General features: G+C 54.3%; 37 protein-coding genes (1 of these 37 cut by a window edge). 12 read left to right on the top strand and 25 right to left on the bottom strand.

Translation table 11 applies throughout. From position 1 onward, the window contains the following. Positions 1–235: 235 nt before the first annotated feature. Together rhlE1 and yedA are read right to left on the bottom strand one after the other, a co-directional pair. Positions 236–1,573, bottom strand: a complete 1,338-nt coding sequence (gene rhlE1 / locus M9827_RS25315) for an RNA helicase RhlE1 (RefSeq protein ID WP_250607872.1) — start codon at positions 1,571–1,573, stop codon at positions 236–238. A 52-nt stretch (positions 1,574–1,625) separates the two neighbouring features. Further along, complete coding sequence (gene yedA / locus M9827_RS25310) at positions 1,626–2,561, bottom strand: drug/metabolite exporter YedA (protein WP_250607870.1); 936 nt, start codon at positions 2,559–2,561, stop codon at positions 1,626–1,628. A 163-nt stretch (positions 2,562–2,724) separates the two neighbouring features. On the opposite strand from yedA, the gene M9827_RS25305 reads away from it, so the two are divergent. Then, positions 2,725–3,180: an Lrp/AsnC family transcriptional regulator gene (locus M9827_RS25305; protein WP_250607868.1), complete on the top strand. Its 456-nt coding sequence runs from the start codon at positions 2,725–2,727 to the stop codon at positions 3,178–3,180. 129 nt (positions 3,181–3,309) lie between these two features. Here M9827_RS25305 and M9827_RS25300 read toward each other — a convergent pair whose 3' ends face one another. The 3 genes from M9827_RS25300 to M9827_RS25290 form a co-directional block, all read right to left on the bottom strand. Continuing rightward, a complete protein-coding gene (locus M9827_RS25300) occupies positions 3,310–3,915 on the bottom strand; it encodes a 3'-5' exonuclease (protein ID WP_250607866.1) in 606 nt (201 codons plus the stop codon). Between the two features lie 21 nt (positions 3,916–3,936). Then, complete coding sequence (locus M9827_RS25295; protein ID WP_007949802.1) at positions 3,937–4,416, bottom strand: LabA-like NYN domain-containing protein; 480 nt, start codon at positions 4,414–4,416, stop codon at positions 3,937–3,939. A gap of 138 nt (positions 4,417–4,554) precedes the next feature. Next, a complete protein-coding gene (locus M9827_RS25290; protein ID WP_250607864.1) occupies positions 4,555–5,310 on the bottom strand; it encodes a DUF2076 domain-containing protein in 756 nt (251 codons plus the stop codon). A gap of 178 nt (positions 5,311–5,488) precedes the next feature. Between M9827_RS25290 and M9827_RS25285 the strand changes: the two genes are divergently transcribed. The 3 genes from M9827_RS25285 to M9827_RS25275 all read left to right on the top strand — a co-directional run bounded on the left by M9827_RS25285 (position 5,489) and on the right by M9827_RS25275 (position 8,282). Then, the gene (locus M9827_RS25285; protein WP_250607863.1) at positions 5,489–6,163 is read left to right on the top strand and encodes a YciC family protein; all 675 of its coding nucleotides are present in this window, start codon (positions 5,489–5,491) and stop codon (positions 6,161–6,163) included. Positions 6,164–6,238: 75 nt separating this feature from the next. Then, the gene (locus M9827_RS25280) at positions 6,239–7,318 is read left to right on the top strand and encodes an endonuclease/exonuclease/phosphatase family protein (RefSeq protein ID WP_250607862.1); all 1,080 of its coding nucleotides are present in this window, start codon (positions 6,239–6,241) and stop codon (positions 7,316–7,318) included. Between the two features lie 43 nt (positions 7,319–7,361). After that, positions 7,362–8,282, top strand: coding sequence for a WaaS/CpsH family glycosyltransferase (locus M9827_RS25275; RefSeq protein ID WP_250607861.1), 921 nt, complete (start codon positions 7,362–7,364; stop codon positions 8,280–8,282). Between the two features lie 148 nt (positions 8,283–8,430). Here M9827_RS25275 and M9827_RS25270 read toward each other — a convergent pair whose 3' ends face one another. From M9827_RS25270 to M9827_RS25255, 4 genes are all read right to left on the bottom strand, one after another. Continuing rightward, positions 8,431–9,267, bottom strand: a complete 837-nt coding sequence (locus tag M9827_RS25270; protein WP_250607860.1) for an ABC transporter ATP-binding protein — start codon at positions 9,265–9,267, stop codon at positions 8,431–8,433. After that, positions 9,255–10,058, bottom strand: coding sequence for an ABC transporter permease (locus M9827_RS25265; protein WP_250607859.1), 804 nt, complete (start codon positions 10,056–10,058; stop codon positions 9,255–9,257). The genes M9827_RS25270 and M9827_RS25265 overlap by 13 nt, the downstream gene beginning before the upstream one ends. 10 nt (positions 10,059–10,068) lie before the next feature. Beyond that, the gene (locus tag M9827_RS25260) at positions 10,069–11,055 is read right to left on the bottom strand and encodes an ABC transporter substrate-binding protein (RefSeq protein WP_250607858.1); all 987 of its coding nucleotides are present in this window, start codon (positions 11,053–11,055) and stop codon (positions 10,069–10,071) included. 501 nt (positions 11,056–11,556) lie between these two features. Beyond that, positions 11,557–13,047 carry an aldehyde dehydrogenase gene (locus M9827_RS25255; RefSeq protein WP_250607856.1) on the bottom strand — a complete coding sequence of 497 codons (1,491 nt, stop codon included), beginning with the start codon at positions 13,045–13,047 and terminating at the stop codon, positions 11,557–11,559. Positions 13,048–13,267: 220 nt separating this feature from the next. Between M9827_RS25255 and M9827_RS25250 the strand changes: the two genes are divergently transcribed. Next, positions 13,268–14,197, top strand: a complete 930-nt coding sequence (locus M9827_RS25250) for a LysR substrate-binding domain-containing protein (protein WP_250607854.1) — start codon at positions 13,268–13,270, stop codon at positions 14,195–14,197. Here the strand turns inward: M9827_RS25250 and M9827_RS25245 are convergent. Beyond that, positions 14,176–14,601: a hypothetical protein gene (locus M9827_RS25245; RefSeq protein WP_250607852.1), complete on the bottom strand. Its 426-nt coding sequence runs from the start codon at positions 14,599–14,601 to the stop codon at positions 14,176–14,178. The two genes, M9827_RS25250 and M9827_RS25245, sit on opposite strands and share 22 nt — an antisense overlap. 13 nt (positions 14,602–14,614) lie before the next feature. Then, positions 14,615–15,187: a hypothetical protein gene (locus M9827_RS25240; protein WP_127652413.1), complete on the bottom strand. Its 573-nt coding sequence runs from the start codon at positions 15,185–15,187 to the stop codon at positions 14,615–14,617. Positions 15,188–15,743: 556 nt separating this feature from the next. Here M9827_RS25240 and M9827_RS25235 point away from each other — a divergent pair. Further along, on the top strand, positions 15,744–16,679 hold the full coding sequence (locus tag M9827_RS25235) for a hypothetical protein (protein ID WP_250607850.1): 936 nt from the start codon (positions 15,744–15,746) through the stop codon (positions 16,677–16,679). A gap of 58 nt (positions 16,680–16,737) precedes the next feature. On the opposite strand, the gene M9827_RS25230 is transcribed toward M9827_RS25235, so the two are convergent. Continuing rightward, on the bottom strand, positions 16,738–18,729 hold the full coding sequence (locus M9827_RS25230) for a hypothetical protein (RefSeq protein WP_250607848.1): 1,992 nt from the start codon (positions 18,727–18,729) through the stop codon (positions 16,738–16,740). Positions 18,730–18,732: 3 nt separating this feature from the next. Then, positions 18,733–21,099: an ATP-binding protein gene (locus tag M9827_RS25225; protein ID WP_250607846.1), complete on the bottom strand. Its 2,367-nt coding sequence runs from the start codon at positions 21,097–21,099 to the stop codon at positions 18,733–18,735. A gap of 1,141 nt (positions 21,100–22,240) precedes the next feature. On the opposite strand from M9827_RS25225, the gene M9827_RS25220 reads away from it, so the two are divergent. Genes M9827_RS25220 through M9827_RS25210 form a run of 3 tightly spaced genes read left to right on the top strand, consistent with a single transcriptional unit; the run spans position 22,241 to position 26,675 of the window. Further along, on the top strand, positions 22,241–23,818 hold the full coding sequence (locus M9827_RS25220; RefSeq protein WP_250607843.1) for a DEAD/DEAH box helicase: 1,578 nt from the start codon (positions 22,241–22,243) through the stop codon (positions 23,816–23,818). Between the two features lies 1 nt (position 23,819). Beyond that, positions 23,820–25,589: an ATP-binding protein gene (locus tag M9827_RS25215; protein WP_250607841.1), complete on the top strand. Its 1,770-nt coding sequence runs from the start codon at positions 23,820–23,822 to the stop codon at positions 25,587–25,589. Between the two features lie 3 nt (positions 25,590–25,592). Then, complete coding sequence (locus M9827_RS25210) at positions 25,593–26,675, top strand: hypothetical protein (RefSeq protein ID WP_250607839.1); 1,083 nt, start codon at positions 25,593–25,595, stop codon at positions 26,673–26,675. Between the two features lie 155 nt (positions 26,676–26,830). On the opposite strand, the gene M9827_RS25205 is transcribed toward M9827_RS25210, so the two are convergent. From M9827_RS25205 to M9827_RS27860, 6 genes are all read right to left on the bottom strand, one after another. Continuing rightward, the gene (locus M9827_RS25205; protein ID WP_250607836.1) at positions 26,831–27,670 is read right to left on the bottom strand and encodes a phosphoadenosine phosphosulfate reductase domain-containing protein; all 840 of its coding nucleotides are present in this window, start codon (positions 27,668–27,670) and stop codon (positions 26,831–26,833) included. Continuing rightward, positions 27,663–30,971 carry an ATP-binding protein gene (locus tag M9827_RS25200; protein ID WP_250607834.1) on the bottom strand — a complete coding sequence of 1,103 codons (3,309 nt, stop codon included), beginning with the start codon at positions 30,969–30,971 and terminating at the stop codon, positions 27,663–27,665. The genes M9827_RS25205 and M9827_RS25200 overlap by 8 nt, the downstream gene beginning before the upstream one ends. Next, a complete protein-coding gene (locus M9827_RS25195) occupies positions 30,961–31,887 on the bottom strand; it encodes a DUF4007 family protein (RefSeq protein ID WP_250607831.1) in 927 nt (308 codons plus the stop codon). The genes M9827_RS25200 and M9827_RS25195 overlap by 11 nt, the downstream gene beginning before the upstream one ends. A gap of 820 nt (positions 31,888–32,707) precedes the next feature. Further along, a complete protein-coding gene (locus M9827_RS25190) occupies positions 32,708–33,331 on the bottom strand; it encodes a BPSL0761 family protein (RefSeq protein WP_250607828.1) in 624 nt (207 codons plus the stop codon). Continuing rightward, on the bottom strand, positions 33,328–34,098 hold the full coding sequence (locus M9827_RS25185; protein WP_250607826.1) for an SIR2 family NAD-dependent protein deacylase: 771 nt from the start codon (positions 34,096–34,098) through the stop codon (positions 33,328–33,330). Before M9827_RS25185 ends, M9827_RS25190 begins: the two co-directional genes overlap by 4 nt. 49 nt (positions 34,099–34,147) lie before the next feature. Next, positions 34,148–34,582 carry a hypothetical protein gene (locus M9827_RS27860; protein WP_350310010.1) on the bottom strand — a complete coding sequence of 145 codons (435 nt, stop codon included), beginning with the start codon at positions 34,580–34,582 and terminating at the stop codon, positions 34,148–34,150. A gap of 381 nt (positions 34,583–34,963) precedes the next feature. On the opposite strand from M9827_RS27860, the gene M9827_RS25180 reads away from it, so the two are divergent. Then, positions 34,964–35,194 carry a helix-turn-helix domain-containing protein gene (locus M9827_RS25180; protein ID WP_250607824.1) on the top strand — a complete coding sequence of 77 codons (231 nt, stop codon included), beginning with the start codon at positions 34,964–34,966 and terminating at the stop codon, positions 35,192–35,194. A gap of 108 nt (positions 35,195–35,302) precedes the next feature. Here M9827_RS25180 and M9827_RS25175 read toward each other — a convergent pair whose 3' ends face one another. The 5 genes from M9827_RS25175 to hrpB are packed head-to-tail and all read right to left on the bottom strand — an operon-like array spanning position 35,303 to position 43,752. Next, positions 35,303–35,731: a hypothetical protein gene (locus M9827_RS25175; RefSeq protein ID WP_250607821.1), complete on the bottom strand. Its 429-nt coding sequence runs from the start codon at positions 35,729–35,731 to the stop codon at positions 35,303–35,305. 2 nt (positions 35,732–35,733) lie between these two features. Beyond that, positions 35,734–37,782: an integrase gene (locus tag M9827_RS25170; protein ID WP_250607818.1), complete on the bottom strand. Its 2,049-nt coding sequence runs from the start codon at positions 37,780–37,782 to the stop codon at positions 35,734–35,736. Then, the gene (locus M9827_RS25165) at positions 37,779–39,713 is read right to left on the bottom strand and encodes a hypothetical protein (RefSeq protein WP_250607816.1); all 1,935 of its coding nucleotides are present in this window, start codon (positions 39,711–39,713) and stop codon (positions 37,779–37,781) included. Before M9827_RS25165 ends, M9827_RS25170 begins: the two co-directional genes overlap by 4 nt. Continuing rightward, positions 39,706–41,178 carry a site-specific integrase gene (locus M9827_RS25160; protein WP_250607814.1) on the bottom strand — a complete coding sequence of 491 codons (1,473 nt, stop codon included), beginning with the start codon at positions 41,176–41,178 and terminating at the stop codon, positions 39,706–39,708. The genes M9827_RS25165 and M9827_RS25160 overlap by 8 nt, the downstream gene beginning before the upstream one ends. Before the next feature lie 54 nt (positions 41,179–41,232). Then, positions 41,233–43,752 (bottom strand): ATP-dependent helicase HrpB, encoded by a 2,520-nt coding sequence (gene hrpB, locus M9827_RS25155; RefSeq protein ID WP_250607812.1) that lies wholly within the window; start codon positions 43,750–43,752, stop codon positions 41,233–41,235. 110 nt (positions 43,753–43,862) lie between these two features. Here hrpB and pmcY point away from each other — a divergent pair, with 110 nt between their 5' ends. Beyond that, the gene (gene pmcY / locus M9827_RS25150; protein ID WP_007909665.1) at positions 43,863–44,282 is read left to right on the top strand and encodes a periplasmic Zn2+ metallochaperone PmcY; all 420 of its coding nucleotides are present in this window, start codon (positions 43,863–43,865) and stop codon (positions 44,280–44,282) included. Between the two features lie 12 nt (positions 44,283–44,294). After that, positions 44,295–45,203 (top strand): cation diffusion facilitator family transporter, encoded by a 909-nt coding sequence (locus M9827_RS25145; RefSeq protein ID WP_250607810.1) that lies wholly within the window; start codon positions 44,295–44,297, stop codon positions 45,201–45,203. A gap of 13 nt (positions 45,204–45,216) precedes the next feature. Here the strand turns inward: M9827_RS25145 and M9827_RS25140 are convergent, their stop codons facing one another. After that, positions 45,217–46,125: the 3' portion of a DUF6515 family protein gene (locus M9827_RS25140; protein ID WP_250607808.1), read on the bottom strand. Its footprint extends 108 nt past the window's final position; 909 of the gene's 1,017 nt are visible here — the last part of the coding sequence; its start codon lies off the right edge, out of view — the gene reads right to left on this strand; the stop codon is at positions 45,217–45,219.

Genomic DNA, 46,125 nt, shown 5'->3' with positions numbered 1-46,125 from the left:
CCTGTAAACCATGTCCCCGGTCTCAAACGTAAAGGATGTACCCGGTCTTTACCCACCCCAGCCCTCTCCCAGAGGGAGAGGGGGCCGACCGAGGTGTCTGGCGTCCAACATCGACCTGAAACACCGAGTCGATTATGGATTCAACCCTGCAAGATCAGGTCGGCGTATTTCGAATATCCAACTCGGTCAGTCCCCTCTCCCTCCGGGAGAGGGTTAGGGTGAGGGGCTTTTGACTTTAAGGTTTGCGCTTGCGCGGCCCGGTATTGAACACCGGCACTTTACGCACAGGCTTGATCGAAGGCTCCGGCGCCTGCGTCTCGCCGCTGTCGACCCACTTGCCCAGATTGCGCTTGCCGCCACCACCTGAAGCTTTCGGCTTCTTCGGTTTCTTCGGCTTCTTGATCACCTGACCGCTGGCATCGGTATCCGGCACGCGGTGTTCAGGTTCGAAATCCGGCTCGTTCTGACGCTTCAAGGTCTGGCGAGTCAGCATTTCAATCGCCGACAACATGTTCACTTCATCCGCGCACACCAGCGAGATCGCCTCACCCGTCGCGCCCGCACGCCCCGTGCGGCCGATTCGGTGAATGTAGTCCTCAGCCACAATCGGCAAGTCGAAGTTGACCACCAGTGGCAGATCTTCGATATCCAGACCCCGTGCAGCCACGTCGGTGGCCACCAGAATCTGCACTTCGCTGAGTTTGAAACGGTCCAGCGCACGCTGACGGGTCGCCTGCGGTTTATCACCATGGATGCCGTCGGCATTGACACCGAGGCCCTGCAGTTTTTCCACCAGTGCATCAACGCCGTTGCGGGTCTTGGCAAACACCAGCACCTGCTTCCACTTGTTCTTGCGCATCAGGTGCACGAACAGTTCGGCCTTGCGCTTCTTGTCCACCGTCACTACCCATTGCTTGACGGTGTTGGCCGCGACGTTGCGCGGGCTGACTTCAATGCTCAGCGGATCGTTAAGCATCTGCCCGGCCAGCAGGCGGATATCATCGGAGAAAGTCGCGGAGAACAGCAGCGTCTGACGTTTCTTCGGCAACATGCGGTAAATGTTCGCCAGTTCTTCGGAGAAGCCCAGGTCGAGCATACGATCGGCTTCATCCAGCACCAGAGTCTGCAATTGATCGAGTTTCAGCGCGTTCTGGCGGAACAGGTCGATCAGGCGACCGGGCGTGGCGACCAGCACATCGACCCCGCCGCGCAACTTCATCATCTGCGGATTGATGCTGACACCGCCGTAAACCGCATAAGTGCGCAGCGGCAGGTTTTCGGCGTACTGGCGCACAGACTCATGAACCTGCTCGGCCAGCTCGCGGGTCGGCACCAGAATCAGCGCACGCGCCGAATTGGCAGCGACTTTCGGCCCTTCCATGGCCAGCAACTGCAACAGCGGCAAAGCGAAACCGGCGGTCTTGCCGGTGCCGGTCTGTGCGGCAGCCATCAGGTCACGACCGGCCAGCACGGCCGGAATGGCTTGCGCCTGAACCGGCGTCGGGGTCTGGTAGCCGAGCGTCTCGAGAGAGCGCAGCAAGGGTTCGATCAGGCCAAGGGAGGCGAAAGTCATGGGAGTACCGTAGGAAAAAATAACGCAGGCATGCAATGGCGCGCAGTTTACCCTAATTCGTACGCGTTTCTGTGGGAACGGCTGTCGACGCCACGACTGGTGGCTGTGCCGGCCGACGCCACTGCGGCAAGCCAATCAACACCACCGCGCTGATAATCACCAGCATCGCCAAGGCTTCTTCGATGCCAATGGTCTCGCCGACAAACACGATCCCGAGCAACACCGCCACCGCCGGGTTGACGTAGGCATAACTGGTCGCGGCTGCCGGACGCACGTGCTTGAGCAGGTACATATAAGAGTTGAAGGCGATGATCGAGCCGAAGAAGATCAGGTACGCCAGCGCCAGCCAGCCCTCAATCGGTGGCAGCGCCTGCAGGTGTTCACCGCTCGCCGCACTGCCAATCAGCAGCACCACACCGCCGACCAGCATCTCCACCGCACTGGCCATCGCGCCTTGGGGCAACGGCAGATGTTTGCTCCATACCGAACCGAACGCCCAGGTCGCCGCCGCAAAAATCAGCAGCGCCGCGCCCATCGGACTCGATTGCAGGTTGGAACCCATGTTGAGCATGGCGATGCCGATAATCCCCAACGCCACCCCGGCCCACTCCAGACGAGTATTACGCGCGCCCCAGAAATATCCACAGAGCAACGTGAACAATGGCACCGTCGCCACCGCCAATGCCGCAACACCGGAAGCCACGCCGGTATGCTCGGCCACGCTTACCGCGCCATTACCGAAACTGAGCAGCAAAATGCCGATGATCCCCGCCGCTTTCCATTGCGCCCAGGTCGGCGCCGGCGCCCCGCGCCAACGCAGGAAGGCATACATCAGGCTGCCGGCGATCACAAAGCGCACCCCGCCGAGCATCAGCGGCGGCCAGTATTCGACGCCAATGCGGATCACCAGATAGGTCGATCCCCAAATAACATACAACGCAAAAAACGCGGCGATCAGCGGCAAGGAAAAACGGCGCAAGGCAGGCATGGGCAGCTCGAAAGTCAGGCTCGGTGGATGGATTATTCTAGAAAGGCGCACGAGCAAAAATAAGTTACAAAACCTGTTTATAGCGCCGGTACACTTTAGAAAACACGGAGATCGGCGGGATAAACCACGATTTCGAAAGTCTGGCATTTTCAGGAGTCCGGCCTTGGACAAATACGACCGCATGCTGCTCAGCGCCCTGCTCGAAAACGGCCGTGCGTCCTACGCCGATCTGGCGCGCAAAGTGAACCTCTCCGCCCCGGCCGTCGCCGAGCGCGTAGCCAAGCTAGAGGCAGCCGGGGTGATCACCGGGTATGAGGCAAAAATCGACCTGTCGAAAATCGGCCTGCCGATCCAGTGCATGATCGAATTGCGCCTGCACCAGAACGGCAGCCAGAAGGTCTACGACGAACTGGTGAAAATTCCGCAACTGACCGAGTGCTTCCGAGTGACAGGCGATCCGTGCGTGATGATGAAAGCCGCGGTGGGTTCGATGACGGAGCTGGAGGAGTTGATCAATCGGGTAGCGAAGTTCGGCTTCAGCAAGACCTCGATTGTGTTGTCGAGCGCGATCGAAAAGCGTGTGCCGTTAGGCCATATCGAAAACAACGGCAAATCCTGAGAACGATGATGCCCCGTGTGGGAGCGAGCCTGCTCGCGAAAGCGGTGTATCAGACAACATCAATGTTGAATGGAAAACCGTATTCGCGAGCAGGCTCGCTCCCACAGGGGTTGTGTACTGGATTGGGAATCAGCGATAGCGCTGCAGGTGTTCGATGACTTTCGCGGCAGGGACTTTCTGCAACTTGCACAGCAGGTCGTGCGATAGCTCGCTGACACCGTGCTTGTGCCGTAACTCTTCCGTCAGATGCGCCATCAGATTGGCCGCCATCTCGGCATCCGCCATGGCCCGGTGAGCCTGCCCCGTATGCGGTAGCCGCGCAAATGTAGTGAGCGTACCGAGCTTGTGATTCGGCGCCGCCGGCATCAACCGCCGGGCCAGCAGCAGCGAACAGGCAAAGTTCTGCAACCGCGTGCGTTTGATCCGCCCCAGTTCAAAGTCCCAGAACTTCTGGTCGAATGAGGCGTTGTGTGCGACCAGCGGCGTGCAGCCGACAAACTCATTGACCTCTTCCATCACCCGTTCGGCCGGCGGCGCGGTGCGCAGCATGGCGTTGCTGATACCGGTCAGTTGCTCGATAAACGCCGGAACGCGGACGCCGGCGTTCATCAGGCTCTGGTAACGCTCGACGATGCGGCCGTTTTCCAGCATGACCACGGCGATTTCCGTGGCGCGGCAGCTGCTGTTCGGCGACAGGCCGGTGGTTTCAAAGTCGATGACTGCAATGCGTTCCAAACCGGGTGGTACTCCGTCAAATCAATTCTTTAGAAGCAGCGCGCCTTCAATCGGCACGTAACGGCTGGCGGCGCGGATCAGCGAGTTGGCGGTGAGGCCGGGCACGCCGTAGGCGACCGCTTGCACGCCGTGTTTGCTGATGATGCGTTCGAGCAGCATGTCGAAATCACCGTCACCGGAGGCCAGGACGATTTCGTCGACGTGGTCGGCGGCGTCCATGATGTCGAGGGTGATGCCTACGTCCCAGTCGCCCTTGGCCGAGCCGTCGCTGCGCTGGATGTAGGGCTTGAGCTTCACCGTGAAACCGAGGTTGCGCAGGATCTGCTGGAATTGCTGCTGCTTGCTGTCGCCGCGGTCGATCGCGTAGGCGTAGGCCTCGACGATCTGCCCGTCCTTGCTGATGTCGGCCCACAATGCGGCATAGTTGAAGTGACAACCATAGGCCTGACGCACGGTGTAGTAGAGGTTCTGCACGTCGGCGAACACTGCGATTTTTTTCACCGGAGTTCCTGTGGGCGCGCAAGCGCACGAAGCGGGATCAGGCGCCTGGCCCGAAAAAGGCGCCCAGTATGCCAGTCCGAAGGAAGGTTCCGCGAATAATCGGCCCGGAGCCCTCAGGGGCTCCGGACGAATGGTGAATCAGACGAAGGAATCGTCATCATCAAAGAACGAGGAGTTGTCGTTGCCGTAGTCGGTGTCGGTGAACCCGCCCTGGTCATTGCCAGAGAAGCCGTTATCGGCCACACGCTGATCATCGCCCCAGCCATTGTTGCTCTGGTCCGCGACTTGCGCCGGCTCTTCCTTGATCACTTCAACGATTTCTTCCGGCTGCTGGTTGTGATGGAACAGGCTGCTGATGCCCTGTGCCAGCATCACGCCACCCGCGACACCGGCAGCGGTTTTCAAGGCGCCGCCAAGGAAACTGCTGCCGGCTGCCGGAGCCGCTTGCTGCGCATAATTAGGCGGCGCTGCGCCGAAGTTCTGCTGTGGCGCCGGGGCGGCATAATTCTGCTGCGGTGCCGGTTCACGCCAGCCGCCAGTCGAGGCCGGGGCACTCTGGGTCGGCGCCGGACGCGGGCTGCCACCGAAAATACTCGACAGAAAACCACCGCCGCCGCTCGGCGCGGGTGCCGCACTCTGCGCCTTGGCCGATTGCAGTTCGGCCTGCAACTGCTGAACCTGTTGAGTCAGTTGATTGTTCTGCTCGTCGAGGCTCTTGAGCGCAGCCTCTTGCACCAGAATCGCCTGGGTCATGAAATAACCTGCCGCCGGCTGGCGGGTCAGGTGTTCCTTGATCCGCGCCTCGGCCTGGGCATCGCGCGGGGCTGCCTCCGTTTCGGCCTGTTGCAGCCGGGAAAACAGTCCATCGATCAGGGTTTGCTCTTCGCTGTTCATGGCGACCTCGTAGATTGCCGGGGATAACGTTGCCCTCGTCCACTGTGGACAAGGTGCTCTCCCGTAATGGAGACAGTGACAGGATGTTTCAATGAGCTTTACCGAATGTTTACGTTTGTGTCGCGCCAGCCATCATCGGTTAAAGTGAGCCACTGTTTTCGACCTGCGATACCGACTGATGAATGCCCTCGAAGTGCTGCGCGACTCTCTGTATTTTTTCAAACGCCATTTGGGCAGCATCGTGCGGTTGTGCCTGCCGCTGGTGATTTTCGAAGCGTTTCTGCAACAAGTGGTCGATCACGCCAGCGGGCCGGAAGACATTTCGGCGATCAGTATCGTCGTCGGTCTGCTGGTGTATCCGCTGTACACCGCGGCGCTGATCCTCTTTCTCGATGCGCGCAGCCGTGGCGAGGCGCCGCGCAACCGTGATCTGCTGGCGATGGCCGCCACCCTGTGGCCGCGTTTCGCCCTGCTCACGGCGCTGAACACCTTGCTGATTCTGTTGGGCCTGTCGCTGTATTTCCTGCCAGGCCTGATGTTGATGGTGATGCTCGCGTTCGGCGAATACCTGCTGGTGCTGCGCGGCATGGGGCCATTGCAGGCGATGAAAGAAAGCCTGCGCCTGACCCGCGGGCATTTCTGGCGGATCCTGCTGTGCATTCTCTGTGTGATGACGCCGCTGTGGTTGCTCAAAGGCGCGACGCTGGCGGTGTACCCCGAGCCGCAGAATCCTGTGATCGCCATTCTGATCGACAGCGCTCACAGTTTCCTGCAACTGTTCACCAGCGTGGTGTTGTTCCGCCTGTTCATGTTGATCAGCGAATTGCCTGACAAACGTGACAGAGTAATCTGACCGCTCTGCGCTTGGGCTTCGAGACAGCCGTCAGGTATGCTCGGGGCCACTTTCTGTAACGCCATAAGCCGAGCCATGACCCGCCTACTGCGCTACACCCTGTTGCTTGTCGTGCTCGCCATCGTCGTGATCGGCGGGTTGATGTTCAGCCTGACCTGGCGCCCGGACGCCCGCGAAACCCTGCCGGTCAGTTGCACGGGAACGCCACCGACGCTGGTGCCGGGCCAGGCAGTGAAAGTCATGACCTGGAATGTGCAGTACCTCGCCGGCAAACGCTACGTGTTCTGGAATGATCTGGCCCAGGGCAGTGATGAAGCGCCGACCCTGGAAGACATGGCTTTCAGCCTCGACGAAGTGGCGCGGGTGATCCGCGATGAGCAGCCTGATGTGGTGCTGTTGCAGGAACTGGATGACGGCGCCAAGGCCAGCGACTATCAGGATCAGCTGAAGCTGTTGCAGGAACGCGTGGCCGACCTCTATCCATGCAGCGCCAGTGCGTTCGACTGGAAAGCCGAATTCGTCCCCGATCCGCATATTTACGGCAGCGTCGGGCGACAACTGGCGACCCTGAGCCGCTACCGCATCGAGCACGCCGAACGCTTGCAATTGCCGGTGGCCTCCGCCAATTTCATCAGCCGTCAGTTCCAGCCGAAAGATGCTTTGCTCGCGACCAAACTGCCGCTGAGTGACGGCGGGCAACTGACCGTGTTCAACACGCATCTGGAGCGTGCCAGCCAACCGGACGACACCTCGCTCGCGCAGGTAACCGCAGTCGCCAAGGTGCTCGACAAATACGAGAGTCAGGGCCTACCGTGGTTGATCGGCGGCGACTTCAACCTGTTGCCGCTAGGCCAGTATCGTCGCCTCCCCGCCGAACAGCGCACGCCCTATTCCGCCGACAGCGAGCTGCATCTGCTGTGGGACAAGTACCCGATGATCCCGACCAACAACGAAGCCAGCGGTATCGACCGTGCGCAGTGGCTGACCCACTACCCCAATGATCCCGGCCTCAATGGCCCGGATCGTACGGTCGACTATCTGTTCTACAGCCCGAAACTCAAACGGGTCGAAGCGACGGTGCGCCAGGACGACACGTTACGCATCTCCGATCACCTGCCGGTGATTGCTCGGTTCCTGCTACCGGCGGCACCATAGGCAGGGCCGGGGAACACTGCCCGAATTGACGATATGGAATCCCATGAAAATATTATTGGTGTGCAAGGACATTGGGGGTTACGCGCGCAAACTGGCGGACTACCTGATGATCGACAACGACGTGTGCTTCATCGACACATCATCGATGCAGAACAGCTTTGATCGAGCGCCGAAGATCTTGCGCCGCCCGCTGAAACGCTGGGCGCAATTACGCCAGTTCAATAAAGCCATTGCTGCGTGCGGACGATTTGATGTCGCGCTCATCATCAACCCGGCCCAGATTGATGCAAAACAACTGGCCACTGGACTCAAGGTCTCCGACCGCAAGATCGCCTACCTCTATGACAGTTTCAGTCGCTGGCCGATAACGCGCGAGGAACTGGCCGGGTATGACGAGGTGTTTTCCTTCGATCCGGAGAACGCTGAGAGCTATGGCCTGAAAAAGCTCTACAACTTCATTTACGACGACTACATCGCCGACGGCGAGCCTCATGAATACTCGGCGTTGGTAGTGATGGCAGGCAAGGATCGGGTGCCGGCACTTGAAGGGCTGGCGCAGGAGTTCGATCGCCTCGGGGTGACCGATTACAGGCTTCTGGTTCAGAGCAAACCGATCCCGGGCGCACATCCGGGCATCACCTTTTTCGAACAGAGAATGTCACTGGAGTCGGTGGGTGAGTTGGTCAAACGTTCGCGGATCATTCTCGACATTGCCAAGCCCGGTCAGGCCGGGCTGAGCTTCCGTTTCTTCGAGGCCATGGCCGCACGGAAAAAAGTAATCACCACCAACAACAGCGTGGTCGACTATGACTTCTACAACCCGTCAAACATTCTGGTCATCGATGAGGCCAACCCGCTGATTCCTGAACGGTTCATGACCGAGCCGTACGTCGATGTACCTGAACACATCTACCAGAAATACACCCTGCGGGGATGGGTCAAAACCGTGTTTGCCCAGCAGTAAAATCACGCCACCGGCTGCCCCACCACGAAACCCTGTGGGAGCGAGCCTGCTCGCGAAAGCGGTGTGTCAGGCACCCCATTTATCGACTGTCGCTACGCCTTCGCGAGCAGGCTCGCTCCCACAATGGCCAGGTGTTGTGACAGTTGGATCAATGCACCTCTTCGAGGTCGTCGTGCAGCAGCCCGAAAATCTGCCGTTTCATGTCGATGAACGAGCGCTCCATGACCATGTCCAGTGAGCGCGGGCGCTCAATCGGTACATCGAGAATCTGTTTGATCCGTCCAGGTTTGGCACCCATCACATAAACCCGGTCACCGAGCAGAATCGCTTCGTCGATGTCATGGGTGACGAACAGCACAGTCTTTTTGCTGTTGCCCCACACCCGCAGCAACAACTGCTGCATCTGCAGACGCGTCTGGCTGTCGAGCGCGCCGAACGGTTCGTCCATCAGCAGAATCTGCGGATCATTGGCCAGCGCCCGGGCAATCGCCACGCGCTGCATCATCCCGCCTGACAATTGCTTGGCGTAGTTGTCGGCGAACCCGGCGAGGCCGACTTCGTTGACGTAGTAATCGACGATTTCCTTGCGTCGCGCCGCCGGCATGCCGCGGCGCTTGAGGCCGAACTCGACGTTCTGCCGTACGGTCAGCCACGGGAACAGCGTGTAACTCTGAAAGACCATGCCGCGATCCGCGCCCGGCCCTTGCACTTGCTGGCCGCCGACGTAGATCTCGCCGGAGGTCGGCTCGGCCAGGCCAGCGGTCAGGTACAACAGACTCGACTTGCCGCAACCCGATGGCCCGACCAGCACGGCGAACTGCTGATCCGGAACCTCGAACGACACCTCCTCCAGCGCCGTAAACGTGCCACCGTCGGGCTTCTTGTAACGCAGGCTGACCTTGTCCACCTGCAAGCGCGGCGCGGCGTGCGCCGGGGTCGCAACAGGTTCGATAAAACGATGATTGGCAGCAGTCACTGAGCCCATGCGGCAACCCTCAAGCGGAGAAAACGGAACAGTTGATCGGTGATCAGACCGAGCAGGCCGATGATCGCGATAGCGAGGAAAATCACGTCGACCTGAAAACCGCGCATGGCCTTCAGGCTCAGGTAACCCAAACCGCTGGACGCAGCGACCAGTTCAGCCACCACCAGATAGGTCCAGGCCCAGCCCATGGTGACCCGCAATGTGTCGAGCACACCGGGCACCGAGGCTGGGGCGATCACGTGCAACACCGCGTCGCGGCGGTTGGAACCCAGGGTGTAAGAAGCGTTGATCAAGTCCTTGGAAATCCCCTTCGACACGTCAGCGATCATCACCAGTTGCTGGAAGAACACGCCGAAAATGATCACCGAAACGCGCTGCTCCAGACCGATACCGATCCACAAAATGAACAGCGGCACGAACGAGGTTACCGGCAAGTAACGAATGAAGTTCACCAGCGGTTCAAGGAATGCCTGGACGATGCGAAAGCTGCCCATCAGCAACCCCAACGGCACCGCCACCAGCGACGAAACAATGAAGCCGACCATCACCACTTCGACACTGGCCCACACATGCGTGCCGAGGGTGCCATCACGGCCCAGGCGCACGGCGGCTTCAACCACCGCGCCTGGCGTCGGCAAGAACATCCCCGGCACGATGCCGCCATAAGAAAGCCCGGCCCACAGGCCGACCAACAACACCCAGGCCAGACCGCTGGCGCTCCACACCACGTGCACCGGCAATGCGGTTTTCGGTGTGAGGCTGCGGCTCAGCCATGAATTGCGCTTGAACATGGCAAAACTCCTAGCGCGGGCTGACGAAACGGTTGTCGACCAACTCGTCGTTGCTGACGTTGTAAGGTTTGCCCTGCAATTCGCTGGCGGTTTCGTTGGCCAGTTTGATCAGCGCGGCGCTGTCGCCCGGTTTGCCCGGCGAGCCGAGAAGTTTCTCGCTCATGGCTTGATCGTAGAAACGCACGCCTTGCGCGGCGGCGGCCAGTTCCTTCGGATCGGACAGGTAACCGCCGACACCTTTGGCCATGATTTTGTAAGCGTCTTGCGGATGATCCTTGGTGTACTGCACGGCTTTGTACAAACCGGCGACCAGCGCCTTGACGTCTTCCGGTTGCTTCTCGATCACGCTGCAATTGAGCGCGACCACATCGACGATCACGCCGGGGGTGCTGCTGCTGTCGATCAGCACTTTGCCCTGCTGCTTGTCGCGCACCATCGACAGGTGCGGTTCCCAGGTCACGGCAGCGGGCACGCGACCGGCGATGAACGCGGTGGCGGCATCATCAGCGGTCATGTTCTGCACGGTGATGTCGCTCATCTTCATGCCGTGCTTTTTCAGCAAGTAGGAGAGCCAGAACTGCGAGGTCGAACCTTCGTTGACGGCCACGGATTTGCCCTTGAGCTCTTGCAGGCTTTTCACATCCTTGCCGACCAGCACGCCATCGCCGCCATGGCTGTCATCCAGCGCCGCGACTGCTTTGAAGCAGAACTGCGGGCGGTATTTGAGCACTTCATCAATGGTCGACGCCGAGCCGGACAGTTGCCCGGACGCCTGCGCGGCCATGTACATCGACGCCTCTTCAACCACCGGCAATTCGACGGTCAGGCCGTTTTCCTTGAAGTAGCCCAGGTCCTGAGCCAGATAGAGAGTGCCGTAGCCGACCCACGTGGTGTGGCCGATGGACAAGGTGCCGGCCTGGGCGCTGGTCGCGACCGTGACAGCCAGGGCAGTGATTGCCAGAGGATGAGTGAGACGAATACACAAGGACTTGATCATGGAGCACTCCCGACGCTGTTGATTTAGTTTTGTCATGGGCAGTACGGTCACCGGCCGTTGTGCAGTTGCTGCCGTTGGTCTCTCACGGACACTTGGGCGGACAACATTCGGCTGGCGGGCAAGACCGATGGTGGCCCATGTGCGCGGTGAGGAAAATCAGGAAATTGTTGGCTGCAAATGATGAAAAAACTGGGTAGTGCGCACTGCTAAAGGGCGGGGATTGCGGGGGTGCGCGAGGTGGGTGCAAATTGTGGATTTTCGGCGACTGGGAGAATGCTATCGCTGGCAAGCCAGCTCCCACAGGGATCGTGGGTGTGCTCTAGATTTGCGTACACCACTAAAACCTGTGGGAGCTGGCTTGCCAGCGATGGCGCCGCGTCAGTCGACATTTTCGCTGCTGACCCACCGCTTTCGCGAGCAGGCTCGCTCCCACAGGGGATCTGCCGTGCGACTTAGATCCAGTGTGGGAGCTGGCCTGCCAGCGATAAGGGCGACACGGTATCAGCGCAACTGGAACCAGGTGGTTTTCAGCTGGGTATATTTGTCGAACGAGTGCAGCGACAGATCCCGGCCAAATCCCGATTGCTTGCCACCGCCAAAAGGCACCGTCACATCCAGCGCGTCCACCGTATTGACCGACACCGTACCCGCGCGCAACTGTCGCGCCACACGATGCGCACGGTTGAGGTCATCGGTCCACAACGACGCGGCCAGTCCATACACGCTGTCATTGGCCAGCCGTATGGCCTGCGCTTCATCATCGAACGGCATCACCGCCAGCACTGGCCCAAACACCTCTTCGCGAAACAGCGGCATGTCCGCGGTGACGCCGGTGAAAATCGTCGGCTCAATGAAATTATCCGAGCCGTTGAAGCGCCGCTGCTGGCCGCCACAAACCCGCGTCGCCCCCGCCTGCCCGGCACTGCGAATAAAGCGCATGATGCTCGCCGTCTGCTTGTGGTCGACGATGGCGCCAGCGCTGCTCTGCGGATCCAGCGGATCACCCGGCAGCCAACGCTCGGCCTGCACTTTCAACCGTTCGACGAACTCATCATGAATCGAACGCTGCACCAGCAAACGCGAGTTGGCCGAGCAGACTTCACCCTGATTGAAGAAAATTCCGAATGCAGCTTTTTCCGCCGCCAGATCGAGATTCTGACAATCGGCGAACACCAGATTAGCGCTCTTGCCACCGCACTCCAGCCACACCTGCTTGAGGTTCGATTGCGCGGAATACTCCATGAAATATTTGCCGACCTGAGTCGAACCGGTGAACACCAGACAATCGATATCCGCGTGCAACCCCAACGCCTTGCCGGTCTGCTCGCCAAGCCCCGGCAACACGTTGAGCACACCCGCTGGCAGCCCTGCTTCCAGCGCCAGCTCAGCCAGACGCAACGCCGAAAACGGTGACTGCTCGGCCGGTTTGAGGATCACCGAATTACCCGCTGCCAGCGCTGGCGCAAGCTTCCACGCCGCCATGTCCAAGGGAAAATTCCACGGCACCACTGCGGCCACCACCCCTAGAGCTTCACGGGTAATCGTCGCCAGCACATTCGGCGCACTGGGTGCGACCTGATCGTAAAGTTTGTCGAGGCTTTCGGCGTACCAGCGGAACACCCCGGCAGCGCCCGGCACATCGATGTTGTAGGCATCCATCACCGGTTTGCCCATGTTCAGCGAATCAAGCAGCGCCAGTTCTTCGCGATGGCTCATCAGCAGATCAGCCAGACGCAGCAGTACTTGCTTGCGCTCGGCAGGCGCGCGTTGCGACCAGATGCCCGACTCGAACACCTGACGTGAATTGCGCACCGCCGCGTCGACATCGTCTTCGCCACACGCCGCGACATTGGCCAGACACTCGCCAGTCGCCGGGTTGATCGCGGCAAACGTCTGCCCCGATTGCGCGGAGCAATGCTTGCCATCGATCATGGCCTGGTCGGGAAATTTCAATGCAACGGCGCGGCGCTGCCACTCTGCAAGCTCGAACACGACGGATGCTCCTGGAGGTTATTGTCCATCGATGGTCGCTCAGCCTCGCGGGGGCTAAAAATAGTAAAAATGTCTTCGCAGGCAATAAAAACACTGGGCAATGACTTCCCCCAAATGCTGCGTGGGTGGCTATGGTTGAGGGATAAGAACATCGTCGCGCAACGGACGTGGCGGCGCACAAATTGCTTGGAAGTCGAGTCCGCTCGTCCTGAGGTTTGCCGTGGCCGCCTACAATTTGCGTCAGTTGAAATACTTCATCACTACCGTCGAATGCGGCAGCGTCGCCGAGGCCTCGCGCAAGCTGTACATCGCGCAACCGGCGATCTCCACCGCGATCAAGGCGCTGGAAGACAGCTTCGCCGTGCAACTGCTGATCCGCCATCACGCGCAAGGGGTTTCCCTTACGCCGAGCGGTGCACGCTTTCTGCGCAAGGCGCAGGAACTGCTGCGCATGGCCAAGGAGTTCGAGCAGAACGCCCTGGCCGACAATGACGTGGTCGCCGGGCAGATCGATATTGGCTGTTTCGAAACGGTTGCGCCGTTGTACTTGCCCCAGTTGATCGCGGGGTTCTCGGCGCTGTATCCGGGGGTTCAAATCCGCATCCGCGACGGCGAGCAGCAAGAGCTGGTGCAAGGCCTGACCTCGGGGGCGTTCGATCTGGTGATTCTGTACGAACACGAGCTCGATGCGACCATCCAGACCGAACCGCTGATGCCGGCGCAACGGCCGTATGCGCTGTTGCCGGCGGATCATCGTTTTGCCCAGTACAAGCAGGTTTCGCTGCGCGATCTGTGTCTGGATCCGATGATCCTGCTCGATGTGCAGCCGAGCCGGACCTATTTTGTCAGCCTCTTCGAAGAGCTTGGATTAACGCCGCGCATCGAGTTCAGCTCGCCGTCGATCGAGATGGTGCGCGGGATGGTCGGCCAGGGTTTCGGTTTTTCGATTCTGGTGACCAAACCGCATTCGGAATGCACGTACGACGGCAAGAAAGTCGTGTGCGTGGATATCGTCGAAGATGTCACCGGTTCAGGGCTGGTGGCGGCGTGGCTCAAGCGCGGGCAACTGACCAAACCGGCGCAGTTGTTCGCCGATTATTGCCGCGAACAACTGACCGCCCAGACCGCTCACATTCCTGGGGGAATATAACCGGGGACAAACCTGACGTTGAGGCACTTGCCATGCAGGAGCCGCCCGTCTTCGATCAGGAACTGCGCAATCTTCTTTTGTTGGTTGATCTTCGCCTGCAATTTGCAATCGGAACTGTGCCCGACCTGTTGGTAATACTCGGTGTACACCATGCCATTGCCGGTATGGTTCATCGAGGTGCCGGCCGCTTCGGTGGTTGTCCAGCTCGCGGACTTGTACCAGGTCAGCACCGCCAAGGGTTCGCCGTTCGGGGCGATTTCCTTTTGCATCGAATCGGGCGTGCCGAACAAGTCCAGCGCTTCCTGCATATCACGCCCTTCCCAGCGGCTTTGCGCAATAGCGGAACAGCCAGTCAAGAGCAAGGCGGCCAACAGAGCGGCCAACAATAAGCGTATGTAAGTCATTGGCTGTCCCGGCTTATTTTTTCAGTTCGAGCAGACTGTCGATGTTGTCCATCATCTGGCTCTTTTCCTGAATCGGTGCGAGTTTGAAGAACATCTGCTGCAGCATCTCGATCATCTGCAGGTATTCCATCTTGCCCACGGCGGCCATGTCGTTTTTTGCTCGACTGCCCGGCGCACAGGCAAACTTCAGCGCTTGCTGTACCCAGAACTCTTTCGGGGTCTGCCATTGATTGGCAACTTTCAGATGGCGCAGGGTGTAAGCCAGACGCTCGACGGATTGGCCATTGATAAAGCGCACCTTGCCCGTAGAGCACTGGGCTTCGAGGTTGTACACGTCGATCATTGGTTTGCCCGGCTCTTCATAAACCAGCGTAACCGCCACCATGGTCGCGCCTTTGGTTTTTTCAGAAGGCACTACCGACGTGGCATCGGCGACATACATGATGTTTTTTTGGGCCACGCCATTGCCGTAGATAATCCACCAGTCGCCTACAGGGTTGGGCTCTTCGGCATTTGCCGAATTGAAGGCGAACAGCAGCGCAGCCGACAAGAAGATCAACTTCTTGAACTTGAAGAAAGATGACATGAGCAGTTCCGTTCCTTGGGTACACGTTGCCAGGCAGCAACTTGTTATTGTTCGGGCCGCCACTTTAGGAGGCGGCTCGGACAGGGGCAATTAGGGCGGATGGGCTAATGGCGCGCTGCCATTGCTGCTCAAGTGCCCCGAGGTTTTGCCCGTGCTGTGGCTTCGGCGACCAAGGGATCGTCCGGCCAGTAATTTCGTGTATCACCTACCCTCATCATAGGTTGACACGCTATGCGGCCCGGTATGTATGAGCTTGCACCAATTTTTCGGATTAACGGTGTGACTGTCAACCTCGCACTTGATGATTGACTGTTAGGATCTGAAAATTTCCAAGCATTGACAGATGAAATCTCGGACGACTTCCGCTAGCTACGATGGATTGACAGCGCCGTCGACAAATCGTGATCTATACTCCCGCAATCGGAACACAACAGATCTTTTTGACCAGGAAAGCTGGCTCTTCCGATGCGTAACCAAATGGGTTGTTTTCCCACAGCGGTGTAAGATCACAATCATCTCGGTAAGCCTTTTCGGCTGATAATTTTTAGGATAGAACATGAGTTTCAAAAGCCAACTAGCTTTTCTGGAAACCGTATACCCACCATTTACCAATAGAGAAGTTAAGAATCTCACCGACGTCAGAAATAAGCATATTGCAGCCAGGTTAAAAACAAGCAACTTCTATATGATAGGCGCACGTCCGCTTACCAAGTTCGAAGATATTGTCGCTAACGAGGCCGAAAACACCCTCTCGGTAACAATCACAGTAGGGGGAGTGGTGAAGGATTTCGGCAAGATATTTATCGATCAAATCCCTTCATTACCCAACCGCTTTACAGTTGCGTGGGGTGATTTTGATATCCAAGTTGGCAATCGACTCCCGGGCTCCAACCTAATAAACTGTCACAAGTCTCTCACCCCTGACTCTATATACTGGGAAAAATCGAGAGGAGCTGAATACTTAGAGGGCTTTCATAACGCCCCAGAGGTCTCTAACTACGACTTACTTTACATTGGCATAGCGAATAACCAAGATAGCTATGAGAGGCTTTTGGCAAAAGGTCATCAAGCCCGGATGAAAATACTGAGTGAGGAACCCCAACGCTATCCCGGAGCACATTTAAGTGATGAAATAGTGTTATTTCTGTTTGAGGTTTCTCCGGTTCACATGCACATATTGAAACCCGAAGACGAATGGGAAGACCTTACAACTGAAGTTCGTATGCCACCGATTATCGCAGATGCTGAAAAAGCGTTTATCAGCCTTTTGAAACCCAACTACAATACGAAGCTCTACCCAAATTACCCGAAGGGAACTGATGGACTATATAATTCTGGATTAAACGTATACGGTTATGCCATAAACGAAAATATAAGATTCAAAACCCTATTTGGCGAATTCAAAGGGTATAGAAGCGACTCTCAATTTGACAATTTGAAAGACTACATCTTCATTGAAGGCGATGAAGTTGAGATCCATATTTCCGACTAAACTCCTCCCTTCCAAAGGTTAATGAAAAAAAGGCCTGAATGTACAGGCCATTAAATTTTCAGACGGTCTCTTCACAGATTGCAAGAAGCCACACATTGTTGCGAATTTTGGCGTTAGCCGCATTGTAAATGCTATCCCGTTCAACGTCGGTGAGCGGACTTTCAACAACCTTCATACTCACTATACTCTCAATACAGTTATTATTTCCAACTCCGACACTGAGCGAATTAACGAGATTAAGCGCATCTAGGGACTTAGCATAAGGCAGATCTACTAGACTCTTGATCCAGAGCGCAACATTCATACTAGAGTCATCGGAAAAATAAAAACTGTTGCCCTTCTTACTGAGCCCAATGCTCAGGTGATCTATACCATTTTGAATAAAGGGGACTAGCGGACCGCCTTCGAGGCTTGTCCCAAACAAATAAAGCTTTACCATAAGTACTTGCGACCGAGTGGCCTTAATAGCTGCCGGACGGGTCATATGATTAGCGGTACCGACCAGGAATTGGTTGGCAATTTCATGACGAAGTCGGCCGACAATGTCATACGCGTTTGCACGCAGATAGCTGATTAGCATACCTGCCGGCAAGGCGAGAATGCTCCCTTTAGCGAGCTTAAGGTCAAACTCCTTACCGTCAACCTTAAGACCTTTGGCAACTATCTCCTGATTATCGTGATCAGGGATACTTCTATCACTAACCTGAATTGCACGTGCCACTGCAAACTTCGCAGTAAAACCATCTGAAGCTGAGCGAACTACGCTTAGAATGTCACACTGCTGCGTGATGTGCACCAAATACTCACTCTTGCGGTCATCCTTTGCGGACCCTAATACAGCTCCAAATGGCAATAAGCGGCTGAAATTAGCTAATATCTCTTCATCATCCTTTGCAAGAAATTTTTGCTCAAGGGGAAAACCAAGCCAATTAAAGTGCGAAACAAGATCTCGGGCAGTTCCAGGATTCACAAACGATGCCAACAGCCGCGTGACAATAGATGGCGTTTTTTTTGCATCCCTGACTAGTTGCTGCTCAAAGCAGATGTCTAGCTGTTTGATTGCCTCTGAAACTTGCGCCGAGCACTCTACATGCCACAAATATTCTTTAGCCAAATATTCGCTAAGATGCCCATCGTAAGGATCACTGTCTAGACTCGCGCTCAGGTGGATTTCCTGCATAGCCGCAGCGTCCAAGTTCCAAAGCGTAGCCTCTGCAAGGGTCTGCGCTTGTTCTAGGGCAGCTGTCCACACCGACATAAACTTCCGCATGTGCTGCGCGGCTTCCTTCTGACGCTGGAGCTGTTGATAGTTGAGACGAATGCCTGCCGAACCGAAGTTTTCTTTAAATACTTCCTTTTTAGGCAGCAAGATTAATCCGGCCGCGCTAATTTTGGATTGAGTGCTGAACCTCATCTTTTCGGAGATCAACTCACTACGGCTAGACATAACAATTATGCTGGGTAACTGTTCGGGCTGAGAATCACTTAGCCCTTTCAAGTATTCAACAAGCTGATCAACCGCACCTGCACTTTTTTGTAATACCAGGTCAAAAATTACTAAATCGTAGGCCAGCAAATCGGTGTGCTTGGTGGGACGAGATTTTTCAAAAAACAATTCAAATTCAGGAGCAGCAAACGCACCCTCAAGCGCATTTTTAAGCTGTGAAACCTCTTTCGATCTTTCTAAAAAAGGATTAAGCCACTGCTTGTACTCGTCTTCAACTTTGGCTTCAAACTGAGCGTTTAGCAGGACACTTTGAACAAAATTATCAGATTGCAGATAAGCCTGTTTTTTTTCGTCGTCATATTTATCGGTATCGGGTAGACCACCTAGTTCTTCTGTCAGCCGCCAGAATTCTTCAAACTGTGGGGATGTCACATCGCCGAGCGTAGCTCTGAAATCGCCTACCACTTCGTTAAGATGAAAAGATGTCAGCCCCGAAAGCTCATCGTCAATGACAATAACTTTGAGAGCTTTTTCGGGCACTACCTCCGCGCTGGCCTCAATCACCATAGGCTCCACGGCAGCGTCATTTACCGCCTCAGTCATTTATCAAACCTCATCCTTTGGTAGTTCAATAGTGAAAGTACGATGACGACCATCATCATCCACACTTTCGTCCATAAAAATTTTTCCGCCATGGTATTGGACAAGCTCCGAGGCTATATAGAGTCCTAAACCTTTACCTTTTCGCCGCATCGAAAAATAGGGCTTGAATATCTCCTTAGCGTATCGCGGGTCAACTCCAGGACCGTTATCGGTAACGCTAACGGTCAACGCGCGCGAGTCAACGTCGAATCTAATTTCACGCTCTTTCTCTCCTGGTTTCAGACCTTGCTGAACCCAGTAGATTGAGTTAGTTATTAAATTCTCAAGAGTCTGAGCAATCAAACCCTTGACCATGAATACATTCATAGGCTCGTTGGACTCAATACCATCCAGATAGACTGAAGAGCTGATTTGGTGACGTTTAAATCGATTTTTAAAGCCGGATGCAATACCCGCCACTTGCGCGACTAGGTCGTACCGTTCCTTACGATTACGACCTGATGGGCTCATAGCGTCGACGGTGCGAATCCGTTTGTTTGTGGAGATAATTTGAGATCTAAGGTTGTCAATAACAGTAACCACCTCCTGGTCACCACTGTTTTTTAACTCTGCAAGCAGCTCACCAGTTCGCTCTGTTAGTCGAGATAGTTCATGAATGACGATTTCGACCACTAACCCAATATTTGCTAACTCCAGAAGTTCCACACGTGTTTCACGCGATAGGCTCAAAGAGTTCTTGATGGTGTTTACATACTCAACTTGGCTATGCAAGGTCTCACGAATCTCCATGAGCTTACCTCTATGCTCTTTTGGAAGGTATTGAGCAATATCATTTACAATTTTTATGGTCTTTTTAAGCTTATCCTCGGACTTCTTCAAGGATTCGTTCGTCGAATCCTCTGCGATTAGCATTTTCGCTTCGGCTTCTTTAATAGTATTGATATGCATCCGAAGGTCTTGGACAACCACTCCGCCCAAAATATGCTTTAGAAGTTCTTGTTGAGGGCAGGAAATTAAACGCTCACGGTTTGCAGAGTCGATTAAATAGGGATTCATCTCAGACGAGATGCTTACGCTCCCGACAGTTTGATATCTATTTAATGCAAAACCCTTCGACTTTAATGCCCCGCTGTCCCACTCAAGCCAATCGTCATCCATCCCCCCTGTTTTGCCTACTCGAAAATTATCTCGATATATCGCAAAACCACCGCACCAGTGATTAAGCTCTTCTGCGATTTGATTACGATTGAAGTCAACTTCGTTGCTCGTTAGAGACTTTCTATTAAACCACAAACACCTAGCCGTCCACCTTCCAAGTTGGTTGAAGACCTCAACAGATACATTGAGCTGATTGGAAAGCTCCTTGCGCGACCATGTCCTCACCTCTTCAGAACTCGTTGCTCGCCATGACAACACTCTGCGAAGAATGACATCTGTGCCATCTAAGCCAGACGGATTGAATTCGATAGTAGCGACGAATTGTGCACATTCTTTCAACCACTTGGGTAACGAACTAATTGGCTGCCGCTTTCCGTTGAAGTAGATATCTATCGGATACGGCTTACGTACCGAAGCAAAAGGATCTTGTAATCTCCGCATGTACCGATGGATAAACGCGTCTACTTTCTCTTGCGTCCAATTGGACGTCAAATCTGTAATGACAACCTTCGTACCTTTCTCGCCAGGTGTGGACTGCTTAGATTTCTTGACCTCTACAGTGACCTGATCTAAGTAAAGGTCAGGATCGTCGAAATCAGCCCACCTGAAATCAATTCTGTGCCAAAGAATATCATTGTGCGTAGTTGATTCAACGCTTGCGGTACCACCTAAACGCATCATTGATAAACGGCCAATTCCTTTCTCGCCTAATAAAACAGGCTCGCCGGGTAGCGCATCTTTCTTCTGCTTTAACTTTCCAGGAGTACCTATAACCAAAAACCTGTCAGACAGATCATCTTCGGTCATCCCGCACCCTTTGTCTTCAACCGTAATATATTGTTGACTACGGAGCGAATTTAAAAAACTTACAAACTCTTGGTGATTGATACACTTCTTCGCCTCAGCAATGATCAGCATCCGCTCTTCCGGCGGCAGCTCTTCTGAAATTGCTTTGCGAACACGCTCGGTGGCTTCAATTTTGTCAATTTCTTTTGCTTGAACCTGTTCACCGATAAGTTCTAACGCTGATAAATCGACAGCTGCATTGATGTGAACCTGGACACGAGGTGATCGTGCGTCAAAAGCATTCTTTATTAACTCGTTAAGCGCGACGTCATCTGACGTGATGAGTTCGCCCCCAAGGTGTTTTAGAGTCCGTGCTGCAATTCTAAATCCGATAGCCATATATACCCCTTCTTGTGCGTTTCCCATACCCTACAGTCCATCTCAGATATTGGGCTCAGGCAAATAGCAATGTGCACCCACGGAGTCCGCGACGCCAGCACCAAGGTTGACATCACTTAAGGCTGAAGCAAGCGACTTTGAGAATGTTTCGTTTCGATAGGTATAGTCAGCCATTGGAGTCGTCCGTGATTTAGACAGTGAGCATAATGGGAAATCGCCAGCACAGGTAGGTGTGAGCGACCGAATATGGTTTAACTCAGGAGTGCCTGTGCTGACGCAAGGTCTCAGTCAACCGTCAGAGACACGTCAGAGGGGCCCATCTTGTGAAAGTACGGCGTCAGTTGGCCACACGACGCGCGCAACGTATGTGTGTATGGAGGGAGACCTCAGTGTGGCGCCAAATCGGCTGAATTCATGACATGCGTTACAGCCGCCCATCGACTGGAGGAGTCCGATTCTTCTACCGATCACTCGATGAATGGCACGAGCACTGGATCATCATCCGTTTTGATTACGAAGTCATCAGCGCTCACTAAGCAGTGCAAGGGCTATCCCTTCATAGCACGGCCGCGCTCAAAGGCGGACCGCTTGCGAAAGGACACCTATAATCTCATTTTCCGTCCGAAGAAGAAGATCCTGCTCAGCATTGAACTACAGAGACCTCAGCTAAAACCGACGCTCTCATCAACGGCACATTGGATTGTCAATGAATCTTCAATAAATTCATTGACACAAGCAGGGCTTCGTTTCTGCAAGGTTGACACCGGCAATGGAGACTCAACGCAAGCAGCGGGAAATTATTGACACAAGGTGTGTAAACCTCCATGACCTCCAAGCCCAGAGTAGGCTTTCATTTCATAGGCGGAAATGCGTTAATCGCGATTTTCGGCACCAATGCAGGTAATTTAGAGACGCCCTAGGAAATAGGGTCTTGGTCTACCCAGTAGACAATCAGGGAAGGAGATACCTACGTGCATGAAGATCACCTTAATGATCACCGAGTTTAGAGCAGCAGTATCTAACACGGTTCAGCCTTACTTTTTGGCAAGGAGGTAAAAATGAAAGCTTATGGAGGATCGGACTTATCGGAAGTAAAAAAGGGGAACATCCTTAATAACTACGGTTGCCTTTGCCCAACCCAAGACAAACCGGCCGGGGGTAACTGCCAGTGACCACAAGGCTTGTTGAGTTTCTTGCACGATGTGATTTTGAATCTTTAACCGATCTATTAGGTGACACTACAGTTACACTTCTCAAAAAAGTTGTCACTGAAGCTCTAAACCCTGAAAGCTTAGCATTTCTCGTAGTGAGCATACTAGGAGAGGAAGGGGCACTACGCAATAAAACTGTTCGCCAGTTATTATTTTCAAAGCTAGATACAGAGGAAGGAAGAAAGCTCTGCGAATTTCTTCAACTACCAACATCTACCGCATTGACCACCCTGAACAGCACCAACTTTGACATTAACCCATCTAATTTCGAATTGCTCACGCGATGGTTCGCTGTACCATACAGTGCGAGTGAGTTAACCAATAGAGAAATCGAAGTTTCTCGAAAAACCGTGGCGAGTCATAAGCTTCGATCCCATCAACTTAACGCATTCAGAAAGCTCAGGACCGCGATCGCCAACCCACATGCATCAGCATTAGTACATATGCCTTGGGGTGCTGGTAAACTACGGCTAGTAGCTACAGCAGTTGTTGACCTTTATCGGTCAGAGCGCGACGGCCAGGTTATCCTATGGTTAACCCCAGGAGAAGCCCTATGTGATGACGCATTTAACGAGCTTCGTGCCGTGTGGGAACACCTGGGGTCGCGTGACATAACGATTTATCGGCTTTACGGAAATAGAGAAACGCCCGACTTAGGAAGCCTCGAAAACTGTATCATTGTTGCCGATATAGCGAAACTTCAAAGCGATGAAGCTAATTTAAATAAGTTAGGAAAAAAAACCCGAGTCGTCATATTTGGTGACGCTGAGCACATCAGCAAGCCAACTGGCGCAAACATCTTAAGCAATCTATCACGAGACTCTAATCTTAGTCTGATAGCAATATCCGCCTCATCGGGGTCCGAGATTACTTCTGATTCGAGCTCTGCAGAGCTCAACCCGCGTTTTTCCGACTCTTACATTACCATTGACTGCGCAGAACCCATTCAGCTACTGAGTGAAGCTGGAGATCTTTGCAACATAAAGATAGAAATTCAAAATATTGATTGGAATGCTGATACAAGCAAGAGAACTAACGACTTAGAATATGATGCACATGAAGTAGAAAAAATCAGCAAAGATATTAATAGGAATCAAGCGCTACTGGAACTAATCATTTCTGAATCAGAAATGACTCAAGGCAATGTAGTTTTTTATGCAACTACAGGTGACCACGCTCGACTATTTGCAGGATTACTAGCTTTTCGCGGCATTCAAGCAATGCCTGTTACAAGCGATAAATCTTCAGAAGAAAGAGATCGTGAAATGCAGAAATTCAAGGCCCGCAAAGGGAAAATTCTGTGTGTCCATGGATTTTTCATACCAGGCAGTTCAGTCCCTAATATTGCAAAGGCGATTATCGCTTTTCCAACACTATCTGATTCAGTATTTTATGGAATGATTGGGCGACTTGGAAGTGCGCGCATAACTGAAGACCACCTAAAAATCGTTGTAATCGCGGACTGTATTCCTTCAAGGGCGAGCGCGCACAAAACTTTCGAGTCTTGGACCAAGTTAGATTTTTCGGAGCTATAAGATGACGTTTCCAATCATTCCTCAAAACCTCTCGATTTCCGCAATGCGCAGTTCTGGCTACCGAGATACCGCCCACGCTTTAGCTGAGCTGATCGACAATTCCGTTCAGTCCGGAGTGGAGATGGGAAAAAACACGGAAGTCGAATTAATATGTATCGATGAAACAGCGCCTGGTGGCCGCCGTAGGCTTTCTCGCCTTGCAGTATTTGACAATGCGGCCGGCATGGATCCAGAACTACTGCGCAAAGCGCTCCAGTTCGGCAATGGAACGCGACTAGACCCAAAACACCAAAAGGGAATTGGAAAGTTCGGGATGGGACTACCTAATTCTTCTATTTCACAATGTAAGCGGGTTGATGTTTGGAGCTGGCAGAAAGGAATTGCGCACCATGTGTATCTTGATGTTGGTAGCATCCAACGAGGACAGATGACAGAAGTTCCCAATCCAGTTGTCTCGGCGATTCCCGCGGAATGGCTTTCCCTAATAGCAGGAGAAGTCGGCGCGCAAGGCACCCTAGTTGTCTGGAGTGAGCTCGATCGTGTTAGCTGGAAACAGAGTAATACGCTGCTAAGGCATACCGAATTTATAGCAGGCCGCGTGTATCGCCACTTTATTAACAACAAGTCAGTGCGAATCAGGTTTGCGGCTTACGAACTCAAGGCTTCACAATATATCTCTCTTTTTGAGAGCTACGTTAGGCCTAATGATCCACTATATTTGATGACTGGAACGAACGCCCCCGCTCCTTTCGATCAAAAACCAGCTTTCGATCCCTTCGGAGAGCCCCTAGTGATCTCGGTTGGCCACAACAATGAGGAGCATTTGGTGACGATTCGCGCTTCTATCTGCAAACCTGAAGCGAGAAAGGAGGGAGGAACTAAACCTATTGGACAGCACGCTCAAAAAAATCAGGGCATCTCGGTTGTCCGATCTGGTCGTGAGTTAGAAATGAATCACAGCTTCTTGAACTCGTACGACTCCAGGGAGAGATGGTGGGGTATTGAGGTCGAGTTTGAGCCCGGGTTAGATGATGTTTTCGGCGTAAGTAACAACAAACAAGCAGCCACAGCTTTTCTGCGCCTAAGCTTCGAGGAGGATGCTGCCGCTGAAGGGCTTACGGCCCGTGAATATCGAGATACACTTGAACTAGATCGCGATCCACGATTACCCATGTACCAGATTAGCCGTGAGATTGAAAAACTCTTGACTCAAATGCGCGGACATGTGGCGAAGATGCGTGAAGGCGATCGACTTCAAAGCCAAAGAGAGCGCCCAGAAAATAAAGCTGAAAAGGCTGCCACTGACTCCGTAACTCGTAGGAGAGACCGAGTTGGCGATACTGGGCGAAGTGATAAGGCCGAAGAGTCCCCAGAAGCCGATCGCACCAGGGATCTTACTAACGACATAATTCATGACGGCGTGGATGACAAAACAGCACATACGATCGCTGTGGACTACGTGAGCAAAAAAATAAAGTTTCGTTTTAAGCACGCAGATATTTCGGGCCAAATGTTCTTTGATGTTTCAACAGCTGGCGGATTGATTCTCGTCACTCTCAACACTAGACATCCAGTTCATGCCCGTCTGTTTGAAGTGCTTAAAACTGATGACCACCATGACCTACAATACGCAAAAAACCTACTCTCATTGATTGCTGCTTGGGCTAGGATGGAAGACGAAGCACCAAGCGATAAAATGCGCCTTGCCGTAGAAGAGCTCAGACTTAGTTGGGGTCGCATGGCTATGGATTTCTTTGAGGTGGAGGACTGATCAGTGGGAGGACGTGAAGCTATACGGGGCTTTTCCATACAAACGCTTGTTTGCTTGCTCGATTCTCTGCAAACGCAAAACAACCACTGGATCGCCGTCACAATCGAGCCAGATTCGGACAACGATAAGGTAGATATCTTATGGGAGTTCTCGGAAGGATTCCGAAGAGTTCAGCAAGTGAAGTCGTCTCAAAACCAAATTGGTCGAGCGGATGTTTCTAATTGGTGTTCAGAACTAAAAGCCTCAGGCAAAGCAGATAGTTATCAGCTCATTCTAGCGGGTCCAATAGCCGCATCAGTTCTACAAGACGCTCCTTTTGACGGTGTCGAAGTACCAATTCCCTCTTCCTTAGATACGCTCGCCCTCATTGACCAGGCCATTACGAAAGTTGACCGTTATCTCTTAGGAAAGCGCATAAGCTCTCTACCCCTTGCGATACGAGAATCATTAATCCATATTATTTCATCCCGGCTTCTGGAAGGTGCTGTACACGGAAAACGGCTTACACGAAAAGAATTTGACGGATGGATTTTGCATTGGATCACCGCTGCTTATCCAGAAGCTATCGAACAACGTCTTAGCGCAAACTGCGAGTCGTTGTGGAGTTCTATTGAATTCGTAAGCCCTAACGAACTTTCAAAAAGAGCTTTTGAGCTTATCATGCCGATTACGATGATCAACGGCGGCCTAACAACGGCAGTTGTGGAATGGTTTTTATTACGAGTTTCCTCCCTCAATCACGAGATGAGATATCGTCCCACGTTAATTTTGACCAGTGATTCCACGGACGTAAAGGTTCGACGCCTGACAGCTAGGCCGTTCGGCGAATTCGCTATAGCGCCTCAATCTGCTGTCTGTAAGAACTTACTATTTGTACATATTGATCGAGCTGGATACCAGACAGGGCAATGGCCAGAGGGAAAATATGATATCGAAATGCATGTGAAGTATGCTGGGCTGAATGCTCTTCAGTCTTTAAAAAAAGCAGCTATCTCCATCGGAACTACTGAAACTTCCGTATTAGGAACAACAAAGACGGCTCACATGAGTCTGTCGAGCTTAGAAGACTACCTAGAGATGCTCTAGTGTAAAATCCACGAAAATAACGCGTAGTCCGATCGCTTCGTTCTCGGATTCTTGTAATCTGAAGAGCTCAGCCCCTTACGGAGCGAATCGGCGCTTCAGCGCAGTCCGACACCGTGGGGCGGGGTAAACCACGGTGTTGTGCTCGTAGCTAGGCTCTATTTGTGACAGACATTACAACCCCCATCAGCTTCATCGATACCATATATATCGTCGATGTCCATGTTCTCCTCCCACGGACGCAGTGGGTTTCTTGGGCGCCGCGCCTTGGTTCGCAGCTTACGCGCTTCATATTCTTTCCGGATCGCGGCAACACGCGTTGGCTTTTCTAAATCAGAAAGCGGCTCACCTTTGGTCCAAGTGAAGGGCGATCCATGATCCAACGCCGTCTTCTCCAACGCCTTGGCCTCTTCAAAAGCACCAGGATGACGCTCGCGCAATCGAACCCATTCAATCTTTTGCTGAAAGAAACAAAAGGTACAGCCGCTCCGACTACGCCACTCGTAATACTCGGGCAATCCAACACCGGATGACTCCAGGATCTCGATTACCCCGGGCTTATCCACTCCCTCTTCACGGAAGGGAAGAACCACTTTGAGACTCTCATGTTTGGACGCATATCCCTCACGGTAATCCTCGTCAGAGCGTATGGCAACGTAGGAAAAGACCTTCTCGCCTGCAGCCAGCATCGGACGAGTCCATTCCTCAAAGGGAGCGAGTTTCAATTGCCGGGTGCACCAACGCGTCTGGGCAGAAGGCAAGAAATTGTTGTACTCCTTCAGCCAAAATTCAAAATCTCTCCTTGGATTTAACCTCAAGATTGGCTTACCCAAGAAGCCTTCAAGCTTTCCAAGGAAATCCTGTACCTCTGGCAGCTCCTCTCCAGTATCCGTGAAGAAATACTCGATATCCAATTCAGGCCTTGTCTGGCGGATGTAAATCGCCAGAGCGGCACTATCACGGCCCCCCGAGAGGCCTAGGAGATGCCGTTCACGCATAATCTGACCCTTCGTTCACAAACGTTGACCCTGCTTGAGCAAGAGCAGCGAGCAGCAGATCGCCCTCAAGCCCAGCGCTCCGCAACATCTCAAGGACCTTAACTGCTGCACCTGAAACAGCCTCTTTGTCTCGGCCTGCAACCTCAAAGGTTTTACTGATTAGATTTGACGAACCGCCTGAGCCGATTACAACCGAGAAGGCCTCACGCCCCGGTGCTCTTCCAGTAACCGCGATTAACGCCTCAGCTTTCCTGAAAGCGAGCGATAGGTCTGCGACCGCAATCAAAGCAGCGTCCACATCCAAGTCGGTCCAATCACGCGGGGGCTTTCTAGCCACCAAACTCATAACGTTTTCCACCCCTTCAAGCGTTCCATCCCGTTCCTGCAGGCGCAGAGCAAAGCCCTCAAGGCGAAGATCCCCCGTCGCCTTAGATACGTGGTGGGCCCTCTCTCTGAGTTCAGGGTCATCGCCTTCCGATGCATCGATGGCGTCAGCCAGTCGGCTATCCATCTTCCTTAACAAAGTGGGAAAGGCCCCAATTACCTCCAAAAGGGCGCTTTCTAGATGCACGCCATCTCCAACCGAACCAGCATCAAAAACGCTTGGCAGGTCTACAAACAGCAACTTATGCGGATCAGATGCTTTAACTAAGAGATCACGGACAGTACGTCCCATACCCGAGAGTTGTTGGGTACGCCTAGTCCACAAAGGTTGGGTAAATAGGATCTTTACCAACGCTCTGGCAATTTCTAGAGGCGTTTCGGATGCGGCTTCAAAACCACATTTACGGAGTACAGCAGCGATAGTTTTAAGCTGCTCTGCTTTCTCAATATCCTCATCAACCCAACGAAGCGCAAAGCGGCTTGGGTCTTGAAGCATTTCGTCCACATCTACGTCTGTAAATTGCGGCTCAAAAACACCGTCTCGATAGATAGCAACCTTATCAGAGTGAGCGAGCATGAAAGCAATCGCGATTACGGGAAGCATCCCAAGCTTCATTCCATAGGGTGCTCCACCCCAAAGGCTGTAAAGCTCTCTCACCCCTACAGTGCCGACGATCTGGCTCGAAAATTTCTTGAGAGCAGCGGCCCACAGTGGATGGAAGTCTCTTTTGTCGCTTGATTTAGGCGCCTGGAAGCCCCAGATGCCTTGGTTATCCAATCGATGGAGATTTGTTGAGGAAAGCAGAGTTTCGTATAGGCCCCTTTCGGCAGGATATCCCTCGATGCCCAAACACTCCTCATTAGTGTTTTGAACCATACGATGAAGCAGATCACGGCGCGCTTTAACGCTATTGCTCGACAATGCATCCCTATTGACGAGCTCACTCCACACTTTGGGCGCAGAGCTGAATGTTCGATCAGCCACATCCGAGGCAAGTGAGGACAGGCTGTCTGGCTTCACGAACCCCCCCTCATATAGCCATTTCGCACGCGTCACCGCTTCCCTCAACGCCTCCTCAAGCGCTCCCTTGACAGAAGATAGTCGAGCAGCTACTTCGCGCCTAGCTACAGAGTCCCCCTCCAACTCAGGGCTGTTTTCATAAACCAGACGCAGCGACATTAACTCGGCGCCAAGATCGCCTATGAGCTCATGATTAGGCGGAATGCCGAAGAATAGCGTGCTCTTAGCTTTGTTCTCCAGCCCGTTCAACGTCTTGGCTACATCCTCGACTGTTGATGAGCGCTCAGGCAGCACCAGCGCTAGCCGACCAAACTCCCCACTCTCGGGTTCGTATGTTTTCGACAATCGCTCGGCCTCTTGCACAGAGTGCATAGTCACACCAAGCCACCGGAAGGTCCCTGTGGAATGGTAGTGGCGCTTGGCGATGATCGGATTCAAACTCGCCATCGCCGTCAACGCTTTTGTGTCCGCCTCTACGAAGGTGGCACGAGCCTTCGACACTTCCTGATCAATATCGAAGTCGCTTCCTTCAAATATGGTCCAGGCTCCAAGATGCGCTCGATAAAGCGCTACACGCCAAATTGCCAAGCGCTCCATAGCCAGCGTTATGTCGGATTTCGAGTAGCCCGGCAAAACCGTGTGCAGCACCGCCTCATCAGCAACAAGCCCTGAAGCACCACGAAACATATCGATTAGCGCGAGCGTCTTAGCCAGCGAAATTTCTGTTTCGGTAGCCCCTTTGGCTGCCGCGCGTTCAACTGCCTCAACAGCTTGCGCCCAACGGTGTCCGTCGGGAGAAGCCAAGATCGCTTGCTCAAGATTCGCTCTAAGATAATCCCAAAAGAGGTCAGGTCCATAAAAGGATTTCCGATCCCAGCTCGAAAGGAAGTCTTGGAAGCCATGAGGCTCAAGCGATGTTAAAAAACCAAACACGCTTCGCTCATTTTGCCCAAACTGACGTCGTGAGGCAGGTCCAAGCAATGCTGCTGTCACAGGGTGAAGTGGCCAGCACTTATCAAGAAGAACTCCCATCCCACGGCCAACTGCCGGGCGGCGGCCAGATATGGCAGATCCAATTGTGTCGCTCATGCCGACTGTGTCTGGATGAGCTATGTCACATTGGATGGCCCTTCCGATTAGCTCGACCACCTCATCACCGGTTGCGACGAAAGAGACATCTGTGAACCGTCCTTGCACCTTAGCCCACTCGTCCCTTGCTTCAATGCCGAGCCGGGACGCGTATTGTCGGAATGCTTGATGGAGAATCCCTACAACAACCAGTTTTCCTCGGCTGCGAGCCGCAACCTCCGCAAGATCTTGGAAAAAGTGAACATCGTCACCGCCAGCGGCCGATGCTTCGAGTAGCTTCCCCATCTCATCGACTACCAGAAGTACGCCAGCACGACCATCTGCTTCGGCTTCACGAACTAGTGCGCCTATCAAGACATCAGAGTTGCCAACTAACTCGTCTCGCCCAGAGGCCTTACTCAGCGACTTGGAAAGTTCTGCGAGGATGCTGCTGCGACGCCCCACTACAGGTATGACAAGCCAACTGCCATCATCAGTGCTGAACGCCTCTTTAAAAGACGGAACCTCACCAACGAAGCGTTCCGACCTTTCGCGTAATGACGCATCGTCGGCGATCGCAGCGGCAAGGACTAAAGCCAGAGATGACTTACCGCCTCCATAAGGACCTGTCCAAGTAAAAGCGCGCTGACTGCTGCCAATAATTTGGCGCGTCATAATAGAGAGCGCTGCACGAGCAGTCTCGGTCAGCACATAACCATCCAATGCATCATGCCGTCCAAGGTCTGCGTCAATACGAACTGATCGTCGATAGTGCCGTTCGATTTTCACTGGCATAGCATCGAGCAACGAATCAGATTCAGCGGACATAGGATTCTCTCAACAATTTGGCCATTATCAATTCACAATCAAAATCGCCGCGATACACCTGACGCAGACCTGAGGTATCAGACCAACGCAGCTTCCCCTCAGTAAGCTCGCTCAGCGTGAAAAGGCGTTCTGCCACAGACTCCTCATCGAGTTTGAATACCCGCCCTGGAGACCCCGGCGCGTAGGCTGCGGTTTCAAACGTGAGAGAGGATTCACCCGCCCTGTGCCGCTGCCAAAAGTCTAGAAGCGCCCATGCGAAAAAAGCGTCGGTAAGCGTTGACTTGGGTCCACGCCGGAAGGAAAAAACACCCTTTCGCTCCTCTTGGAGCAACCCGAGCTCAGCAAGCATGGGCTCAGCGGCCTCTTCAATCGAAGAGGTGTTAGATCTTGGGGCGTATCCGCGCAGACATGTGTCTAAATCGCGACTGAGCGTGGCGCTGGAGAGTTTTCTTCCACCGGAGATGGCTTGAGCAAACTTGGTGAGCGTTGGCAGCGCTTCGTCTCGACTAAATGATTGTGAGGTGAAGACATTGAAAAGCCAGTACCACGTGGTTGAACGGCTCCCACGACCGGCCAAGCACCAATGCGCATACCATGCAGTGGAGGGGCTCTCGGAGAATGGATCCAACCCTTCATCCAGGAAGATTTCTCTGCCCGTCGGGCTGAGTTGGAAACTTCGTCGAGACTCGTCCTCAACCAAGACATCGCACGCTAGAGCCCAATGCTTGATAGCCGCGACCATATTCCGACCCACGCCGAACACTGCGATTGCTTTCTCGTCGGTGAACGTGGTCTTGGGCACGAGCCCATTTGCATCTGCGGTTTCAACTGCTTTCTTAAGCCACATCTGACGAAGCGGGAACGTCTCATGCCCAGAAAAATGGGCGTCTATCTTGCCATCGTGCATCGAAGTCATTGGCCCCATCCCAAAACTGATAACCCTTTTTCAATACCGGAGGTCCAGCCTGGTGGACTCATCCAGTTGTCCGGGGAGATAAGGGCGCATTGTATCTGGCCGATACTCCGATGTCTCTTCAAAAGCCTGTGCCAATTGTCACGCTCAAGGCCTCGTAGCTGAAGAAACGCACCCTAAAGACTTGATCCGTTGCGAGTTGAGGAGGATCTGCGGGCACATGAAGCAAGTACCGAGGAGGTCAACAATGCTGAGCTCGAGGGTGCTGAGGAGGGCGGCTGTGCCGAACAGCATCAAGACTGTACGCATGTACAGTTAAGCGCTTTTTGCGCATCCGGTCAATGTCGCGCAGATGCACTGGCAAGCCTGAATTAGGTAGTACTTAGAGCGGTTGAGCTAGTAGTTCCGGACAACATCGTAGCTATAGATCTCATCCGGCAACTGTTGGCTTTTGCGCTCAAAGCGATAGCCTTGGAACGGCGTCACAGCCTTGAAAGATCTCTTCAACTTCATCGCAGGCGGCATTGAGGACTTTATTCGGTTCTGAACTGAGTAAGGTCTTGGGCGCTTTTCCTCCCAGACAGTTGTTACTGCATGCGAACCAGCAAGCCATCAAGATGCCGAGAGCTTCAACCTATGCCTCTACCGCGACGGAGGAGTATTGGCCATCAAGGTCGATGGTCAGACTAGTGGTAATCTTTGCGCCAGGTGCTCTGTCATTGCTCTGTGTGATCGGCAGACCTTGACTCCATCATTGGACATTTCGTCTCCTCTCCTTTCTGGATGTCGCGGACCTGCTTGAGCATCGAAAGCGAGAAACTGATCAGAAGATTCCGTGCTCAAGGCGGAAAAGAGTATCCATGACCAAGGTGAATTCGTGGACGTCGTGCATCAGCGCGCAGGGCTGCAGCTTATCTTGGCTACGGATGCGGCTCTCAAACCATTTGCGGGCGCTTGCTGGTGACCTCAAAACCACAGTGGCCCGGGAGAGAACCAGCGCTCGAGCTGATGTGAAGCAGCGGTGTTCAATGCTCAAGCAGCCCATGGCTGCGGGTGCAGCCGGCCCCAATATTTGAAAGCTGGCGGCCACATTACCGCCATCTGGGCAAGGGTTGGGTTGCAGCGCGGTAGAGCCAGACACAGCCGGTGGAGCATTCGGGTAAGAAGCATCATGGATTGTAAAGTCGCAGAAAAAAGGATCAAGAAGAGGCCAGGTCGAAAGTGATGGATGCAGTGCTTTCGGACTGCCAGAGAGCTTTGAAACTTCATCCTGCCTGATCGCTTCGCATCGTCCAGCCAGTCTTACAGCTTCTGCCGTGGGGTAATGACGCAGCAGCTGCCTCGCTTGCTCGCGCACGTAATCGGGCAAGGTTTTATCTCGGGAAATCGTCGCCAGAAATCCGCCCGTTTCAATTACGCTGCGAGTCCGCTCATAGGCAGTGGTCATAGCGCATGCTCGCCACTCGGTAGCAGGGCGCATAGCTTCTTGAAGACTTCAGTCGCTTTCCCAATCAGCATGAGCTCATTCTGCGCGCCGGCGCTGACATCCTCCGTGTTGACGTGAATCACCGTCGCACCGTACGACAGGGCAATCCTGGGGATGTCAGCTGCGGGCGTAACGATTCCAGATGTACCCACGGAGATCAGAACATCGCAGTTCTTCACCAAGGTAATTGCTGACTTCCAAACGTCTGAAGGCAAGTCCTCGCCGTACCAAACTACGCCAGGGCGTAACTTCCCGTTGCACCTGACGCACCGTGGCGGTTCGACTTCGCCACCGATAAGAGACGTCGTCTGCGAAGGAGGTATTTCTGCCGGTCGATGGCACGCAAAGCACTTTGGCGTAGAAAGGCTCCCATGGAGATGCAGTACATCCACAGATCCCGCTCGCTCATGCAAATCATCAATGTTTTGAGTGATCACGGAGACGCTATACCCCGATTTGGCCAGTCGGCTCACCGCAAGATGTGCAGCATTAGGAGCGGCTTTAGAGACCTGTTGGCGCCGCCACAGGTACCATCCCCATACCAAAGGAGGATTTTCACGAAAGGCCTTGGCTGTTTCCATATTACGCGGATCGTATGAAGCCCAGATACCGGTCAATGGATCGCCGTACGTGGGGATGCCACTTTCAGCAGAGATTCCCGCCCCCGTGAAGACGACAATCTCGGGGGCGCCCGACAGGGCCTTCGCGGCGTTTCTAAATTCAGGCACAGAATATACTCAGTACTGAGCCGGTAAGGTCAGGCGAATCTGGCGAACATCATTGACTATTCGCCCTAAGAACTGGTACCGGCTTCAGGTAAAGGGGAGCGTACATCTGATGAGTTGTGGACTTAGGGGCTGGCTCCGACATTCTGGGCTGATGATTTTCTAGCCGCTTTTTGGAGAACCATACCCGTGATGTTTTCTTCCTGCGAAGGTCTAGATCCCCCATTTTGTAAACGCCTTGCGAGGTGCGATACACCACTGCACTTTCCTCAGTTGCGACACCTTGAAAACAAGTGATTCGATCTAGATCCTCGAGGCTCCATTTGCCTGAGCGGCTGATCGCTGGTGGACAAAGCATTTGGACTTGGCTGATCTCCACATTCGAGGCGGCAGTAACGTAGTGCTGAAGCTCATACGCGCAACTGACCATTGCAGCGCGATCACACATCCCAGTCTGAGTGGAGGTGATAGTCAAGAGAAAAACCATGCCCTCCAACTCACAGTGTGTCCTGGTGAAGACAGTCCGTTCTGCAGGGTCAAGTACGTATATCAATTGCTAAACCACTCCCAATTCAGTCGGCACCGCCCGTATACCCTTCGTGGAAAAACAATGGGTAGCGCCGCACATCGGTGATACGAAAACTCATGCCATCCAGACGCTTGGCGTAAGCATCCCGCAATTCACGAGTCGTGAATCGGGTACGCCCTTCCTCCTGAAGCAGCTCATACAGACGCCTGTCAAAGATGGAACGAGGCTGATTTCATTGAGGTACCAAAGGAGTGGATTTCCCAAAATACGGATTATAGTCCGTGGCTCGTGTGTCCGCAAACGCAGGATAGTCCCGCCTCAAGTGGAATTGAGACGGTCATGGACAAGTTGGCGAAAGCGTTAGGGAGACGCATCCGAACGCAGAGGAAAGCCTGCCAGATTTCTCAGGATGCACTGGCGCTGGCCTGCAATATCGACCGCAGCTATATGGGCCGGATTGAGCGTGGCGAAGTAAATATTACCGTCGAGAAGCTTTATCGCATCGCAAGTGTGCTTGCATGCGCCCCATCAGGCCTACTGCCTGAGGTGTCAGAGCTGCATCCCGCCTGATCGGCCATGGCTCTCATGAAGGCTTGAGATTACTAGTGCTGCTAGCTCCTCCCGACGGAAGCTTCGTCCGGCGCTTGTCTTATGATGCTGCCGGGGAAGCCGGTTCTATCAATGATGCAGCTGAACCTGGCGCGACTGGTTTTGACGCTCAGCTAGCTCCAGCTCTCTCACGCGCGCCCATAGCTGAAGGTTCTGCGTAAGCACTCGATTACGCTGCGAACTGACCATCGCCAACTCTTTTTCTAAAAGCACAACCTTATCGTGCAAACGTTTAATGCTTTTACCATTTGAAGAGTCACGCCCCTTGTTAACCCCAGAACGACAAGCTTCGATCTTAGCGAGTATTGGCAAATGTGCTTTGCGAGACTTTTTCAGGTAACCACGATCAAATCCAGCTTCCAGGCTGACTACGCTGGCAGTGAGTTTCGACAGGTCTAAACTAACATGCTCGGGCACAACAGGATTTCCAGCCAGGAGGCGCTGCAAAGCTTCCTCGCAAGCGCCCAACCCGTTACCTTTTCCGTCACCAGACTTCATCGTTAAACCTCCACTGAGTCAATCAGGCGAGCTTTGAAGGCAGTTAAACGCTCAATATCGCCCTTCACAATTTGATATTCGCCCGAGCCTTCTGCGTAACTGCACAACTCATCCGTCGCATCCTCAATCGCCGCATTGAGCTTATCGGGCTTGATGATCGCCCCCTCGCAAGACAGGCATTCCGAGTAGTCACCGAGCAAGAATGAGTCGCAGCGACCCGCCTTGGTACACCCACCGAGCAGTGTCGGACGGTTGCTAATTGCACCGCTTTTAACCCGTTGCTCGGTGTCAGCGCGCACATCTTCAATCCGAATCTCACCCGACTGGAACCGCTCTTTCTGTTTCTCCATGTACGAACCGGTGCCGCCGAACAACGGTTCCTCATCAAACAAAAGATCGGCAATCAACTGGTTCGCCACCGACATGGGCATGGCCATCTGATACTCGAAGGCGAAGTGATTGCTTGGCAGGACGAAGTCTTTTTTCTCGTCGTCGTAGTAGCCAAAAACGGTGCGCAGGTTATCGTAGTGATTCCCGTAATAGCGCGCCATTTCATTCGTCATGTGCTTGAACTGCGCCCGCAGCGTCGGTAACGAAAGAAAGCCGCTACTGCTGCCATAGAATGCCAGCGATCGACGAAACTGATGACTGGTCAGCGGCCAGGGCTGGCCGACAGCAAACGCTGGCTCATTGTAAAAGTCGCGAGAAGGATCGCTCTGTGCAAGTTCCTGTAAGTCCTCTGCCTGGATCGACAGCCCGTGCAAAGCGCTTCCTTCTGTCGTTCTACTCGAAAAACTTGTCACTCCAACCTCGGCACTGCACCGCGAATAACCTACTATGGAAGGATTGAGAAACAGCGGGCAGCAGGCATCCAGCTCGATTTTGTAGAGTTTGGCGAGTCCGCGACAAATGGCCTGGGCGACTTCGACGGCCTTGACGACTGCCCCCGGCGCGAACCATACGCCGTCTTTCTTGTAGCCGGTGAACTTCGTGGTGGTCGAGAGCACGCTTACTGACTGCGGCTTATCACGTTCAATGCCCCGTTCGTCGACGGTCTTCGGCCTGACGACTTGATCGGATAAACAGCGATACGGCATTCGCATCACCTCCTGATCGCGCATGCCGGTATAGAGGTGGATCACCGTTTTCACCACATACTGCATCTTGATCAAGATCCGTTGCAGGTTTCTCTTACGAGAACACTCAAACTCACCGGCAAACACTGAACTCAGAGAGTGATTCTTGATCGCTTGCCCCATTTCGGGCCGCCAGTGTGCCTTGCCACCGAGCCCCCTACATTTCTGATCGAGATGGTTAATGCCGTAATGCTCATCGGCAAAGCAGACTATAAAGGATTCGAAACGCCCAACACCTGCATAAAGCTGATCGAGCAAGTCGCCAGTAAGATTGATGAGATTTAAATAGATTCGCGTCGGAATGACGGGATGCTGCTTGGAGTCGGGCCGTTCGCGGTCAAAGCTGGCGGGATTTAGCGAGATATAACCCAGCCGTGCTTCGCCAACCCTGGCCAAGCTTTGCAAAATCCCAGCAAGAACCTTTTTATCGAAGGTACTTTGGCTAATAAAAGCCGCCAGATAAACTGACACAGTAAAGAGCTGCTGTAAGGACAGCACGCCAACCATGGGTTTCTGTTTCTGCTCATTACAGAACTGCATAGCGAGGCGCAACACCATCCAATACTGGTTCAATGTGCTCACACTCAACTTACCAAGTCGCCCGCCACCGGCAAAATAGATCAAACAATACAGCAGATGTTTGGCTTCTTCGATCAGCGCCTGCTCCGATTGCTCGTTTACGTCGAACACTGTATCAAACCGGATTCTGTTAATTTTTTTTGCACTGAGCCGGTATGGGTTAAAGTCCCACGCAGAATCACCGTATACCGCGCTGGCGTTGCCGCGCTCATCGCGACAAAGAACAAAATTGGGTGCTGGCTTGCCATAAAGTTGCGGCGCCTTATCTGGCTCACCAGCAGGTGGAAACTGACCGCTGGAAAAGAGACTGCCGATTGACTCAACAACGGTGTTCAAAATACCACCCCCATCTTCTCATACCGGCTCAACCGATTTTCCCAGAAAGGAGTGAGCTCACCGTATTCAAACACTTTGACCTTGACCGTTTCGACTAACTGCTTAACCATATCCGAACGTTCTCCAAGCGCCTCAAGGATGAACTCGATACGGATCGACAATTCTTTGTAGAGCGCTTCAGCATGGGCCGCATCGGGCGCTGCTTTACGCACAGCATTGATCACGTACTGCAAGCTCACAACCTTGTGCAAGTCTTCTTCATCGCTATGACAGGTATAGTGCTCACAATACAAGCAGCCATATTGGCTGCGGCAGTTCGGCTCGATTGGAGCATTGCCAAAATCGCGCACTGGGAGCGGATGATTGAACCCATCACAGTGCCCTGCTCCCGTTGCGATCTCGCCTGCTGCGGGCCTCTGGCTGCGCTCACGCACAACTTGGGCAGCATGATGAATGGCCTTCCAGAACTGTCCGAGCTCAGCTTCCTTCTGCTCAGGCGTAGCCTCCGAATAAGTTGAAAGATTGACCGCTACGCTGTGATTCAACGTTGCCGCTACCATGGACGGCGACACGCCAGCGGTGTGCATCCCAAGGCTCTTGTACTTGCGCATCTTGCGCGGCGACAGTTTTGGCACCTTGGGGTCAAGGAAGGTGCCGCTGATGCTTGCAAAGAAGCTAGACAGCGCTCCGGATATTTTAATATCTGAAAACTCGTGAGTGGTGCTTGCTAGTTCGCCACTCGCAGGCATCGAAAAGAACAGCCGCTCATGCGACAGACCATTCAGAATCCACTCACGGAGTTTCAGGTACTCCTTGAGCAGCGGCAAACCCGAGTCCCGCCCGATATTGTAGAGGGTTGCTTTTCCGCCCGCCCGGAATTTCACAGCCGACAACTCTTTCTTAATTGGAGACTTCTCAACTTCGAGCGCGTCTGCATAGCTAAATTGCTGAAACTCGGCCGGCGTGGCACCTGTGATCATCACAAAAAGGCTCGCATAGGCCTTTGCGGCCAGACCCGCCAGATGAAGCCGGTACCTGTAGCGCTCATCTTCGTTGGCAGCATCCAAAGTCGCCTTTGCTTTTAATAGCGCGCGCTCTACTACGGACTTAACGGGTCGCTTTCGCCCCATTTTTTCAGCAACTGCCCGGAACTCTTCGAGCGTAGCAATCCGTCGCTCGGCGGCATTATATAAAGGCAGCGATTGCTTAAATGGACCAACACCGCCCTTATTCGATGGAAACACCACCACTTCATAATCGCTGACAGTCACAACTAAGGGATAAGGCTGGTTGTTCAGGACGAAAGCGCTGCATTGCTGGGCAATCGCCAAACAGACGTCCCGGTACGCATCAACATGAGCGGCGCTGGCTGCCTCAGAGCCACTTCTGGAAGTGATCGTGACCGCGCCCGCGAGAATATGGTAGCTATCCTCTGGATAAAGCAGTTCCATAAGTTTGGAAATAAACACCTGACTATTTCTTGCCGTGAGGGGTTTCCATACCTTATGGGCTATTTGATAATTCAGGTGCGCAGTATAGTCTCGATAGGCTTGCTGGGCTTGCCCTGCATTGGCAAACACTTCCCTGTAGCCGTGCATATTCAGCCAGTCGATAAAATATTCGACAGTTTTCAATCGCGTTAACACAGTCATGTCACGCTGACCGACAAAGAACTCCAGCAGTCTCACAATCAATTCACGGCGGCTTTCAACAAAAGACTCAATCACCACCGGCGTACCGCGATCATCAAATACGCTGCCATTCTTTCCACGAATGACATACGCAAAACTGCCAATATCAAAAGGCTTCTTCCTCACGTTCGGAGACAGCTGCAAACGCAAATTCTCAGGCTCGGCAAACTCCTTAGTGACTTCACTCAGCGTAATAATCCGCGTATCGGCACGATGCTCGAATTGCTGACGACTATCCATCGTGCGCCTCCACCTTCAGCACCGCGTAGCCACCATTGAACAACTTGCCCTCCCATATCTCTTGGGCAATGACCTTTTCGTGAGTCATCATGAACAATTTTAGGTAGTTCTCTGTCGTTTCCCTGGACTCGTGGTGCATGCGCTTCTGAATAAAGTCGATGTCTTCGCCCGGCTTCATCGTTCCTTCCTTAACCAATACCCGTAAGCGCTGATAGAGCTGATAGCCAAAGGTCGCTCGCAGCCAGTGATATGAGAAGTTTTTCGGGAATAGACTAGAAGCTTTTTGGATCAACTTGCGCTTAATTGTTTCCGTTACCTGTCCTGTCTGCGGCGACTTCACAATCGTATAGCGCGGATCGCTTTCGGCCATGTAATAGCAGTTGCCTTGGTCGGAGAGAAACAAATACATATCGTCCTCGACCACCGACAGGCCGGGACGACTAGCCTCTAACTGAGCACTGAACTTCTCCCGCCGTTTTTTCATCATCGGGCTTTTGGAAAGCGTGACCAGCTCTTCGGCAAGTTGCTTCGGAACGTACAGGACGTGCGGTTTGTCGTATTTCGTATCAATGCCTGTGCCGGGACCGGCATGTAATTTATAGTCCCCCCCAGGCTGCAGCTTGTTCTCTGTAAAGCCCTTCAAATGCTTCAAGCGCATGGTCAGAACGGTTTGCTTGCGGGCGCCCGTCATTAACGCGGTCATCAGGATTAATCGCTCAACCGCAGACCATTCTTTTTCATTGCGAATGGCGGCAAGAAACGCACCCAACTCACGATTGGAAAGCGGCCTAAGATCCTCGCCGTCTTCCCGTACGAACCCTAACGGCACTGAACTGACCGGCGTCGTACGCAGCGTTTGACTGCGTTTTTCTGCATCTACGACCCTGACGCCTTTAGAACCCTGCACGATAAAACGCACCTGTTTGATCGTATCGACACGTTTCATGTCGAGGTTGCGCCAATGCTCGGAAACGTATTTGTAAAAGTGATAAACAGCAGCGGTATATTGATTGATCACCTGATTACTGCGATGGCCCTCGTTAATCAGGTGATAGAAGTATTTGTAGGTAGGGCGATGCGGAGGTCGAGCACCGGAAAAGTCTTCCCAATCTAGATTTTTATCCTCACAAAACAGGAGGTAATCAAGTAGTTTGCTTGCACGACGCCGAACATCATCAGTGCGCCGATTTAGTGGAGACCTGTCACGCATGAGACTGAGCAAATAATCGTTCGCTTCGTGCCAAGGATCGCCATTCGCATGAAAGAGAAACGGGAAGTTGAACAAATCCCGATCATGCCCGCCGCCGACTTCATCGAGTTGGGAAACGACTCTGGAGGCATCCCCATCAAGCCCCAAGGTGGCCGAACCTTTTGGGGCGTCATGGACATATAGACTGGCGAAGGCGTCACGCAGATGCGAGATAAGAATCAGTCGGCCTTGGTGAAGCGGATTAATATAGGACATGGCTACCTCCCCATCTCAGAAGGTAGTCAAGCCTATATGTTACGCAATTTCAAATTATTCCTTATCTGTCAACCTACTCTTGTTAAGCGATTCAACCCATGGGTCCAACTTATGGAATAGCTTCGGATACCGCCCCTTCAGATCCTTCTTCACCTCGGCATAGGTGCTGCGCCAGAAATTGGCCAGATCCTGCGTCACCTGCACCGGCCGCCGTGCTGGCGACAGCAGGTGCAACTTGACCACCTGTCGCCCGCCGGCAATTCGCGGCGTATCGGCGAGCCCGAACAACTCTTGCAAACGCACCGCGAGAATCGGCGGAAACTCGCTGTAATCCAGGCGAATCGACGACCCCGACGGCACACTCAGATGATGCGGCGCCAGCTCATCGAGCTTTTGCGGCAACGGCCACGGCAGCAGATTACGGACGATGCTCGACAGATCCAGATTGGCAAAATGACTGAGTCGCGAGACCTTGCCCAGATAAGGCATCAGCCAGTCTTCAAGGGTATCGAGCAACGTCGCATCGCTGACATCCGGCCACTGACTGTCATCCTGACTGTTCAATTCCAACTGCCGCAACAGCGCCACGCGCGCCTGCCACTGGCGCAGCTCCGGCGTCCACGGCAACAACTCCAGCCCTTTGCGTCGCACCAGATTGACCAGCGCCTGACTGCGCGCATTTTCATCAAGACCGGTCAACGGTTCACGGCTGAGAATCAGCTCGCCGACCTTGCGCTGGCGCTCGGCGCGCAATACGCCTTCGCGTTCGTCCCAGTCGAGTTGATCAACGTTGCGCACCTGTTCGGCGAGCACCGAATCGAACAGCGCCGGATCGAAATCCGCCGCCAGATAAATCCGTTCTTCGCGCTGACCCTGACGGCTGCCGAGGTCGGCGATGACGATCCACGGCTCTTTCATCAGGCTGTCGGCTTCGGCGAACAGCGCCGCGCGACCGTTGGCCAGGCGATATTCGGCACCACCGGCACGCCGCTGTTGCGCGACACGATCCGGGTAGGCCAGCGCCAGCAAGGCGCCGAGCCAGCGCGGATGATCAGGATCGCTGACCGGCTCGCTCGCCTTGCCGCGCAGGTAACCGCGATATTGCCGCGCCAGTTGCTTGGCCCGTTGCACCCCGCCCTGCGCACCACGAGCCGCGCGCCCTTCGCCGGAAAGCAGCGCCAATCGACTGTGCAAATCCGCCCCGGCACCGCGCAAGATATCGCGCTCGCCCAGCAGCGCAGCAACATCGCAGGCCATGTGCGCCAGACCCAACGCCTGCCCGCGCAGGAGCAAATGCCCGATGCGCGGATGCGCTGGCAACTCAGCCATGGCCTGACCGTGGGAAGTCAGCGCCTCACCTTCCAGCGCGCCGAGCCGCTGCAACAACTCCTGCGCCTGGGCATAAGCGGCCGCCGGCGGAACATCCAGCCAGACCAGTTCGCCCGGCGTCACACCCCAGCGCCCCAGTTGCAACGCAAGACTGGCGAGATCCGCCGACAGAATTTCCGCACTGCCGTAAGCGGCGAGTTGCTCGTGCTGATCCTGCGACCACAAGCGATAACAAACGCCCGGTTCCAGACGCCCTGCCCGACCTGCGCGCTGCGTAGCACTGGCCTTGGAAATGCGCTGGGTATCGAGGCGCGTCATGCCGCTGCCGGGATCGAAACGCGGCACCCGCGCCAGCCCGGCATCGATGACTACGCGCACGCCGTCGATGGTCAAACTGGTCTCGGCAATGTTGGTCGCCAGCACCACTTTGCGCTGGCCGGTCGGCGCCGGGTCGATGGCGGCACGCTGGGCGTTGAGGTCCAGTTCGCCGTGCAATGGACACAGCAACACATCACTGCGCTCACCGATGGCGTCGGCCAGTTGTTGATGGACGCGACGGATTTCCGCCTGCCCCGGCAGGAACACCAACAGGCTGCCACTTTCATCGTGCAGCGCTTCGAGCACGGTTTGCGTGACGCGCTGATCGATGTATTCGCCAGGCTGAAACGGCCGGCCCCAGCGCATCGTCACCGGGTACATGCGCCCTTCGCTGCGCAGGATTGGTGCATCATCCAGCAGCCCGGCCAGACGTTCGCCTTCCAGCGTGGCGGACATCAGCAAAATCTTCAGCGGCTGTTCAGCTCGGAATAGCTCGCGACCGTTCAGACTTAACGCCAGCGCCAGATCGGCGTCGAGGCTCCGTTCGTGGAATTCGTCGAAAATCAGCAGGCCCACGCCTTCCAGCGCCGGGTCATCCTGCAAGCGGCGGGTGAGAATGCCTTCGGTGACCACTTCGATACGTGTGTTGGGGCCGACCTTGCTGTCGAGACGAATGCGATAACCGACGGTTTCACCGACCTTCTCGCCCAACTCACTGGCGAGACGTTCGGCGGCTGCACGCGCGGCGAGACGGCGCGGCTCAAGCATCAGAATGGTCTGCCCGGCCAGCCACGCTTCATTGAGCAAGGCCAACGGCACACGGGTGGTTTTACCGGCGCCGGGCGGTGCTTCGAGCACGGCTTCGTGGCGTGTTGCGAGGGCTTCACGCAGGGCGGGTAAAACGTCATCGATTGGCAAAGAAATCATGCTGGCTCCAAAACAGAGGCGCGAGTATAACGGCGAACTGCCAGGCGTTCGTCAGGGTCTTAACTTCACAAGACGAAGCTTCGTTATCAGATGACTCAGGAGATTTTTCCATGCGCTTACCTTTTCGCCTGATCGGCGGTGTACTGGTCGCCACCCTGCTCACGCAGATCACCGCGTGCGGTTCGATTTTCTACCCGGACCGGCGCGGTCAAATCGACGGCAAGATCGACCCGGCGATTGCCGTGCTCGATGCCGTGGGCCTGCTGTTCTACGTGATTCCCGGGCTGATCGCGTTTGCCGTCGACTTCGCCACCGGCGCGATCTATTTCGAACCGGGCCACACGGCGCAGATCGACCCGGCCAAACTCAAACAAGCCATCGGCCCGGACGGTCAGGTCGATAATCACAAGTTGCAGGCTATTCTCGAAAGCGAGTTGGGCCGAGACTTCCCTCTCGACGATCCGCGCCTGATTCAACACAAGGGCAGCACTCAACAACTGGCGATGTTCGGCCTGCAACCCGCCGCTTAAAAAGGACGTTCAATGACATCCAGCCCCGAACACGCCCGCCTGCTCAGGCTGGCAACCCGCGCCTCGGTAGCGGTGGCGTGCACACTGATCATCGCCAAAGCCATCGCCTGGTGGCTCAGCGGTTCGGTGAGCATGCTCGCCGGCCTCACCGACTCGGCGCTGGATGGTGTTACTTCGATGCTCAATCTGCTGGCGGTGCATTACGCGCTGCGCCCGGCCGATGACGATCACCGCTATGGTCACGGCAAGGCAGAATCGCTGGCGGGCATGGCGCAGGCGCTGTTCATTGGCGGCAGTGCAGTGTTGATCGCGTTTCAGGCCTATGAACGCATCCAGCAGCCGGAACCGCTTGGCGCGCCATGGATCAGCATTGGCGTGATCATTTTCTCATTGCTGCTGACCGTGGCCTTGCTGATGCTGCAGCATCGAGTGATCAAGCAGACCGGTTCCAACGCCGTGCGTGCCGACTCACTGCATTACCGATCCGATCTGTTACTCAACGGCAGTATTCTGCTGGCGCTGGTGTTGGCCGGGTTCGGCTGGCATCAACTGGATGCCTGGTTCGGACTCGGCATTGCCGCCTACATTCTGTGGAGTGCGATCCAGATCGCCCGGGAAAGTTTTTCGGTGCTGATGGATGAGGAGCTGCCAACGGATGTCAGTCAGCACATGCTCGAACTGGCCTGCAGTGTGCCGGGGGTGTTGGGCGCGCATGACCTGCGCACGCGGATCTCCGGTAACCACTGGTTTGTGCAGTTGCACCTGGAATTGCCGGGGGAATTGACCTTGTCAGTGGCGCACGGCATCAGCGACCAAGCCGCCGATGCCATTCACAAGGCCTACCCGCGAGCCGAAGTGCTGGTGCACGCCGACCCGATAAAAGCAGCTACAAGCCGCGAGCCGCAAGCTTCAAGCTTGTAGCTCGCCGCTGCTCTTACTGGACCTGATAACCGCGACTGCTCAGGCAATTGCCCTGCGCCTGGCGGTACGCCTGCACCACTTCAGGCGCAGGCTGGTAGGTTGCGGTGCACGGGTCGAAACCGCTTTGCTGCACCGCGTACTGATAGCACTGGTAACCGTCCTGCTGTACTTGCTCCGGTGACTGGCCGTTGGCCGGATAGGCTTCGACGTCATAGCCCTGGGATTGCGGCTGCGGCTGCACCGGCGGTTCGACGACCACGTAATCCTGCGTCGCTTCCTGATAGGCGTAGTAGGCACCGGCGGCGAGGAACAACAGCGAACCGCCGATCCAGACTTCACGGGCGTAGTCCGGCAAATACTGGATGCGAATCCCGCGTGGTGGCTGCACGACGATGTAGCGCGGACCTTGCGGGCGATACCAATAGCCGCCGGAATAGAAGTAATCCTGACCGCGATACGGTACGCGGTAGTCACGATCCGGGAAGCGATCGATCACATGCCCCGGCCGATATTGCGGGCCTGGGCCCCAACCGTTGCCGTGCCCGTCCGGGCGTCCCGGCCAGCGATTGTCGTTGGGCCGATTGTTGGTCTGCCATTGCTGGTTGTGATAACCGTTTTGCGGACGCTCGTCGCGGTAGTAGCCCTGACGGGGTTCCTGAGTCTGACGCACTGCATCGGGCCGTGGCTGGATCGGCAGGCTATTGGCCGGCAATTGTGGCGGCGGTGGCGGCTGGCGTACCGGGTTGGGGTTGTAAGCCGGACGACTCTGATCGTGGTTTTGCCACTGACCATTGTTGTTGTGCGGCTGACCGTTGTGTTCGAACTGGCGGCTGTTGTCGCCACGAATGATTTCGTTGTTCTGCGGACGCGGCTGATTGTTGCCGCCATGGCCCTGATTATTGCCCTGATGGTCCTGGCCGTG

It is taken from the genome of Pseudomonas sp. AKS31, assembly GCF_023634765.1.
Lineage (GTDB): Bacteria > Pseudomonadota > Gammaproteobacteria > Pseudomonadales > Pseudomonadaceae > Aquipseudomonas.
This window is presented reverse-complemented; position numbering and strand designations above follow the sequence as displayed.

Excerpts from the sequence above, each read along its gene's own strand:
- M9827_RS25245 (WP_250607852.1), bottom strand. The coding sequence starts at position 14,601 with ATGACTTACATACGCTTATTGTTGGCCGCTCTGTTGGCCGCCTTGCTC.
- M9827_RS25145 (WP_250607810.1), top strand. The coding sequence starts at position 44,295 with ATGACATCCAGCCCCGAACACGCCCGCCTGCTCAGGCTGGCAACCCGC.
- M9827_RS27860 (WP_350310010.1), bottom strand. The coding sequence starts at position 34,582 with ATGGTTTTTCTCTTGACTATCACCTCCACTCAGACTGGGATGTGTGAT.
- M9827_RS25240 (WP_127652413.1), bottom strand. The coding sequence starts at position 15,187 with ATGTCATCTTTCTTCAAGTTCAAGAAGTTGATCTTCTTGTCGGCTGCG.
- M9827_RS25200 (WP_250607834.1), bottom strand. The coding sequence starts at position 30,971 with ATGTCCGCTGAATCTGATTCGTTGCTCGATGCTATGCCAGTGAAAATC.
- M9827_RS25285 (WP_250607863.1), top strand. The coding sequence starts at position 5,489 with ATGAATGCCCTCGAAGTGCTGCGCGACTCTCTGTATTTTTTCAAACGC.
- M9827_RS25180 (WP_250607824.1), top strand. The coding sequence starts at position 34,964 with ATGGACAAGTTGGCGAAAGCGTTAGGGAGACGCATCCGAACGCAGAGG.
- M9827_RS25175 (WP_250607821.1), bottom strand. The coding sequence starts at position 35,731 with ATGAAGTCTGGTGACGGAAAAGGTAACGGGTTGGGCGCTTGCGAGGAA.
- hrpB (WP_250607812.1), bottom strand. The coding sequence starts at position 43,752 with ATGATTTCTTTGCCAATCGATGACGTTTTACCCGCCCTGCGTGAAGCC.
- rhlE1 (WP_250607872.1), bottom strand. The coding sequence starts at position 1,573 with ATGACTTTCGCCTCCCTTGGCCTGATCGAACCCTTGCTGCGCTCTCTC.
- yedA (WP_250607870.1), bottom strand. The coding sequence starts at position 2,561 with ATGCCTGCCTTGCGCCGTTTTTCCTTGCCGCTGATCGCCGCGTTTTTT.
- M9827_RS25275 (WP_250607861.1), top strand. The coding sequence starts at position 7,362 with ATGAAAATATTATTGGTGTGCAAGGACATTGGGGGTTACGCGCGCAAA.
- M9827_RS25265 (WP_250607859.1), bottom strand. The coding sequence starts at position 10,058 with ATGTTCAAGCGCAATTCATGGCTGAGCCGCAGCCTCACACCGAAAACC.
- pmcY (WP_007909665.1), top strand. The coding sequence starts at position 43,863 with ATGCGCTTACCTTTTCGCCTGATCGGCGGTGTACTGGTCGCCACCCTG.
- M9827_RS25230 (WP_250607848.1), bottom strand. The coding sequence starts at position 18,729 with ATGACTGAGGCGGTAAATGACGCTGCCGTGGAGCCTATGGTGATTGAG.
- M9827_RS25270 (WP_250607860.1), bottom strand. The coding sequence starts at position 9,267 with ATGGGCTCAGTGACTGCTGCCAATCATCGTTTTATCGAACCTGTTGCG.
- M9827_RS25225 (WP_250607846.1), bottom strand. The coding sequence starts at position 21,099 with ATGGGAAACGCACAAGAAGGGGTATATATGGCTATCGGATTTAGAATT.
- M9827_RS25280 (WP_250607862.1), top strand. The coding sequence starts at position 6,239 with ATGACCCGCCTACTGCGCTACACCCTGTTGCTTGTCGTGCTCGCCATC.
- M9827_RS25215 (WP_250607841.1), top strand. The coding sequence starts at position 23,820 with ATGACGTTTCCAATCATTCCTCAAAACCTCTCGATTTCCGCAATGCGC.
- M9827_RS25260 (WP_250607858.1), bottom strand. The coding sequence starts at position 11,055 with ATGATCAAGTCCTTGTGTATTCGTCTCACTCATCCTCTGGCAATCACT.
- M9827_RS25290 (WP_250607864.1), bottom strand. The coding sequence starts at position 5,310 with ATGAACAGCGAAGAGCAAACCCTGATCGATGGACTGTTTTCCCGGCTG.
- M9827_RS25165 (WP_250607816.1), bottom strand. The coding sequence starts at position 39,713 with ATGGATAGTCGTCAGCAATTCGAGCATCGTGCCGATACGCGGATTATT.
- M9827_RS25160 (WP_250607814.1), bottom strand. The coding sequence starts at position 41,178 with ATGTCCTATATTAATCCGCTTCACCAAGGCCGACTGATTCTTATCTCG.
- M9827_RS25205 (WP_250607836.1), bottom strand. The coding sequence starts at position 27,670 with ATGCGTGAACGGCATCTCCTAGGCCTCTCGGGGGGCCGTGATAGTGCC.
- M9827_RS25190 (WP_250607828.1), bottom strand. The coding sequence starts at position 33,331 with ATGACCACTGCCTATGAGCGGACTCGCAGCGTAATTGAAACGGGCGGA.
- M9827_RS25235 (WP_250607850.1), top strand. The coding sequence starts at position 15,744 with ATGAGTTTCAAAAGCCAACTAGCTTTTCTGGAAACCGTATACCCACCA.
- M9827_RS25195 (WP_250607831.1), bottom strand. The coding sequence starts at position 31,887 with ATGACTTCGATGCACGATGGCAAGATAGACGCCCATTTTTCTGGGCAT.